Genomic DNA, 57,671 nt, shown 5'->3' on the forward strand with positions numbered 1-57,671 from the left:
TTACAGCAGAGGCAATGACGGGGGCACTAAGCGCGGGACGACAGAATATGGATTGGTTTGGGGTTATGCTTATCGCGAGTGTAACAGCGATAGGTGGTGGTAGTGTAAGAGATATCCTACTTGGTAACTACCCTTTAACTTGGGTAGAACATCCTAAATATTTATTAATTGTCTGTGTGGCCGGCCTTATAACGACTTGGTTGGCTAAATGGGTTGTTAAATTTAATGGCATTTTCATACGTTTGGATGCTTTAGGGCTGGCGGCCTTTAGTATCATTGGTTGTCAAGTAGGGCTTAACATGGGACTCCATTACGGTGTTTGTATAGTTGCGGCCATTGCAACAGGCGTCTTTGGCGGATTGCTGCGTGATTTAATATGTCGCCAAACCCCATTGGTTTTACATCATGAGTTATACGCTTCAGTTTCTTTAGTCATTGCTTGTTTATATTTGATACTTCAGCATTTTGCTATTAGTGGTAATGTCAGCGTCATTATTAGTTTAGTTACTGGTTACTTAATCCGTATGGTAGCAGTTAGAGCAAAGTGGCGATTACCCGTATTTCGTTTGTTAGAGAATGCGAAATAAAATAGTGATCCTACCGTTGTAATGATGTCTACGAGCGAGCTGTGTTATTTCAGAGAGCCTTCAAGGCTCTCTATTTTTCTACCATCATACTGACTCTTTTTTTGAGTGGTTAACGCCAAAAAGATGCTGATCTAGCTAATTTTTAGCATATTTACAAGCTTCATTAAGGCTTAGTAAGTATGGTATACCCCAACGGAACCAGCTGTTTCACCCTTTAAACCTATTAACAGACTACTTAAAACAGACTGCTATAATGGAACCACTTATATTGAACCAATGACATTGATCATAGCTTATTTAATAAAGCCTGAAAATAGTTAGCGTTGGTCCATAAATAAGAGCTGACTGATTCAGATCTCAATCTGCCTATCGTTTAGCACAAACTCCTATAGCCGTATTAAACACCCCATAAATTATAAAGTGTTAACCAACCCTATTAACAATAAACGCTCGGTGAAGCTAATTGAACAGCGCTATAATAAAAAATCAGTGCCGCCAAGGAAGGTGAGCACAGTGTATGGATCTCGTTCAATCGGCAAATATGATGTAGAGGTATAACTACACAAACGCATTATAGGGAGATAGGCGATGTTAAACCTTAGATTAAACTGCCAATACATCACTTTTAAAAGTGCTTTAGGCTGCTTCATATTGCCAGTACTATTAATTAGCACTGTACCTAGTACACAAGCAGCTACTCCCACAAAGGCAACTTCGACCAATAAATCTGCTATAAAAAAACCTGTCGACCTAATCACGGATGTCATCACTTATGCCGAGCGTGATTGGCGCTCGGATGATGGAAAGTTCTTATTAACGGTATATTCAGGGATATGGAACCCTCATGGCACTTTATTTTATTTAAACAAAGATGACGGCGTATCAGTTGAAGGATTTCAGAAAGGCTTGAACATCACCTTAAAATCATATGACCCAGAGATTGGACTAGAAGCACCACCAGAATATGCCATCGATGGTACGCTAAATCTGCGTAATAATACGTTAGTAGGAACAGTCACCCACTATCCTGAGGGCGCAGCGACAATCAAAAAAACCACTTTTTCCCCAGCAATTCCTGTTAAGACCTATCCACAGTTTGTCTTTAAATATTATGGCGTTGACGATGAGCGTTGGTATCGCTCTGCCATCACCCAAGTGGATGTCATTAATAAAGATACGAATAAAGTGGTGCAGAAGTTAACGGGTTTTAAAGCAGCGGCGCACAGTACCAGATATGTGGATATGAACTACGACGGCTATTTTGATCTGGTATTGAACGTCGCAGAAGGCGATCACAGTGAAAAATATATTTACTGGCTCTATGATCCACAGAGTAAAAAGTTTGTGCGTAATAAAACATTGGAGGCAGTCTTAGGCTATGCAACACGTTATCCGCACAAGCAACTGGCGCGCTTTAAGGACGACACTCTCAAACGAGTAAATGGTCAATGGAAAAGAGTGCCTTGCTGCTAGACAGCCTAGATGTTCACTGCTGTAAATGTATATTATCTACATTGAAGGCGGTATATGTCGATTCATTAAATAACCTTAAGGGCGGCGCAGTTCTTTCACATTTAACCTATCATAGGCTTTACAGCCTTTTGCATAATCGTTATTACAAGCGATTTGATACCATTCTTGTGCTTCGACTTTATCCTTAGGCACGCCTTTTCCCGCTTCATACATCACCCCAAGGCGATACTGAGAATGGGCATTATCTTGATCAGCAGCGTCTTGGTAGCACTTCAGCGCTATATTATAATCTTGACTAACCCCTTCTCCTTCCTCAAACATAAGACCTAAATTATATTGTGCGTCTGAAAAACCTTGATCCGCAGCTTTTTGATACCATTCGACAGCCTTCTCATAGTTTTGAGGTAAGGCGACTCCTTGGTAATAGCTTACTCCCATATTATATTGACCGACTGCGTTTCCTTGGTTAGCAGCCTTCGAATACCATTCTAGGGCTTTAGCGTAATTTTGAGTAACCCCTTTACCACTGTAGTACATCGATCCAACGGTAGCTTGAGCCGACGCATCACCTTGGTTAGCAGCTTTTAAATACCACTCAACTGCCTTTGTATTATCTTCTGGCATACCATGAGCATTTTTATACATCCACCCAAGATTATATTGCGCTTTTGCATATCCTTGGTTGGCAGACTTTTGGTACCACTTAAAGGCTTGGGCATAATCTTGATCTATGTCTTCGCCGTAATCGTACATTAGGGCAAGGCGGTACTGGGCATCAGCATGTCCTTGCTCTGCCTTCAGCTTAGTGGTTGCAAAGTCTGCAGCTAAGACTGGCACACTTAGCCCAAGCGATAAAGCTAAAATCATCATTGTATGGATAAAAATCGTTTTCATTATAGAGAGCTCCATGGCTTATCCTTAATAACATCAAGACGCTTACAACGATAAATTTTTTATTTACTTAAGGCTGATTAATGAATACTTTATCAATGATTATCTATAAAGCAGCGGTTACTGATTGCAGCTCATCTCCACTCCATTTCCACAAGCTTTATTTAACCATGTATCAGCTTGAGATTTATCTTGCTGCACCCCTCTGCCATAGTTGTACATCGTGCCGATGACATAGGCTGCCATAGTATCACCTTGCTTAGCCGCTTTGAGATACCAGCTAAATGCTTGCTTATAATCTTGCTTTACACCATAGCCATTCTCAAACATCCAGGCCAGATTATATTGGGCTTCAGATAAGCCTTGAGCGGCGGACTTTTGATACCATTCAAACGCTTTCACATAATCCTTAGCAATGCCGCTGCCATTTTCATACATGACCCCAAGATTATTTTGTGCATCGACCTGCCCTTGTTTAGCCGCTTTTTGATACCACTCAAATGCTTTGCTATGGCTTTGAGCAATGCCTTCGCCATGGCTGTACATGACACCAAGGTTATACTGAGCTTCATCATAACCTTGATTAGCTGATTGCTGCCACCACTGCCTAGCCTTGGTATAATCTTGCTCAACCCCTCTGCCAAAGTAGTGCATTGCTCCGAGAACATACTGAGCCTTTGCTTGTCCCTTATTAGCCGCTTTGGTGAGCCATTTAACCGCTTTACTATGATCTTGTGTTACTCCATTGCCTTCGTGATATAAAACCCCAAGTTTAAACTGTGCGTCTGCATTACCTTCGTTGGCGGCTTTAGTAAGCCATTCAATCGTTTTAGCTTGATTTTGAGGTCTGTTTTCTCTATTGAGGCTTAGAAGCTGTAAATTGTTCTTAGCACCATGATTTCCTTGAGAAGCAGATTTTAAGTACCACTCTCGGGCCTTGCTATCACTCTGCTCGATCCCTTCCCCTTTGTGATAAAGAGCACCAACATTGAACTGCCCCTTGTCATCACCTTGCTCTGCTGCTTTTAGATACCACTCGAAAGCTTTAACCGAATCCTGCTCAACACCTTTGCCTTTATCATATAGTTCGCCAAGATTATTTTGAGCCTCAGCATTACCTTGAGAGGCAGCCTTTCTATACCATTCAAATGCCTTGGCATAATCTTGCTCAACGCCTTTATTACCCATATAATATTTAAAACCAAGGCGGTATTGAGCATCAGCATCTTCTTGCTCCGCAATCGCTTGGGTCTTTGCAAAGTCTGCACTAACAGCTGGTAACGTTAATCCAAACGATAGACTCAAAATCAACACGTTATAAATAACAGACGTTTTAGATGTAGTCATGACTAACACTCCCTCTACAAAAAGCAAATATCTAAGCGATTAAAAGCAATAGCGACTTCTTAATTCTAGCTATATTTAGCTTGATTGGATATTGATATTATATATCTTGTAAAGCTACCATTCTATTAACTGCTACTAGCAACAGCTTAAAAGGCTAGCAACAGTTTAGAGAAGATGTCTGCACCACTCCGGTATTGTCTTAATCTCTCAAAATGATCAGTCTCTGCCAATACTTGGGCGGTTCAGTTGTTCGATTTTTTGTAATGGGTAGCCAATAGTAGTAGCATTATTTCTCACTATTTAAAGGTACAAACAACTTCGTCATAATTGTTATTCATATTTTGTACTTCTAAGTACGAATTTTCATATTCTGGCTTAAAAAATTCTTCTAGGCTTTTTGCAATACCAAATTCTGTTTCGGCTCCAGAGTTGCTCGGATTTGTTACATCATAAATATATAAAGGTTGAAACCCATTCTTTTCCCATTTATAAAACTTTTGGACAAAACGTGAATCAACATCACAGTTAGACGGAATGCGAGTTAAATCTTTTTGATTAAAGAAATCATTAAGCTTGTAGACGCCACCAAGAGACTCATCTTCCGTTATACCCTGACCTGAACCTAGAGTAATAATATTTGGCCGGCTCTTATTACCATATGCTGACATCGAACTTGTTTCGTTCAATCTAGCGTTGATAGAATAGTTTGGATCTTCAGGCTCATACTCATTTTTAACGGGGGTTTTCTCAAGCCATTCTTTTGCATAGGGTATCGCCGCTAGTTTATCCCATGTCCAATTGTCATTAGGTTTTAAAGCGAGATAATCAGTTATGGCGATGAATTGCGGGGCATCAGAACTCTTCGCTTCTAAAGCTTCCTCATCTAAGTTATTAGCCTCATCATCGAATTGATTATCAGTAACGCCTATACCATCTGGGCATTGAGTTTCCTTACCTTTTTTATTAATACAGAAGGTACGACCCTCTTTATCATTAACGACAGCAATACCGTTATTAAAATCTATTAGACCTTCACTATCATCCCAATAAGCCTTAATAAACTGCATGGGGATTACAAGCTTACCTGTCTTATCAATGTATCCGTATTTAAGATTATCACTGTTTTCTTCGTAGCTAAAGACAGCAGCCAAGCCATCTGAGAAATCATTGGCCGTTTCATATGCTAAGTTTATTGGAATAATCGATTTGTTAATGGTATCAACATAGCCCCATTTACCGTCTTTCTTAACGGCGATGAGCGACTCGCTTAAGTTGCCCATACTTTCATACATAAAGGGTATGACCACCTCATTCTGTTTATTAATCAGTCCATATTTACTTTCATAATCTTCCGGGTCCTTAGGTGGACGAGCTGCTGTGGCGAATCCATCATAGAAATTAGCTAAAGCTTGGTATTCAAACGGAATAACGGTTTTACCCTGTTTATCAACAGCGCCATAAAGACCTTCAACACTGACAATAGCGAGTGCGTCAGAGAAACTGCTTGTCCACTCGTACTTTGGCTCTATGACTACCTTACCCTTGGTATCAATAAAACCATATTTATCGTTTTTACTGACAGCAGCCAAGCCTTCTGAGAAGTCATTAAACTCTAACGACTCTCCTCCCTCTCCTGCCACTATCGCATCAAACTCAAACGGAATAATTAGTTGTCCATCTTTATCGATATAGCCCACTCTATTGGTTTTTTCATATTGATCGTTACTCTTCTTAATGACCCCTGCAAGTCCGTCTCTTAAGCAACCGACTTTATCGTAGCCCTCTCCATCAGGTATAACGCACTTCTCTTCTTTTTTATCATTTTCAACTTCAGCAGTATCGACTGCCTTTTTTTCACTTACTGACGATGGCGTCACTTCAGCATTATTCTTGTCACTACATCCTGATATGGCGAGAAGGCTAAAAACTAAGGGTAAATAGATAGGTTTCAATGCAACGGTCCTTGTTAAGTGGGGATATTTAGAAGTTTCAGAGTTATATAAATATTTGATAATAATTTCTGAGATTGTGATTAATAGTCTTTCCAGTTGTCAAAGTTATAAACTCCTGAAGTCATATAACTATCACTTTTAGATTTAGCAGTATGCAAAGGCTGACTTGAAGTACAGCCTTTGATCTAGAAGATATATATAAAAATGAACCTAATACTCTCTTACCAAGCCTTGTTCAGACTTATCGTATTTAAAACAAAAAGGCTCATTCATATAACCTGAAGACATTCTATAGGCATCAATATCACCAGAGAAACAAAAACGGTTGGATTTAAGATTAAAATCGTAATGTATAGTATCGCCTTTATTGTTCACGGCTACCGCATTTCCTTCACCGTCAGTTGCAGCTGATAACGCATAGCCAAAAGGCACGACTCTTTTCTTAGCAGGATCAATAACAACCAATCGATATAGTGTCTTCATATAACCTTTGGCATTAGTCTCAAAGGCATAAATAATCTTATTACCATCGAAGTTAGGCTTGCGCTCTTTTATCACCTTTGCGTAGCTTTTTAAGCGGCTATCGGTACAAAACTCTTCATCCTCATAATCAAATTCACATTCAACCACTGTCACACCGTATTTCGTTTTAGGTGCTGCATTAGAAATAGAGGATAGACCCAAAATAACTAAAGATGCCGCGAACATCAGACTCGTTTTTTTTAACATAATAAGTTTTCTCTTAATTTAGATTAGATGGTTCTACAAACCTTTATAGGATCACTGATAGTTTTGCGGATAACGTTCTTGGTCCATTTCATTCCAATCTGCATAAGTCTTTTTAGAGAGTACCTTACCTTGGCGATCTAGCGTAAAACGAGTGATACTGTCATAGCCATCGTTATAGGCATTAGCGCCTTTAGTGTTCAAATTATAAACATCTAACTTTCCACCTTCATAGCGACCACCATCGACGTCTTCAGCATCTCCCATTGGCTCAATATAAGCCCTATCGTATTTAGGGGGTACAATCACCTTGCCAGTTTTATCTATAACACCCCATTTGCCGTTGTTATATCCTCCAACTTTTACAGCAGCCAGCCCTTCGGAGAACTCCATGGCTTCATTCCATTTAGCAGGAATTGCTATATTGCCAGACTTATCAACGAAGCCAATCTTACCCTCATCATCACCCTGCATTGAGGTGTTATACCTAGCCAAACCTTCATAGTAATCATCTAACCAGTTGAATTTAAAAGGCACTATGGTCTTACCAGTTTTATCGATGACGCCATACTTATCATTTTTACTGACGACTACTCTACCGTCACTGAAATCGCCTGCCGTTTGGTAAGTATAGGGTATGACCATTTTACCCGTTTTATTCATATAGCCGTATTTACCGTTTTTATAGACGGCAACCAAACCTTCTTTAAAATCACGATAGTCAATAATCACGCCATAAAAAAGTGGTGCTTGATGTTCAACCGGTATGACTAGTCTTCCAGCCTCATTGATATAGCCTTGCATGTATAAATAGTCTTCGTAATCCTCAGCGCCATCATAACCTTTGACCTTGCCCATTTTCATTAATGAGACACGCGCCATACCTTCTGAAAAATCACCACAACTATAATATTTTGCAGCTACAACAACCTTCCCATTATCATTTTTATAGCCACATTTAACCTCATTGTTATTCTCTATCTCAAAACTCTGCAATGCGGCTACAGCAGGTAATGTCGCAAATACGCCACAGAGACTTAAAGCCAATGCCGTTTTTTTATTATATATTTTCATCTCAATCTCGATTATAAGGTGTGGAAGCGATATAGCATTGATAAAAACTGGCCTAGGCAACACTGCTACTAAGGGTATTAAATTTAGGCAACAATAGTAATCAACTTTTATTCATATATCAATATATATGTTATTTATTACCTAAGCCTTAAGCTATCTTTTAGATAAAAGCTATAGATACAAAAAAGCCAGGCAACCCAAGTTACCTGGCTTTTTTGTATAGCATCTCTTGTTTAAATCGAAACTATCGGTCGTAGCTATCAATTTGTATGACTTGTCATTTTTATAATTCTTTTATACCATCAACAAGACCGAAAATTGGTTTCTAAAGCGGGTGAATGAGCCTTACTCATTGAGTTTTTTTAATTATTCTTCATAGTATATATCAAGATAATTAAAACAGTCATGTGAATAATTTGGATTGGAACAAAAGCAAGTGCGTATTGAAAACCACCCGTAATTGCCGCATTAATTGATTTAGAAATTGCATGTGTCGCTAAACCTAATAATAAGGCGAGCAATAAAATAGGGTTAGTTGGGTTCCCTTGCATGACTACGGCAGCCATTGCTGCATGCACCTCAAACATAGAACTCAGTACGGTTCCTGCAATAAGACCGGCGTCACCCAGCCATAAACTTAAACCATAAACAAGTACTTGAATAATAGTAAGTGTCACTACAATGACACCCGCCTCTTTTAAACTAAACATAGGTGTATCAGTTAACTTAGCTTTCTCTTCGGATCGAGCTTTTCTCATCAACCATATTCCAGGAATAATTAACATTATAATGGCAATAATAGAGGGGAATAATAAAATTTTAAGCCAACTAAAACTTACACCTGCAACAATAATAAGAAGCTGTACCACTGTTGCGACACAGGATATAAGGGCAGCTCCAGCATTTTCTTTTGCATCTGCACGACCCTGACGAACTTCTATTCCAAGGCTTGCAATCGTGGCTGTACTGGATATAAATCCTGATGCTAAAGCAGATAAAAACATGGCGTGGCGTGATGGTAAAAGCCTCTTTGCCATATGTGCTAGTGCTTGAATGGCTAAAATCAATATCAATAATTTTAAAATAATATAAGGATTTAGTACTGAACCCCAAAGATCCCTATTGGGGGTTAAAGGAAGTGCAATTAAAAGTAAGGCCAGTAAAAATATACCATCTTTAAATTCACGCTCAGTAATCCATCTAACCGCTACTCCATGCATTGAATGCTTTGTCACTAGAAGGAAGGTAAGGACGACGGTAAGTGCCGCTGCATAAGGAATATGCCATAAACATAGTCCACCTATAAAATAGGTGAGTATAAAAGCAAGTTCAGTGGTTACACCTGGATCTTCAATTTGTTTATGAGTAGAGATGATACTTATACCACCTACTATCAATGCTCCTATGAGTCCCATAAACAAGCCGAAAGAAAAACAAATTGCCCCTAATAGAGAGCAAATTGCAAAAGATCTAATACCTGCAAAGCTGTGTTGATTCTCACGTTGTTTGCTACGCTCTCTTTCTAGACCAATGAGTAGTCCACAACCTAGCGCTGCAGTAGATGCAGTAATTAAACTTTGGACAGGTTCAATCGTAAATGTATTTTCTATTATGAAATTCATCCCACTCTCTATGACCCCTGCTGTCAAATCCGTATAACTAAACTTGGGAGATTTTGATTACGCAGCATGACGATAAAAATCAAACCACACCGGTCTTAGCGATCTATATCTCAACAGAACCAGTCGTTTTACTCTTTAAACCTGTTAATAGACCAATTAAAATAGACTGCTCTAATGGAAACACTTATAACAGACTGCCCCAGCACTATCAAAGACTCAGTATGCTGACACAATACAATAGCTTTCATTCGCTTAATTCTGCCAGTTAGATAAGGTTTGTATGGCTATGCCTAACTGCTTTGCAGTCGCTAAGATATTGCCATTGTTCTCTAAAATTTCTTCAGCATAGCTCAATGTCACTTTTGACAAATGCTAAACAGCTTGTTATGATAAAAAAACATCGTGGGTTTACGGCTACTTCCAGCGCGATGAAAAACAAAGACTGGTAAAACGCACACCTCCTTTTTGCTCTGTAAGGTGACTGTGTCGTTTCAATTTGGCACAGACAGAGCAACAGGAGATTTCTTTATGACTACTTCTAGTCAATTGATTCCAAAATTCATACTTCTAAAATATTCTTCTCATACTCAGCTACTGAGTCTTATGAGCGCTTTCTGCTATTCCGCTTTTTTAAGCAAACTCTCCAAACTGCTTCATAAACCTTTATCAGTCTCATTCACTGATAGTCAAAGCTATGTTAAAAATATGGCTTACCTTGGTTTTATTACTGTGCCCAACTAATCTGCAGTTTGACACATAGCAATAAGACTAGCTAAGAATTTGAATGCATTCACCTCATTTAATCATCATTATTTAACAAGTATTAAAAGGTAACCTTATGACAGCATATAGCGATAAAACCAACCAAAATGACAATACAAATATCAATCAAGATACGGGCGTTGAAGACTGGATGATAGAGATATGGGACTGGATTGACAACCATAATATATCAGGCAGCCCTGATAGCACCGTCCCTCGTGAACCTGAAGCGTTGCGCCAGTTAGAGCGACTGGATTTGGGATATGGAGAATCAACGAGTTATAGTTATATTGATAATAAGTCAGTATTACAAAGCGAAAGTGAGTCTACTGAGCCGTTACCTGACACTATCGGCCATTTAACAAATCTAAAGTATCTTAGACTCAGAGGTTTTAATGAGCTGCCGGACGAGATTGCTCAATTAGAGAACTTAGAGACGCTGGTGTATATGAACTGTGATTTTGCTGAGTTCCCAAAGGTACTGTGTCAACTAAAGAATCTTAAATCGCTTAATATCTTTTCAAAAAGCTTGGAGAGGTTTCCCGCTCCAAATACTTAAAAATCCTCACTACTCTTTATATGAGCGGTGAGGCTTTTTTTTGTCTAATTTTCAAGGCTTGTAGAAGATATTTCGAAATATCTTTTCTAATCCAGTTAAGTTTAGCTACTCAATCAAAAAGCTCGTTTTCGGTGCAGTGCCCATTTGGTGCCCAAACTGTGCCCCACTTCTTAAACCAAAAGCTCGTTTCAACCGTTAAAGTTATAGTACTATTAGAGTCGACTATCACTACAGTCCATTCTAATTAACGATAGATTGAGCCATTCATGAACTTTATAGACGTTGAACCCACGCTAGAAAACTACTGGCGAGCGATTATTTTGTTTGGTAGAAATACAGCTTCTTATAAATTCGCGCTTGCCAAAGCTCTGATCGACGTTAGCTTAGAAAGAGATTCTGATTTAATTTCATTAGAAGATTTGGCACTGCCCTACGCCATGCATCTGTGTGAACATCTAAAACACAGTCCTAAACAAAGCACTTTTGGTAGTGGTAAGTTTATCAATGCTTGCATTCAATTCAACCATCAACAGATTAGCGAAGACGAACTCATTGATATCACGAATAAAGAAGGATTTAAATACGTTTTGGACGCATTTCATGTGGTCAATACTAAAGCGGTGCAAGAACGGTTTTATGACGTGATTGATGAAGAGTTTTTTATTGATGAGCGTAAACATAATAAAGGTATACGTTTAACAGATAACTTATTTAAATTATTCTATGTGTTTGATCACTCGGCTGAAAATTTGAATTTTGAGACAGAATCACGTTGGAATTTGGTAGAAAAATCTTGGGAGCTCAATATTGGTAAAGGTTTAATTGCGGTTGAATTTGACCAGGATACCAAACAGCTATTTACTCAAGATACTAAACATCGCCGCATCGATATCACCAGTTCAAGAGGTGCATTAAACGGCTATCAAAAGAGCAGATGCTTTTACTGTTTTAAAGAAATAAGTATTGCTTCTAATGACCCGATGCTAGCAGACGTTGACCACTTTTTTCCGCACACTTTAAAACCCCAAGTAGCAACCGCTGGTTGCTGTCGTCCCGTTAATGTCGATGGCGTTTGGAATCTAGTGCTTGCTTGCTCTGATTGCAACCGTGGTATAGACGGTAAATCTGCTCAAGTACCTAATATTGAATTATTAAAAAGACTGCATACACGCAACGAATATTTGATTGGCAGTCACCACCCCTTACGTGAGACTTTAATCAATCAAACGGGTAAGAATGAGAAGATGCGTCAACAGTTTTTGCAAAAGTCCTTTAACTTCTCAAAAGAACGTTTGATTCATGTTTGCCAACCTCAACAACAAGGCTGTAGTCTTTTCTGATAATAAACAGCGATATATAACCTATGATAGATCAATCAAACACCCTAGCCTTTTATAACAGCAATGCACCCTCATTCATTGAGCAAACCATCGCTGTGAATATGCGTCTGCTATATCAACCCTTTATAAATAACCTGCCTGTTAGATCATCAAACCAACAAAAAATACTGGACTTAGGCTGCGGTTCAGGTCGTGACAGTATGCATTTTGCCAGTTTAGGCTTCAATGTTACTGCTATTGATAGTAGCTCGGCATTACTTGACCTTGCAAAAGCAGCTGCTCAAAAGCGCATGGACTATCAAGATACGATTGGGTGGCACTGCGCTACTTTTCAAGACATTATCCAAAAAAACTGGCAACGTCAATTTGCCGCTATCTGGGCATGCGCCTCATTACTCCATGTACCTTATAAGGAGCTGCCTGAATTAATAGATGGGTTGCTACACATGCTAACTGATGATGGAGTTTTTTACGCATCGTTTAAATATGGCGATAATGAGCACGTGAAAGACAACCGCTTTTTTTGCGATATGAATGAAAAACGCTGGGAAACTATCAAGCAAAAAACCAACCATGAGTTCAAAGATGAAATTTGGCTTACCAATGGCCAAAGAGCACATAGAGATGAAAAGTGGTTTAATATTATGATTAAGCAATGACAAACTTAAATTCTCACACAGTCTATTTTTGGATTAGGCTTCTCTTTCTATTTATTTTGATAGCTTATATAGTGACTATAAGCTTAAAGATTTGCTTATGGACTACTATAGCTATTATCATATAAGTGAAGTATTTTACAAAACAAAAAGACAATAACCTAAATCGGAGTAAATAATGATTACCCATGTACCTGATGTGACTTTTAAAACTCGTGTTCGTGATGAATCTATCGGAGGAGACAATCCATTTAAATGGCAAGACTTAACCACAGATGAGTTATTTGCCAATAAAAAAGTGGTTGTGTTCTCATTACCAGGTGCCTTTACGCCAACGTGTTCGACCAGCCATCTACCTCGCTATGAAGAGCTTTACAATGAGTTTAAGGCGTTAGGCGTAGATGAAATCGTTTGTATTTCTGTCAATGATGCCTTCGTCATGTACCAATGGGGCTTAAAGCAAAACCGTGAAAACGTTTTCTTGCTTCCTGATGGTAATGGTGAGTTCACTCGTAAAATGGGCATGCTGGTTGATAAGAGCAATCTTGGCTTTGGTATGCGCTCATGGCGTTATTCAATGTATGTCGACAATAAAGCCATCAAAAAAGTATTTAAAGAAGCTGGTTTTGACGACAACTGCCCAACTGACCCGTTTGAAGTATCAGATGCAGACACTATGTTAGCGTATTTGAAAAGTAATGCTTAATCACATTGACGCTTGACTGTTGTTATTAAGTGTTATCGGGCGTCGATAGATGCTCACATACGGATATTCAAATACTGTAGAACTGCGTCATCTTTAAAGATAAAGGCTACGCAGTTTTTTTATGGTTTTTATAAAAATTTCTATCACTGAGCGGTGTTATTGTTGGGGATAGTGATAATGTGAGCATGATTTTTGGCAAACAGATAAGTATTAAGCATAAGAAAAGCCAGACAACTCAAGCTGTCTGGCTTTTCTTGTGCATCATCTATTAAAAACAGCTCAAAGCTTCTATGCCACTATAAAATCTAACGCTTACGTCCTATAAAGCACTTTAACCACATGCCAGCCAAACTTGGTTTTCACTAAATGCGGAGTAAAGAGTTCGCCGTTGAAGCAGACTTTATCAAATGCCGGTACCATTTGACCTTGTTTAAACTCACCTAAGCTGCCGCCTTTTTTAGCGGATGGGCAGGTGGAGTGTTTCTTGGCCAACACATCAAACTGGGCACCTTTTTTAAGCTTGGCAATAATGTCGTCAGCCACCTCTTTGTCTTTTACTAAAATGTGTAATGCGCTAGCGGTACGAGCCATAATGTAAACCCTTTATAAAATATCGATTATCGGGGCATTATATCACTACTCTCTTTGGTTGCTGGCCTAACTTGACTACGCTATTGCATCAAAAGTCATTATCCACACAGGCGCTACTCTTTAGATGAGAATCGGTGCCTTTTGAGTGGCGCTGCCACTACCTATCAATCTATCGTTTTGAGGACCGCGAAGAACCTCGACCTTTTGCTGGGCGCTTGCCATTTGCAGCAGGTTTGCCCTTGCCAGCAGGCTTCTTGCTATCATCAAAAGGACGCCTGTCTTTACCTTTAGAACCCGCTGGTTTTCTAGCACTATCTTTGGGATGTTTCGCATTTCCCTTTGCTGCGCCCGTTGGTTTTGAAGATTCTTTTGACTTTGACGAAGTATCCGTACGAGGTTTTTTTCGTGGTGCCTTACGAGTTTTCTTAGCAGCAGTACTGTCTTCTGAAGAAGAGTCTTCTATAGACTTCAGTAAAACAGCCATCTCTTTTGGGGTTAAATCTCGCCAGTCTCCAACGGGAAGACCCTTAAGGCTCACATTCATAATACGTGTGCGCTCAAGCTTCACGACTTCATAGCCAAAATGCTCACACATACGGCGAATTTGACGATTTAAACCTTGCACTAGCGTGATGTTAAACACGTTAGGCGACACCTTAGTGACCGGACATTTTTTTGTCATCCTGCCCAAAATAGGCACGCCACCTGCTAAGCCTTCAATAAAACTATCCGTTATCGGCTTATTTACCGTCACCACATAATCTTTCTCATGGTTATTACCCGCACGTAACACCTTATTAACCAAATCGCCATTGCTCGTTAAAAAGATTAAACCTTGGGAATCTTTATCCAAACGCCCAATCGGGAAAATACGTACGCTATGTCTCACAAAATCAACGATATTGTTTTTCTCAGAGCTTTCCGTGGTGCTCACAATGCCTACTGGTTTATTCAACGCAATAAAAACGAAATCATCTGCTTCCCGTGGCTCAATAAGCTGGCCGTTAACTTTTACTACATCTCCAGCAACTACTTGCGCGCCTACTTGAGCACGCTTGCCATTGACGTACACATTACCTTGTTCAATAAAGCGGTCAGCATCGCGCCTGGAGCAAATACCGCTTTCGCTGATGTATTTATTTAAGCGAGTCGAAGAAGCGTTAAACATAAAGCACCGTTTTTACCTAATAAAAAGTCTTTCTTGCTAAGAAAAAGACCTCAACTGAATGGATTATCAACAACGAGATGGCTGACATTATATAGTAAATTCAGTTCACGTTTCAGGAGAGATAGGCAAAAACCTATTGCTCATTGTTTATTGCTCATTGTTTATTGCTCATTGTTTAAAGGTACAAGTAGTCTCATGGCCGTGACCATTACTTCGCTTAAGTTATAGTAATAAACGTTAATCGATGTCAGTTTGGAGAGATTCTGATTTAATTTCACTAGAAAATTTCGCCCCACCCTACGTCATGCATCTTTGTGAGTATCTAAAACGCAGTTCAAATTTAGTATGAACGCATTTCAAATTTAGTATGACAGTACCCTATCACTTGTTATAGTAATCCTCTAAAATAGATACCATTTGTGTAAACCATCAATGTATTACCGTTCAACTTACTGCAAACCTTTATTGCACAACAAGTACTAATTAGATAGCATGTGCTACTTGATACATATCACACCAGCAGTAAGTGACTGTCCGCTACACCAACGTAAGGCTAATCATAATGACCCCAATAATTAGAGTCGCCATCGCCGGTTACGGCAACCTTGGCCGCGGCGCGCAAGCCGCCATCAAACAAAGCCCAGACATGCAGTTAGTCTGTGTATTCAGTCGCCGAGACCCTGCCTCCGTCACCCTGATTGACGACAGCGTGCCCGTGTACGCCATGGACGATATTGCCCAATATAAAGACGACATAGATGTGCTGATATTATGTGGCGGCTCTAAGTCTGATTTGCCTGAGCAAGGCCCAGTGTTGGCTGGTTTATTTAATATCGTCGACAGCTTCGATACACACGCGAAAATTCCTGAGTATTTTGCCGCGCTTGATACACCGGCCAAGAAAGCTAACAAAGTTGCTATGCTATCTGTCGGTTGGGATCCCGGTTTGTTTTCCATCAACCGCTTATACGGCGAAGCCATTTTACCGGTTGGCGAAACCTATACCTTTTGGGGCAAGGGCTTAAGTCAGGGCCACTCAGATGCGGTACGCCGCGTAGATGGTGTGAAGTCAGGCGTGCAATATACGATTCCGTCAGAGCCTGCCATGGCACGGGTACGAAATGGCGAGCAGCCAACACTAAGCACGCGCGAGAAACACACCCGCGAATGCTATATTGTGTTAGCAGATGGCGCAGACGGCGATACCGTACGCAACACCATCGTGACCATGCCGGATTACTTTGCCGACTACGATACCAAGGTACACTTTATCGACCAACCAACGTTTGAGCGTGAACACCAAAAGATGCCCCACGGCGGATTCGTTATTCGCAGTGGTGTAAGTGGCATGGATGATAAGCAGAATAATCAAGTATTAGAGTTCTCATTAAAGCTCGGCAGTAACCCTGAGTTTACCTCTAGCGTGCTCGTGGCCTATGCCCGCGCCGCCTATAAAATGAACTTGGCAGGTGAGACCGGTGCGAAAACCGTACTCGACGTCGCACCTAGCTTATTATCTCCTAAGACTCCAGCTCAGCTGCGTAAAGAGCTGCTGTAAATGTCTGCGCTAGACTAGAAATAAAAAACTGAGCTCAAAAAAGCACCAAGCCATTAAGGTTCGGTGCTTTTTTTATACTCTGGTTTTTGGTGGGCTAGAATCAGTTCAAAATAAAAGCGCTACGTTATGGCTATATGCGACTGGTATAAATTCTCCTTGCTTGCTGTGCGCTTTGCACTCCAGAGGCTACGGAAAATTCATCCCAGTCACACTGTATAGATTTTAAAGTAACTCTACTATATGCTAAATAAACAGTAGAAATCTTTCTACGTGATTTAAAGCTCATTGACGATGTATAAGGATTTTGCTTTATAAATCATTCAGACCCAACCCTCTTCCAAAAGATGCTCGGTGTTACTCACTTTAAACTCATGATATAAGTTAAAAAACACCGTTGGATCTTCAACATTATCGAGCAACCCACGTTTATTGAGCGCCACAAACATCGCTAGCGCATAAGCCGCACAATGGATAGATTTCTTAGGATTAAACTCACGATCCGTAAAAGCTTGATATTGCATGACTTCCTCATGCAGATGAGTATTTTGCTTGAGAGCATTCACATACAGCCAATCATAAAATGTAGTCAATGGCTCTACACTCCATTCCATGCCAAAATAATTATAGCCAATCAGCTCACCTGAGGTTGTTAAACGCTCATCCTTTTTGGCTTGTCTTGGCGGGACTGTCAGCAAGTCAGTATAGGGGCCACCATCCTCAAAAATCATGCTGCTCTGAAAGGCATTTTCGACACTATATGCTTGACCATCATGCTCATTCGTTAGCTGTAAGCTCAATGGACTGAGCGGAAAACTCAGTTTATTGCCAGATTTACTCGATAGCTCTAAGACATGACTAAAGCCATATTTTTTGCGAATAACTTGATGCATATCATTGATGGATTTTTTCTTTTGTCTACTGGCAAACCCCACGTGCCGCTCAAACCTCACCATGTCAGTTTTGACCAAATTGTCACTATTGACTCTAGGCATGAATACCGGTCTGTGTTCTACCGCGTTTTGCGCTTGTTCCATAGGGTTCTGTGTTTCTTGCATTGCAATATGCCTTATATCTTAATTATCAATAGTCTTGTATAAATGTACTTTTATAACGCGTCTTTTATAGCTGGTGATGTGCAATATAAAGTCGTGCTTCATCGTCGCGGCCATTATTGAATACTACTTTATATCCTTTAATCACCCCAGCAAATGGAATTTTACACTGCATCGCCTTATAGTGTGCAGTGATGCGCTCATTAATGATGTCTAGCTGCCTTTGACGCGGCAATAACCTGACTTCATCATCTAACGAGATGCGTTTAAATCTGTCCACCGCCATATATGAATTGAATGACGGTCTAAAGTCTTCATTAAAGGTAATATCAGCATAAACAATCGGTGTGATGGCATTTAGTGAATGACTGGCATCGCGCTCTAACTCTGTTAAAAGGGGTTGGTATACCGTTTTATCAATGCCCAACACGCTACATAACTTTTCAACAAATTCCGAGGCAGCATACTTAAAATCGTAGGTTTTATTAGTCAGTCCCAACGCAGGGCTAGATAGGACTGTTTGCAAGCGATTAATGGCTTTGTCTGTCGTTTTAGGATGATTATGATACCCCATTAGCGTCAGTATTTCATGATGGGATAGCGTTTTTTGCTCGATGCGTTTTAGAATGATAGATTGCAGTGTCGTTGTCGTTGTCGTTGTCGTTGTCGATAGACTAGAAATAGTCATATGAGGCGCTCCTGTTACTCTGTGTATGCCAAAATGATTCAGCACAGTCGTTTTAACTTTACAGAGAAAAAGGAGTTGTGCGTTTTACCAGTTATTGTTTTTCATCGTGCTGGAAGTAGCGTTAAACCCACGATGTCCTTGTATATTAGCAAGGATAAAAATATTTGTCGAGCTGTACGCTTTCTTCGGCATAGATGATATGACTTATCAATGACCAATGACCAATGACCAAAGAGCGAATAGAAATGAGAAGTGGTTTAATATTATGATTTAGCTAAAAAAGGGGCTAAATCTCATAAGCCTGATACCTCAAGCTTACTTACAGCACGGAGTTAGTAACTATCACAGTCAGACTAAATCTTAGCTTATTGAAGACAAAGGAAAAACCACTACCTCATCCCCATCTTGCCACGGCTGAAACTTAGCCATCACTTGCAAAAAAAGTGGATGCTGAAGCCAATCTTGTAGCCAACGCTGCAAATTTGGATAAGGGAGATTGTAAAAAACATCGCGATTTACATGAGCGAATTGACGGACAAAAGGCATAATCCCAATATCAGCAAGCGTGATACCCTTCCCTAGCAAATAAGAATTTTTAGTCAGTAATTCCTCTAAAAGCTGTAAAAATACTTCACCCTTCTGTCGATACTCTGTTTGGGTCATATCGAGATGACGGTCGGCGTATTTATAGCGATCGAGCCAATGTTTAAATTCGTTATCGTTTTTATCAATCAATACATTCGCCTCATGTAAAACTGCATCATGAAGCAATCCTTGCGGATCTTGCTGCTCAAGCGCCCATATCATTATCTCTCTACTCTCTTCAATCACCGTGCCATCTAAAAGCTGCAACACAGGTACCGTACCTTTTGGGCTAATCGCTAGCATTTGCGGCGGCTTATTTTTCAGCGTTATCTCGCGCAGCTTTACCTGCAGCTCGGCAAACAATATGCCAAGGCGGGCGCGCATGGCATAAGGGCAGCGACGAAAAGAGTACAGACATGGATAAGAGGAAGTCATAGATAGGGTTCGCCGTTAAATTAAGATTAATAAGTATAGACACAAAAGCTAGCGTTTTATGGCTAAGGTATATGCGTATTTTAGTAGAGGTTATGACCATACCTTCACCTATTCATGATAACAATGCTAGTACTTGCCCTCAAGGCTAGGTTTGATGTTTAATAATATAGCGAGCCCGCTTAAAAAACGTTCGCTCAATTTTAAAACAATAGTTACCCAATAAAAAAGCCTCACGACTTTTCATAGTAGTGAGGCCTGTGTTTAATCTGATGTTTAACCTAAAACATAATAAAGGTGATTGTCTAAAATTATAAATTAATAATGCTTAGGCTATTAAACACTGCTGGATTTTGGCAATCCATATTCTATTTTATCGACCACTTCATCTTGCTGCTCAACAATCAAGCGATAGCCTTTAATAATCCCATCATAAGGCAGTTGACCATCATGCTGCCGATAATGCTCGTGGATACCTTGTTTAATCACGGCCTTACGCGCGGCTTCATCCAATTTAGCAAATCCACTTGGCAAACGTACCTGCTCTAAAAACGAGACGCCCCAACGCGACATCCAATTTGCGCCGCCAGTAAATTTATAATCGACATCGGCTTGTAAGCGATATCGAGGTTGCGGCTGAGGACAATGCGCCAACTCATATTTAATCTGGGCAATATCTTCGGCAAAGCGCTCATAAGGCAATTCTAGTACCAAAAACAGCTTGGCTAAAAACTCATCGGCGGTAAAGCATTTATCCATATAGCTGCCATCGAGACCAAGATGTTTATTAGACAATACATGACGCAAACGATCACAGGCAGGAATCGTGTACTTAATAGAATAACCCATGGCTTTGACAATATCTTGCGCGCACAGCTCGAGGCTGTCTATTTGAGTGATTGCATATTGTGCTAAAGGATGACGCGGATGATAACGGCGAGTATATTTGGATGGATTGGCAGATTGGCTCATGATAGTGAAGACCTTAGATTCCTATAACTCCGACGAAAAAGTATAAAATCAGGCACAAATGAGGATGTCGGAGTACAGGCTCATGCGCTTTACCAGGATTGTTTTATATCGTGCTGGAAGTTGCAAGGTTTGTACGCCACCACCCATTGCAATCATGATAATTTGCAATAGCAATTGGTAACGACAAAACTGTTAAACCCACGATAGATGATTAGATCGTTTAATAATGATAGCACATCAGCTCATAGAAAATAAATACTGATATCAATGCTTCTTTTTTAAAGAAATATCCTAATCTTCACCATGATACGTCGCTTCATCCATCCAAACAATAGGGTCTTCACACAAATGAACCAAGTGATACCAAATATCACTACTGCGAGCGATACGGTGATGACCGCCGTCGAAATAATCAACTTCCCAGCTTTCAGGCAGATTAACCAGGGTTCGTCTAGCGACCGCCACATCCAAGCTTTCATCGTCGACTTCCACCATAACTCGTACCATCTCAGTGTTTGATGTCGGAAAAGACAGTTTCATATCGGCCACTGCCGGAATACGGTCCGCTAAAACGTCACTTGGATAAATACAAGGCGCAATCAAGAGCGCGCGTAAGTTATATTTATGAGCAAAATGATTGGCAAACCAACCACCAAGCGAATGCCCTGCCAGCACCACGCGTGGATACTGTGCCATTTTCTCACGAATTAGATCATCGTAAATTTCAAATATTTCTGCAAAATTTTCGCGGTAATTGACCGTTTGACAATACTTCGGTTCACGTGTGATACAAGTGTATTTACTGGTCTCACAACTCGAATCGAGACCATGAAAAAACAATAAAAACGTCTCGTTATTTTCGATAGGAAACATCATAGCTCTCTCCTTTTATCATTATTCTTTAGATTTATTGTTATTAATCTGGCCAATTATTTAAACCGCTTTTTGATTGGCAATCTGCGCTTGGTATAAACTCAAAATCTCCTCACAAGCCGGCATGGAGATATTTTTTGCAAAACCTTTATTAAACCAAAAATCGTAAACGGCTTGGACAATGGCTTTTACCGTCTCAGTATCTTTTGGCTTTTGCTCTGTTAATTTATGAGCAATATCTTTTGCCTGAATATCCGACTCATTGTAGGGCGCACTCCAGCCCACACAATAGCGATAGAGCACATCATTAATGGCCAATATAAATATAGCCTCAGCCACGCCATACTGTTCGATAAATTGTTCTAACATCGAGCAGCGCTCCTCATAGAGTAAAGGCTCTATCGGCATCTCATCACGCTCAGTCACACAATCGCTACTGACCACATTTGAGGGCTTGCTAAAATCCTGCAAAAGCAATGGGTAAGACCCGCCAATACCGCCCTTCTTGACCACGTTAAAGCGCCAAATGCCATAATGCGTATTAACGCCCTTATAAGGCACATTGATAAACCATTGCATCAGCGCATCGCTATCATAAATGATATGCATACTGCCAATACGCACCCCTTGCTTCGGTAAAACATCCTTGTATAAACGGTCTATATCATCGCTATAAAGCTTTACTTTTTCTACATTTTCAGCACTGACATCACCAAGCTTAGCCCTTGCATCATTTATGTTTCGGCACAGCCTAAACGGCGCGACAAAACTTAAGGTATCATCGGTATTATTGACAAAATACACATCATCTTCATAATTGTTTATCGAAACTGTCTCAAGATAAAACAATGGGCTGTTTCTTACCCGCCCTTTCTCATCATTCGCCAGTGCCGTTATTCCAGACAGTTTTGCGCCATCCGACCACTGCACATTGTTTATCCGCTTTTGCTCAAATTGATAGGTTAACTTTGTCATCGTCATATCCTTATTATTTTGATTTTAGTTTGTTCGTTGCAGTATTTTTCGTATTATTTTCTTATTTTTTGGGGTTTATTAAGCGCAATTTTAAGCCAGCCGAGTCTATTCGCCATTTTGTAAAATGACGTCATTAGCTATAATTTAAGTAAGTTAATCGGTTTTAGAATGTAGGATTCGGTGTTTTTTCTAATTGTTTAGCCGTAGCTGGTCATTATCATGAAGCTGCTTTTTTTATCGTTATTACTCTTAAAAAATTAAAATCAACGAGCGTTCTCTGTTTAGTCTTTCTGATTATCAATCAATATGTTTTTTGGGGTTGGGATTTGTACAGGCGAAGTGGTTTAGAAGTAAACGAAAATAACATTATTCCAAGGACATCATTAAAAATGCTTGCTAAAGACAACTCAGTTAAAAAGTGAAGCGTTGCGCCCCGAGGGTTAACTGTTTGTCATGTTATTTTTGCCTGACTCAATAACTATAATATAAAACCTTATGAAAATAAAGAGGCTAAAAAATCTTTGCGACAACTGCTGTCGCCCAATCACTTATTACTAGATTTATCACTAAATTTATCATTAAGCTTATTATTTATTGAACCAATTTATATAAAAAAACCCCATAAGCTGAATGCAACTTATGGGGTTATCTTTTGCCAAATTGTGAATCAGATATCTAAAATCTAGCAAGCCATATACTGGCGTTTGATGAATGATTTAATAAATGAATTAACGTTCTAAATGCAGATACTGCATATGACACTCGTACTGATGCAGAATATCGACCAGTACTTGCTCTTTGGTATAGCCAACCAAGTCATACTCTTGCGAGCCATCACTTAAAAACACCTCAGCACGGTAATAAAACTCGGCCTGCTTGCTTGAAGTGTTGAGCGTAAAGTTCGGTCGCTCAGCTTTGATGAGATTGACTTCATAAATAAAGTCATCTTCATCACCATGACCGACGCGCAGTTTTACCCCATCTATCTGACCGTCATCTTCATCACCATGACCGACGCGCAGTTTTACCCCATCTATCTGACCGTCATCTTCATCAATACCAGCGTCTATATCTTTACCAATGCTAGCCAAATTTCGGATATCCAATGCCGTCTTAAGGCCACCATCTTTTAGCTCTTTTTCAACTTCAATCATGGCAGGCTTAACGACCGTTTGTAAAAAGCGTTCGACTTGTTTATGGCTTGGGAAACTGACGATACGTTGCAAGCGCGCTTTCCAACCTTTACCACTATCGAGCACGTTTGCCGTGCCAACGGTACTGGCTTTGCGCTTATTACCCTCTTCTTTTAATGACTTCCACATAGCCATCATGTAAAGCACTAAAATAAGTGAGAACGGTAAACCGGCAATGACAGAGACTGATTGTAGCGAGGCAAAACCACCCGCAAACAGTAAGCCTAAAGTAATCAAGCCCGTGGCTGCCGCCCAAAATAGGCGCAACCAAACAGGTGCGTCGGTATCATTGGTCATACCTCTTGAGCTTAGGTTCGCGAGGACTAAAGCGCCTGAGTCAGCAGACGTCACAAAAAATATCAGGCCAATTACCACACCTGCCAATGAAAAAGCATCGCTGTAAGGGAAGTATTCAAACAAGGCAAACATACCCATCGCAGCATCATTAACGGCGATGTCACCAAGCTCAGTTGCGCCATTGGCGACCAAATCTATCGCTGAATTACCAAAGATAGAGAACCATGCAAAGATGAAACCAAGTGGAATAAACATCACGCCAAAGACAAACTCACGCAATGTACGACCACGGCTAATACGCGCGATAAATAATCCTACAAAGGGTGCCCAAGCGACCCACCATGCCCAGAAAAATATCGTCCAACCTGACTTCCAATCAGCACCAGCCGTACCATCATAAGCATAGACATCAAAGGTTTTAAAAACAATAGTCTGAAAGTATTGACCAATATTTTGAGTAAAGGTATTGAGCAAATAAACCGTATTACCCAGTACCAATATGGCCAATAGTAGCAATATCGATGACAGCATATTAAATTCGGATAAACGGCGTACGCCTTTTTCAACGCCGGTCATGGCAGAAATAGCGGCAGCAATAACCACGCCTAAGATAATCAGGCTCTGCACCATTTTGCTAGATTCGATACCGAATACATGAGTCAAGCCTGCGTTGGCCTGCAATACCCCAATACCTAAACTGGTGGCAATACCCATTAAGGTGCAGACGACGCCAAAGGTATCAATACCATCACCAAGCCAGCCTTTGATTAAGCGCTCACCAAAGATAGGGGTCAGCGGTGAACGTAGGGCAAGTGGCATGTTTTTACGATAAGCAAAATACGCCAATGCCATACCAATCAAGGCATAAATGCCCCAACCATGAAGACCCCAGTGTAAAAAGGTCTGCGACAGTGCTTCACGCATCGCTTCTGCACTGGCAGGCTCTAAACCAGTATGCGGTGTCAAATAATGCATCAACGGCTCAGAGGCACCAAAGAAGAGTAAATCAATCCCGATACCCGCGGAGAACAGCATCGCCGCCCATGCTAAAAACGGGAACTGGGCTTTTTCGTGGTCTTGCCCAAGCTTGATATCACCGTATTTAGAAAAACCAACAAACAAAGCAAAAATACTATAAGCGGCAACCACCAGCATATAATACCAGCCAAAACTCTCTGATACCCATGCCATGCTTGAGCTTAATAATGTCTCACTATAATCTGGAAACACAATCGTCCAGATGATCAATAATATAGAAATAATAGCTGAACCTAAAAAAACCGCCTTATTTAGAGTCAGGGGTTTCGTCGCATCTTCTGATGGCGAGCTGTACATAAAAGACCTCAATAGGTAAATTAAACAGGGTCTGATATTGCTTTGTCCGTCATAGTCTTATGACTGCATAGTTTCATGACTAATAGTCACATAAAATACGTATCACCGCATGACGCACAAAGCAGTACCAATAAATAAAATTTGCTAGATATAAACTGTTATTAAAATAGCAAAGCAAATGCTAAACAGAGGCCGCCTTAAAGGCTTTATTTGCTTAACATAAGCGCTGATAAAAAAGACCTTTACTGTGAAAGGCCTTCTTTTTTGAAATGGTCTTATATTATCTGTTGTTCAATAGCTTATGCCGTCGTTTAGACAGCCATTTAAACAACAGAGCTGTAATCACGCATTGGCTCGGCTCTGAGCGGTGCGCCATTGGCGACATAATAGTCAGCCGTTGAACGTGGCAGCTGTACGCCGCGCATCTTATCAACGATTTTTTCGGCGAGCATAATGGTGGTCGCGTTTAGATTACCACTGATGATATTTGGCATAATCGACGCATCGACGACGCGCAAGCCATCGATACCGTGTACCAGCCCTTCGCCATTGACCACCGAATCATTGCCTTCGCCCATTGCACAAGTACATGATGGATGATAAGCCGTCTCGCTATGGTTACGGACATATTCGTCCAACTGCGCATCGGTCACCAAATCATCGGTCGGCGCAATAGCACGTCCACGATAAGGGTCAAGCGCTGGCTGATGCATAATCTCACGGGTGATACGCATGGCAGCGCGGAACTCTTGCCAGTCTTGCTCATGCGACATATAGTTAAATAAGATACTTGGATGCGCGCTTGGATCTTTCGAGGTGAGCTTGACGCGACCACGACTTGGCGAACGCAATGAGCCCACATGCGCTTGGAAGCTATGCGATTTCACCGCGCTGCGACCATCGTAACGCACCGCTAACGGCAAGAAATGATACTGAATATTAGGATGGGTAAACTTCTCATCGGTACGGATAAAGCCGCCACCTTCAAACTGATTTGATTCCCCAAGTCCGGTGCCATTAAACAACCATTCCGCACCAATGGCAGGCTTATTCCACCATTTATTGGCAGGCGCAATCGAGACCGGTAGCTTACATTCATACTGCATATACAGCTCTAAATGGTCTTGTAGGTTATTACCGACGCCCGGTAAATCTAGAATTTCAGTCACGCCCACATCTTTAAGCCATTGACCAGGACCAATCCCTGAACGCTGCAATAACTGCGGCGAGGCAATCGCACCCGATGAAACAATCACTTCATGAGACGCATAGAATTTTTTGGTTTGACCTTGATGGGCGACTTTGACACCGACAGCGCGCTTACCATCAAAGAGAATCACATCAGTCAATGCGCCAGTTAAAATAGTGATATTGTTACGCGGTTTGGCACGGTCAAGATAACCACGCGCCGTTGATGCACGGCGACCATTTGGCGTCACAAAACGATCCATTGGCCCAAAGCCTTCTTGCTGATAACCATTTAGGTCATCCGTGCTCGGGTAGCCAGCTTGCACGCCCGCTTCAATCATGGCTTCAAACAGCGGATTGACCCCTGGCTTTGAAGTAGTCATTTCAACCGGACCACCGACACCATGATAATCATTCTCGCCAGCATCACAGTTTTCTAGCTTTTTAAAATAAGGCAGGCAGTCTGAATAAGTCCAATCTTTTAAGCCTTTTATTTTGGCCCAATCGTCAAAATCAAGCGCATTGCCACGGATATAGCACATCCCATTAATCAATGATGAGCCGCCAAGACCTTTACCGCGACTACAGTCCATGACGCGGTTATTCATATAAGGTTCGGGATCGGTTTTATAACCCCAGTTATAAGTGGTTCCTTGTAACGGCATCGCGAGCGCCGCTGGCATCTGCGTGCGAAAGTCTAAGCGATGGTCCGGACGACCCGCCTCTAACAGCAACACCTTAATGTTGGCATCTTCGGTCAAGCGGGTGGCCAGCACATTTCCTGCTGAGCCTGCGCCGACGATGATGTAGTCATATTCAGGTGTGGTTGATGTCATAAAACGCTCCATAATATTAAAAAAATCCATCATTTCATATCAGTAAGGCGGTGCCAAAAGGACAAATGAGTCTTCATACGCCAACCTTACTGTTTTAAAAATTTTCACCATACAACTGCTTAAAATACCGACTCAAACTTGCCCAGCTCTACTTGGATAGATTTGGTCTGCGTATAATGCTCAAGGGCTTCAATGCCATTTTCGCGGCCAATACCAGAATGCTTATAACCGCCCACTGGCATTTGCGCAGGTGATTCGCCCCACGTATTTAACCAGCAAATACCCGCTTCAATCTGACCGATTACTCGATGCGCTCGGGTCAAATCAGCGGTTACCACTCCTGCTGCCAAGCCATACTCGGTATCATTGGCGCGGCGAATGACTTCTTCTTCCGTCTCGTACGTCAATATCGACATCACGGGACCAAAGATTTCCTCACGTACGATGCTCATATCATCGCTGCAATCCGTAAACACAGTCGGTGCGACAAACGCGCCATTGGCAAGCTCGCCTGTTGTGACACGTTCGCCGCCAGTCAATAGACGCGCGCCGCCCGCTTTACCTTGCTCGATATAGCCAAGCACTCTGTCCATATGTGGGAAGCTGACCAATGGCCCCATGTTGATGCTCTCGTCCAGCGGATTGCCAAGCTTGATACGCTCGACGCGCGTTAAGATAGCTTCTTCAAACTTGGCTTGTAAGGCTTTCGGGATAAAGACGCGCGTGCCATTGGTACAAACCTGACCTGTACTATAGAAGTTCGCCATCATGGCAATATCAGCAGCGGTATCGATGTCTGCATCATCAAATATGATTAATGGCGACTTACCACCAAGCTCTAAGGTCACGTCTTTAAGCGACGATGATGCCGCGCTTGCCATGACTTTTTTACCCGTTGGTACGCCGCCGGTAAACGATACTTTGGCGATATCAGGATGCTGGGTTAGCGCTTCGCCAACTTTATAATCCCCTTGCACAACGTTAAAGACGCCGTCTGGTAAGCCCGCTTCTGTCAAGATTTCTGCCAGTTTTAGTGCCGTTAACGGTGTGACTTCTGAGGGTTTAAAAATCATCGCATTACCAGCGGCCAATGCTGGCGCTGCCTTCCACATCGCGATTTGAATCGGATAGTTCCACGCGCCGATACCTGCGACCACGCCGAGCGGCTCGCGGCGGGTATAAACAAAGCTGCTATCACGCAGTGGAATCTGACGACCTTCAAGCATTGGTGACAGACCGGCATAATACTCAACGACATCGGTACCGGTGACGATATCAACATATTTGGTTTCAGAAAGCGCTTTACCAGTGTCTTTGGTTTCAAGTAACGCCAGTACATCATTACGTTCGCGCAATATCGCAACCGCCTTTAATAAAATGCGACTGCGCTCAACCGCTGTCATCGCCGCCCACACTTTTTGACCTTGTTGCGCCGCTTTTACCGCTTCATTAATCTGCTCATCGGTCGTTTGCTGAATGGTGGCGAGCACCTCACCCGTCGCCGGATTAATATCTTCAAAAGTCGCTAATGATTCATCGACCGCCAAATAACGACCGTTGATATAAGCGGTTTGGATATGCTCTAAATCGATGATGTCTTTTAAGTTGTTTAAGTTGTTTAGGTTGCTTATGTTTGAATCTGTCATAGGTTCTCCTATCGACGACTGGTAAAGGCTTTCTAAGGACGCCAACACCAAATAATGTCGTCATGGGTTAAGTATTTAAAATAAATTTATATCGTTTATTTCTAAAATTTTTTCTTTAAGCATTTCTTTAATAAACGCTTAAAGCGCTGTGTTTAAAGTATTGTGTTTAAATCAAAACAAAGCGGCGTTTTATTCATGTTCAGGTTGGGTCATTTTTAGCAAACGCTCACGTAATGATTTTTTATCGGATATATTAATGCCGGAAAAGTCAGATAGCCAAATACCATCAGCGACCAGACGCACCATGCATAACGTTTCGGTATTGTCAGTTGGTTTATGCTTGTCTAATTGCGCATTTGACCACTCAGCCCACAGCTTGCGCAGCTCGCTGTCCGCCAGCATCAATACGTATAAGGTTGCCTGATTATCAAACTCTTCCTGCCCTTTTTCGCCTAAGCTAATCGTGGCATTGATATAGGCACGGGTAAACGAACCATAACGCACTGGGTCTTTGGCCATCGCCGTATCGACCTCTGTTTCAAACTTTTTCATCGCGTCATGGAATACTTCCAAAATCAACGCATTCTTGGTGGTGAAATGATGCATCACCCCACCTTTGGTCACCCCAACCGCATCGGCGACGGCTTGAAAAGTGACTTTAGACAACCCTTGCTCTAGCGTGATGCGTGCTGCCTGATCAAGCAGTGCACGACGAACGATTTCTGGCTGTTTTTTACGTTTATAAGCATTTTCTGTTTTCATTTTTATCTCGATGTTCATGCACCAAAGAGTTTGAGAATAAGTTTGTCGCCACTATTGCTACTATTGCCGCTATCTATACCACCAATAATTCTGACAATGCTAGTAATGGCAACTACCGCCGTATAACCAGTCTTTACTAAATATCTTACGCCTAGCACTTAAAAAATAATGACTCTGGCAAGCTCATCATAAGCTTTCAGCCATGATGCTAAGACGCAGATATGAGGTTTCTGCCTTAAAGAAGATAGGGATTATTTATTTATCCTAAACTTAGAAAGCAGTTTTATAAGGATAAAGTTATCTATCCCATAAAAGAAACCACACGGTCGGTATTTTATAGAAATAATACAGCAATGTGAAGGGCCAGTATGTATCTGGGTTTTATAGAACATTATTCTAGAGAAAGTTGTTCTAGAAAATTCTATTTTAGAAGAGGCTGATTTAGACCACATTGGCTTAGATAAAGCTGCATGGTATAAATAGTAGAGAAATGAATGTTGAAGTTTTAAGTCAAGTAGACTGATGGAGATTATTAAGTATCAATATGGTGGCACTTGATAACAGCAAGCAAGGAAAATTTAGAACAGTCGCACATAGCTATAACGTAGCGCTTTTATTTTGAACTGACTATGCTATCGACTCAGGTAAATTTTTAACGCCGATGCTTGCCGCATCGATAGCGCCCGCAAGATAACCGGGGAACTGCGCTGACCATTCGCTACCAATACCGCTCAGACTGTTTGCCCAGATGCCAGATAGCGCTTTAGAGATAGGGTCTGTGGCATGCTGACCATCACTATTAGCATCGGCAGCGGTTGCGGTAAAAGGCTCTTGCGCCCAGTCCTTAAGATATTCAGCCTGAGGTGATTCTGCTTGCGCCCCAAATAAACGTACCAGTTGCGCACGGCAATGCTGCTTTAATACGTCTGCAGAGACAGTTTGACGTGCGGCTGCAGGTACGCCTATAAAACCAAATAGTGCCCCATTACCATCTGCCACCGATGCATCATGAATCTCAACCATCGGTCCTTGTCCGCTGCGTGCTGAGCCTGACAATCCTTGTTGTTGCCAAAATGGACTGTCATATACAGCAAGGTACTTAGCGTGCGGTGCCATCCAAGTGGCCGTCCCTCGCCACTGAGTCGTAAGATTGGTCGGTAAAGCAGGCTCGAATATTATGCTTTCTTCTGCCAATCGAGGCGGTAGCGCAAGTAGTACGTGCTGCGCTTGCCACTGCTGTGTCTGACAAACAGCCACTTGCCCAGACTCATCTTCGCTAGTGATTTCAATATAGTGCCCAGTATTATGCAGCTGACGCACTTTTTGATTGGTCAAAATCCGCGTGGCATCTAAACGCTGATAGAGTGCGTCAATCAATGTCGCCATACCACCCTTAAGTCGCATAGACGGCGGCGCACTTTTATAGCCGTGCGTACGCATAGCAGGCTCATTAGGTAAGCGCTCAACCAACATATCGCCCTCTTCGAATTGCGCAAAACTCTCTAACTGCAACTCATCAATCAGACGCGCCAACTGCTGCTGATACTCTGGCCAAAACCATGATGGTCCCAAATCAAAGCCACTGGTGCTATCTGTTATTTGTGCAGTATTTGGGTCAGTTGCCCGCGCTGTCACAATACGACCACCCAAGGTTGGACGCGCTTCTAACAGCACATAATCAACGCCTTTTTTCTCCAATAAATAAGCTGCATACAAGCCACTTAAGCCGCCGCCAATAATCGCTACAGGTATAGTCTGCATATTATACTCCTTCCACGTCAGCACCGATGATATGAGACAGATGACCAGTTTTAAGATAAACCGTAGCGCCGTACTCGCCTGCCTTTATTGGTGGCAGCGCACCTACTGGCAAACGTATCCAACCACCGCGAGTATAAATTTGAGCGTCGTCTATTAGCTCGCCGTCTATCAATTCACCTTCTATCAATTCACCGTCTAGCACTAATATCTCAGCGCCGCCTTTGATAGCTTCAGTAAATAGCACCTCATTAGCATCTAAGCGTTGTAAGCTGACCTGCTCGCTGGCGTCTGAGAATAAATGACAGACATCACGATTGCCTTGTTTTTGCCAATTTGCCGCATCATTGGTATCGATGGCGACATAACGCGCCTCTGCTGCTGGCATTTGCCAAAGTTTGACAAAAATAACCGCGCCCTCTTTACTATACGGCTGATGACCAGAGTTTGGTGAATTGCGTAAGTACCAACCCGCTGGATAATCGATATTATCTGCCGAAAAAGTACCCGACAACACCAAAATCTCCTCGCCGCCCGGGTGCAAATGATGGGGGAAATAAGAGTCAGGGGCATAGCGCACGATACTGGTGGCACGGGCTTTTTCTGCGCCGACGCGGTCGAGCATCACGCGCTCGACGCCATTTTGCGGTGATGACACCCATTGATAGTGTTCGGGCGCTAATGAAGCACGGCAGGTAAAATCTGCATTGATAAGCATAAATATTTTCCAAAGATAAGGTTTGATGCCGTCAATTATCCGCTGATTTACATCGGCTGACAAACGAGATAATATTCATCTCTCTAAAAGAAAATGTTTGCCACTATGAAGAAAGCCGTGCATTTAAACGCCCTACGTGCCTTGGAAGCAAGCGCCCGTCATCAAAGTTTTTCTGCGGCGGCAGACGAGCTAAACGTGACTCCTGCTGCCGTCGGTCAACTGGTACGTAGCTTGGAGGATGCGGTAGGCTTACCGCTTTTTTATCGCAAACCTAGCGGCAAATCGCGCTTAATTCCCACCAAAACAGTCGAGCTGGCATTGCCTCATATTCGGGCAGGCTTAGACAGCTTGGCACAAGGATTGGCACAGTTACAAGAAGGCTCAAATAGCGGCGTACTCACGGTGACCGTCAGCCCTGCTTTTGCCGCTAAATGGCTGTTACCGCGTATCGATCGATTCCAAAGCTTGCAACCAGATATCGATGTACGCCTTGACACCAGTGCTAAATCAATCGACTTTGCCATCCAAGACGTCGATATCGGCGTGCGCTATGGTGCTGGAGTTTGGGCAGGATTAGTTAGCGAAAAGCTGATGGAAGAAGAGATTTATCCGGTTTGCTCGCCGCAATTGTTACAAGGAAAAAACGCGCTTGATTTGACCCAAGAGATGCTCATCCATGACCGTTCCATGGATGGTTTTATCGGTTTTCCTTCCTGGGATGATTGGCTTGCACAAGCACGTTTAACCAATGCTGCGCTTGCCAAGTTAGATACCTCGCGAGGTATGCAAATCAATAACTCAGCAGCGGTGCTCCAAGCGGTCATCAATGGTCATGGGGTTGCGTTGGCGCGTAGTGTGATGGCACGTGATGATGTCGCTGCCGGACGCTTGGTACGATTGTTTCCTGAAATTACCTTTAGCTCGCCATTGGCTTATTACGTCGTTTATCAAGCGGAATCTGCCCATATGGCAACGCTTAAAGCCTTTCGTGATTGGCTGTTTGCAGAAGTGTCGTCCACTCACGAGAGCAACTTTATTTAGGTATAGTCGGCTCAATATAAAAAGATATGGCCGATTCAATTTAAAGGAAAATACTGCCTAAACTGACTTAGCGATTTAGGCAAAGTTCAGTATTTCTAAAAGAATAGAGCGTGTCATTATTCCCTACCCAAATTCCCTACCCAATGATTCTCAGGCATTGACCCGCATGATACAAAGTCAGTCCCAGCTCAGTAAAGCCAGACTTAATGCTTCCAAAAGAGACTTTTGCCTCTTCTAAAGTCTTAAATGGTAAGGGAATGCTGTCTCTATTACCGGTCATTATATAGTCTGCAAAGCACTTACCCATTAGTGTGCCTGTGGTAATGCCGCGACCGTTATAAGCCGTTGCGGTCAGCAAACCCTCAGCGGGCTCCATGACTCGAAAAATATGATCTTGCGTAAAGCCAAAGCTACCCGTCCACTCATACTGCCACTTAAATGCTGGCAAATCGGGATAATAGCTTTTTTGCACCGCATTGGCCCATGATTGATAAAAGGATTTTGGTTTAAGCTGTGTACCACCTACCGTCCCCAATAATAGGCGATCATCGTCATCACGGCGAAAGCTAGACAAGGCCAAGCGTGTATCCCATGCCCCTGTTTTGTATGGCAAAATGCGATCTGCCGCCTCTCCGCTGAGCGGCTCAGATGCAATCTGATAATAATAAACCAGATAAAAGGTCTTTTTGATTTCTGTCCACTCGCCTTCGGTATAAGCGTTGGTCGCAATAATGACGCGCTCAGATTTCACGCGCGCTTTAGAAGTCCTTGCATACCAATAGCCATCCACCTTTTCTAAGGCTTCAACAGCGGAATGCTCATAAATAGTGACGCCAAGATCTTTTGCCACTTTGGCCAGTCCTCTGACATAAGCCAAGGGATTGATGGTACCCGCACGGTGATCGAGTAGTGCCTTATTGATATTTTTAGTACCACAATACTCATGGCATTTACTGCCGGTTAATACCTCAACATTCGCACCGCGGCGGCTAAGTTGCTCGTATCTAATATCGACATCGACTTCACCTTTAGCGTTATGTGCCATATGGATATTACCGGCTTGAGTGGCTTGGGCGTCGATATTATAACGTTTGATTAAGTCAAATACTAAGCTTGGTGCTTGTCCAAGGGCCTCAGTTAAACGCTCACCTGCCGCTTCACCTAGCGCAATATTCAAATCATCAGGGCGCGCCCAAGTACCTGCATTGACGAGCCCTACGCTTTTACCGGAGCCGCCACTGCCTATCGTATGGCTCTCAAGCAAGATAACTTTGACGCCTTTTTCTGCCAAATGAATCGCCGCCGATAACCCTGTATAACCGCCGCCTATGATACAAATAGTCGCTTCAGTATCGCTATTCATCTGGCTGTAGGTATCAATAATAGGTGCGGTCATATTCCACAAACATTGCTCTTGCAACATCTTATATTCCTTCTAAATTACACGTTGTCTACAGTGGAGAGCGTGCTTGTGTCGTTATTAACAGTAGGTTCTTCACGGGGAATAAATTTATCTAAGAATACCCATAGCAAGCCAAATAGCGGTGATAACCAGCAGGCAAAAGCAAATGGCGCATAAGTAAGCGTTGCAATACCTAGCGTTGCCGCGACGAAACTACCACCCATGTTCCAAGGAATCAGGGGAGATAACAGGGTGCCGGTATCCTCAATGGAGCGGGTAAGCGTCGTGCGCTTGTAGCCCATTTCTTGATATTTGTCTTTGAGCAGACGGCCTGGCAACACCAGTGTGGTATAGACGTCACCGATGAGCGTACCGACACCAAGCGTGCTGGCATACGTGGTAATTACCAAACCAAATCTTGATTTCACCATCTTATTGATTTTTGCCATGATGGCTTTAAGCGTACCGTAATGCTCAATTGAACCGACGAAAGCTAAAGCAAAAATGGTCAAGGTCACAACCCATGTCATCGACATGATGCCGCCTTTAGACAGCAGTTGGTCGACGACAGCAAAGCCCGTTTCACTGACGAAGCCATTTTGTAAGACAGTAAAAATGTCGTGCACACCCACGCCTTGCATAAAGAACGCGACTAAGCCTGCAACCACCACACCTGATAATACCGTTGGAATAGCAGGCATTTTCATCACCGCTGCAATGACAACGACCACAGCAGGTAATAAAGTAATGATGCTCAAGTTATAGTTGGCCGCTAGTGAGGCTTGAATGTCTCTGATTGAAGATAAATCGACATTTTCTGCGCCATAGCCCATCCCAATCCATGCATAGATAATCAATGCAGTCACCATGGCAGGTACAGTCGTTGGCAACATACCGCGGATGTGCTCCCAAAGGTCAATACCGGCAGCGGCTGGAGTTAAGTTGGTGGTGTCAGATAAAGGGGACATTTTGTCGCCGAAAAAAGCACCGGAAACAATGGCGCCGCCTGTTAGTGACGGCGGGATGCCCAAGCCTAGCCCAATACCCATCATGGCAAGACCGACCGTACCAACCGTGCCCCAAGAGGTACCGGTTGCAACAGAAATAATGGCGCAAATTAGACAGACAGAGACTAAGAATGATGAGGGAGAAAAAACGCTAAAACCGTAGTATAAAATCGTGGGAACCGTACCAGCGATAATCCAAGCACCGATGAGCATACCAACGCCCATCAAGATAATCATGGCCGGTAGACCAATTTTGACAACCTTTAAAAAGCGTTGTTCCATGCCATCCCAGTCACGGCCACGCAGCTTCATAAACAAGCCAGTGATTAAAATACCGCAAGCTAAGGGAATGTGAGGGGTAAAATCTTTGAATACGAAAAACTGAACCATTAGAATAATGGCAGTCAACACCAGAGGTGCAATATCTAATAAAAAACTAGAAGACGGACCGTAGCCATCCTTAGCTTCGTCATAAGGTTTATCATCCATCATAAGATACCTACCTTCCTTAGTAGTGGATACTGCTGTCATAGATATAACAGTAGTGGAAACAACCAATCCATGGCTGCTGATAATGCTGAAAAAAGTGCGAAAAAGGTTACGGCAAAGGGAGTAAAAAGCCTGTCTTTGAAATCATGAATCGTTATTCATCACTTCCGCAGGCTTTCATACTAAAACAATAAATACTTAATAATTGGCGACCAAAATAGCTAATAACTGGCTTGCTAAATAGGCGCTGAGCCTACTTAACAAGCATCACGTCACGTCACGTCACGTCACATTGTTATTAGCCAAAGTTGATGCCTTGTGCCAGTGGCAGCTCAGTTGAGTAGTTGACCGTATTGGTCTGACGACGCATATAAGCTTTCCATGCGTCTGAACCTGATTCACGACCACCGCCGGTTTCTTTTTCGCCGCCGAATGCACCACCAATCTCAGCGCCACTGGTGCCGATGTTGACGTTAGCGATACCGCAATCACTACCGCGGTCGCTGAGGAAAGTTTCAGCTTCACGTAAGTCATTGGTAAAGATACAAGATGACAGCCCTTGTGGCACATCGTTTTGCATCGCTAGCGCATCGTCAAATTCTTTATAAGGCATGACGTATAAAATAGGCGCAAACGTCTCACTACGTGCCACGTCATTTTGCTCATCAAGCTCAACAATCGCAGGGGTCACATAATAAGCATCGGGGAATTTATCCATTAGTACACGTTCGCCGCCCGTGACTTTACCGCCAGTATTGCGAGCCTTTTCTAACGCCGCTTGCATGTTATTAAAGCTGTCTTCATCAATCAGTGGACCGACCAAATTGCCTTCAAGCGGATGGCCTATGCTCACCGTCTCGTATGCAGACTTAACGCGCGGTAAGATATCGTCTTTGACCGACTCATGAACGAACAGACGGCGTAAGGTGGTGCAGCGCTGACCTGCCGTTCCTACTGCTGAGAATAGAATGCCACGTAGTGCCAAATCTAAATCAGCAGTGGGTGCCAAAATCATGGCGTTATTACCGCCAAGCTCTAGCAAGCATTTACCAAAACGCTCAGCGACTTTTGGCCCCACTTCTCGGCCCATACGCGTACTGCCGGTGGCACTGACTAAAGCGATGTCTTTGTTTTCAACCAGCGCATTACCGATATCGGTTTTACCCAATATGATTTGCGATAAATGTGCTGGTGCTTCACCAAATTTTGCCAAGGCCTTTTCAAATAACGCTTGGCAAGCTAAGGCGACAAGTGGGGTTTTTTCTGAAGGTTTCCAGATGACAGGGTTGCCACAAACGATGGCCAATGCCGTGTTCCAAGACCAAACGGCAACGGGGAAGTTAAAGGCAGAGATGACGCCGATGACACCAAGTGGATGCCATGTCTCACGCATGTGGTGACCTGGGCGTTCTGAGGCGATGGTTAGACCATAAAGCTGACGCGATACGCCCACGGCAAAGTCACAAATATCAATCATTTCTTGTACTTCGCCAAGGCCTTCTTCTTTGATTTTTCCGGCCTCTAACGATACTAAGATACCTAAATCTTCTTTGTGCTCACGCAGGACTTCACCCAACAGACGAATCAGCTCACCACGTTTAGGGGCAGGAACGACACGCCATTCTTGAAAGGCTTGTTTGGCATTTTGGATTTTAGTATCGACGTCGGCGACTGTATCTAACGTGACTTTACCGATGACTGAGCCATCAATTGGGGTGGTGACTTCAAAGTCGCCATTTTGATAGTGTGCTTCTTCTACGCCCATTGCAGACATATATTGCTTAATCATAATCAATCCCTTGCATATTGGTATAATGGTTTACTACGTCCTTGACTGACTTATAAAATTACCCTGCTACCTACTAAGTTGCAAAATAATAAATTTCTTGCAGTCATTCCTTTTTGGAATGACGTGCTAATAAGTCGGCTATAAGCTAGACATTTCCAGCCTAAATTTTACTAAATACTGACGGTGGACAGGCACTGCTCAAGGCTTTGCGCCTGCATCGCTTCATACAATGCCATCTCATCGTAAATGACTGCCCCCAAATCACGTTCAAACTCTTGTTGGCTTGAGTAACCGTCATATTGGCTTGGCTGCGCCTCTTGCAGATTTGATTGGAAGATACCGGCGGCACTGACAGGCAAAAAGTCCTCATAAACGATGGGTTCAATGCGAAGCACCTCATCATTAATCAGAGCGCTCAGCTTAGCATTAGGCAGTTTATTCAAATCATCAGTGCTTAAGCTTCCGGCCAACAACGCTTGACCGTCTTCAGAATCAAGAGTGCTGTCCGTCAACTGGTAATAAAAATACGCCAGCCCCTCATCGTGTAGAGTTTGATAATTATCAGGAAAAGCGGTAAATACCTTGGTTAAAATTTGATTATACTGAGCCGCATTGTCCTCATTTGGGGTAGCACCAAGCTGGCGGCGAGCTTCGGCCAATAATTCATCATAAAGCGCGCGGCCCTTTTGCGTTAATGCCACACCGCGTTGCTCAATCTCTCCAAAGCGCGCGGTATGATGCCCTTGCTCGTACTCTTCATGGCTAGCGTCTGAGTGATTAGCAACTTTAAAGCCAACCGCTTCTTGTAGCGCCTTAAAACTGGTTTGCCTTAATAAGATAGGACACGCTCTACGCGGTGGCCCTTCGATAATGGCTTTTGAGGGTATGCCTCTTGCTTGCATGCCTTGTTGTACGGCATCAATATCCAAGGTTCGAGGCGTTAAATGATTGATATGTGGACCCTTAAAGCCAACCACATCAGCGACCAGCGGATGCTGATTTAATAGACGCTGATAGAGCGCTTTTGCCACCGGCGTTTTATCATGCCAACGAAATGTCTCTAGCGCTTCTTGGACAAATTGCTCTGCTTGCTCAGTAGTCAAGCCACCTTGCACCTCAAAAAGCTCAATAAGCTCAATGACGCCAGTAGTGAATATCTGACGCTGCGCCAGTGTGGCCGTGGCTTCTTGTCTTAAGGTTTCATCGGCAATCAGATCTAAACGCAATAACGAGGTAAAAACGCGAAAGGGGCTTTTATGCAAAGAATGCGAGTCAAGTGCGCGAAAAGCTGTTGAATGCACGGGCACGCCAGCAGGCGCTAAATCGTAGTAGCCGACAGGGTGCATACCCATTACGGCAAAGAGACGGCGCATCATGCTCAGCTCTACTGCGGTACCCAGTCGAATCGCCCCGTGGCGCTCCATACTTAGACGTTCAATCTCACCCGTATGTAGCAGTTGTGATTTAATATCGGGATGTGAGGTTAATACTTCGGTATTGACATCACTGACCAAATCAACCAAGTCGCCGTATAGCGGCACCTCGTTCTGATACATAGCTGACATGGCCATAGAAAAATGATGGCGGATATCATCGCTGCAGATAAAATCCTTATCTGGACTGACACTACTATTTTTCACAAATAAACATCCTTGTAATAGAGTTAATAAATTTTTAGCTTAATAATAAGTATTTGATTTCGAGCATTTGGTTATGACGATGCACTATCAATCCTAAGCACGCCTAAACATTCCTAAACATTCCTAAGCACTCCTAAGCACTCCTAAGCACTCCTAAGCACTCCTAAACATTAAGCGCCAGGCAATCCATCAGGAAGCGCGATGAGCACCTCTTTTAGAATATCCAACCCTTCTTTTAGGGTGTCAGGCTCTATGGTGAGTGGCGGTAATAAGCGAATGATATGGCGATGTTGCCCACTTGGCATCAGCAATAGACCACGCTCGCGGGCTTTGGTTAATACTTGCGCCATCACACTTGGATGGACATCATGCTCAGGATGGCGCAGCTCGATACCGCGCATCGCACCGATACCGGTAAGACCAAATAACCAAGGCGAGATACCTTCTTGTTGCCATTGGCTGATGGTCGTCTCAATCGTCTGGGCATAATGCTTGGCTGACTGCCAAACGTCATCGGCTTGCATGATATCGAGCGTAGCATTGGCAGCAGCGCAGGCGACTGGATTGCCGGAATAGGTACCACCCAAGCTGCCTTTGGGTAGACCGTTGACCACACTAGCCTTTCCTATGACTGCGCCTAATGGCAAGCCGCCTGCGATACTTTTGCCAAGTAAAATAAGGTCAGGCTCAATCCCTAAATGGGTAAAAGCAAACGGCGTACCCGTACGACCATAGCCGGATTGAATTTCGTCCATGATGAGTAACATGCCGTGCTCATCACAAAACTTACGTAGATATTGCGCAAAGGTGGGCGATAACAACTGAAAGCCGCCTTCCCCTTGTACAGGTTCGACGATGATGGCACCGATATTGTCGATATCGGTTTCTACCATAAATAAACGCTGGAGCGCATCAATCGCTTGCTCGTCGCTGATATTGTTATCGGGACTGGGGAAAGGAATGTGATAAACGCCGCTGGCTAATGCACCAAGCCCGCGCTTATAAGGCGCGACCTTACCATTGAGATTGACGGCAGCCAGTGTGCGCCCATGAAAGCCACCATCAAATGCAATAACGCCTGTGCGACCCGTTTTCATGCGTGCTATCTTTATAGCGTTTTCGGTTGCTTCTGCGCCGCAGTTGGTGAGCATTCCCGCCAGCTCGCCGCTAATAGGCACAAGCTCACATAATCGCGGCATAAAGCTTTCATACGGCTGATGCGCTGCCGCATTGTAGGCATAGTGAATCAACGACTGGGCTTGCTGGATGATGGCGTCAACGATGTGAGGGTGGCAATGACCAAAGTTTAAAACACCAATACCACCGACAAAATCTATATAGCTGCGGTCATTGTTGTCCCAAACTCTGGCATTTTTTCCTTTGACGAGCGTGAGCGGATGCACCATCGTAAAGGCATCGGTCACGTTATAAAGCTTGTCCATGATGAATCTCTATCTCTTCCTTGAGTTAGACTCATTTCAACAAAACATCATTCCGGCAGCAAACGAATAATAGTTGTGGTGGCATTCCTTTTTGTCATTACCAGTAAATTAGCTCCCTAAACGAATCCTTTAAAAACAAAAAAACTGCGTATCAAGGCAGTTTTTTTGTTTAGCTTGTTAAATTCTCACAGCAAACAACTTTGTAGGATAAAAATAACAAGACCAGTGCTATAAAGAAATACTTTAAGTTATAAAGAAACATAAGAAAGCGACATTATAAAACCAACCCTAACGCCTTTTCACGCTCATCTGAGATTGCTAAATAAGCCGTAATCCATTCTAAAACCGCTTTGACCTTATGCGATTGCCCTGAAGAGACAGGATAAGTCACATAATAGCTGCCGCGACCCTTTGCCGCATAATCCCACGCCATCACTAAAGCGCCTGATTGTAGCTCAGGCTCAACCAAGCGTAACGGCACCAAGGCTATACCATAGCCCAGTAAGGCGGCAGAAATGCAAGCATGGAAAGTCTCAAAACGTGGACCCACAAAGGTGCCATCGACGCTGATATCTTGTTGCTTAAAATACTCATACCACGCACTTAAGCGCGAGCTTATTTGTAATAACACATAGTCATTTAAACACTCGGCACTTAGTGTTTTATCTCGCAAATACTGCGGCTGACAGACTGCAACGCAGTATTCATCGAACAGTTTTATAGACTCCATATTGCTCCACATGCCATCACCATATAAAAAAGCAATATCGACATTTTGGTCTTCAGAAAAAAACGGCCCCGCCAGCTCTTTAATATCCAAGTTAATAAGGGGATATTCTTGACTAAAGCCACTGAGTGCTGGAATCAACCAACGGGCACAAAATGTCGGATGCGAGACGATTTTTAGCAGCTCGGTATTACTGCTATGCGACATCAAATTGGTGGTCGCCACCTCGATATGTTTTAAAATCTCTAACACTTCAAGATAATATGACTTGCCAGCAGGAGTCAGTGAAATCCGGTGCGGCGTCCGATAAAACAAAGACAGGTTTAGCATCTCCTCTAACTGCGCCACTTGCTTACTGATGGCGCTTTGGGTCATGTGCATCTCTTGCGCGGCATTGGTAAAACTCAAATGACGAGCAGCGGTCTCAAAACATTGCAGCGCCGTCGTCGATGGATATCGTCTAAAGGCTAATGGTTTATTGGTGTCGGTTTTCATAGATTGCTTTTCTTTTATTCCATCTTAGTAAAATATCAATGATTATTTAAAATCACGTTATCAGGCATTCCTATGCCTATGCCTATGCCTATGGCCTCATCATACCTATATTCAAGCGTAAATAGCGATACCTCACTATAAACACTATGTAACTGACACTGATGCCATCATCGGATTTACTTAACCATTCAACCAATTATTCGGTCGCCAATTTTAAAGACTCTCCTACAAAAAACACGGTCGATTGCTGATAAAATAGTAGGGTCTGATGATAGGCTCTGACATACCGCAACTGATTTGCTATCTTGCCCTCCTCTTTTTCATCATTACGACCTATGCCGCTGTTATTCTTAAACTCATGAATTATTTTTCAGCTAATTTGCACTATTAGCGCCTTCTTTATTTGTATTGGATCATATGAAACATAACCTTGAGGTGAGCGCAAATGCTCGCCGAACTCAGTATTTCCAAGTATTCTTAATGGGCGTCAGCGCCTTTATTATGAATACTACCGAATTTGTTCCCGTTGCCCTATTAAGTGACATTGCCCAAGATTTTTCCATCACTACGGCTGAGACCGGCTGGATGTTGACGCTCTATGCGTGGATTGTCGCGGCTATGTCATTGCCATTGATGCTACTTACCAGCCGATTTGAGCGTAAAAGCTTACTTTTGGGCTTGTTTGTGGTTTTTATTGCCAGCCACGTATTGTCCGTATTCGCATGGAGTTTTGATGTATTGCTGATTAGTCGTGTTGGTATTGCACTTTCACACGCGATATTTTGGTCAATCACCGCAGCGATTGCGATACGCGTAGCACCAGAAGGCAAAAAAGCACTGGCACTTAGTGTACTTGCAACTGGTACTTCATTGGCGATGGTGCTTGGCGTGCCATTAGGGCGCTTGGTCGGTCAATGGTTTGGCTGGCGGGCAACCTTTGGCGGTATTGGCGTGATTGCTTTTATCGTCTTTATCTTGCAAGCAAGACTATTACCAACGCTACCAAGTATGTTTGAAGGCTCGTTTAGAAAAATTCCAGAATTGCTCAAAAATCCCTTATTGGTCTGTTTGTATCTGCTTATTTTACTGGTCTTTACCGCTCACTATACCGCTTATTCTTATATCGAACCCTTTATGCGGCAGGTTGGCGCTATCAGTGAAAACGCCGCGACGCTTGTCTTGCTATTATTTGGGGTGGCAGGGATTGCCGGCAGTGTGATATTCAGTCGCTGGGGTGATCGTTTTAATACCAGATTGATGCTGATATCGATCATATTAATGCTGATATCTATGCTGGTGCTCTTATTTGCCGTGACTTCTATCTGGGCGCTGAGTTTCATTGCGTTACTGTGGGGCGCGGCGCTGATGCTGCTGATTATCTCCATGCAAGCCAAAGTCATCATGGTTGATGTCACGGCGCAAGATATGCTGATGTCGATGTTCTCAGGGATTATTAACTTAGGAATTGGCGCCGGTGCGCTGTTTGGTGGTTATGCAGTAACGCATATTTCAATATCAAGCGTCGGCTATGTTGGCGCGGCTATCGCCAGTGTGTCACTGCTACTGATGTTATTTATGATAAAGCGCTTTCCTGAATTAAGTAGAAGACTTGGTTAGCTAAAAATTTGATAGTAAATAAGCCTATACACAATGCCAGCTATTTAAATGGGCTGGCATTTTGCTGTTTGGCTTATTAAAAAACCGAGTAAGCCGTTTATTTAAAAATCCACCTTACCGCGTAACGCTTTGGTCTTACCGCGCTGGATTTTTTGATCGACGCGTTTACGTTTGGCATTTCTGCTAGGTTTGGTCGCTTTACGGGTTTTATTGACATGAGTGGCTTGAATAATAAAGCTTTGCAGCCGCTCAAGCGCATCAATTCGATTACGTTCTTGGGTACGAAACTGCTGCGCTTTAATAATAAGCACACCTTCTTTAGTAATTCGGCTGTCTTTGCTGTCCAATAAACGCTGTTTAATGACATCGCTTAAGCTTGAAGCATGAATATCAAAACGCAAATGAATCGCAGACGACACTTTATTGACGTTTTGCCCGCCTGCCCCTTGCGCACGTATGGCGCTAATCTCTACTTCGCTGTCATTCAGGCTAATGGTATTGCTGATAAAAATCATAAAATGCTTTTATAAATGATTGATAGATAAGGTTAATGATAAAGCATTCTCAATTAACGCGCCACTTGCCCGCTTAATAGCGGCCAAAACGCCGTATTTCTTAACCTCTATAATCTGCAATTTATCGGGTAAACCTTATAAATGTTATCGTTTGACGTTGCTGTGTCTATCCTCTGTCTATAAAGCGTAAGCCTGCGCAGGGTTTTGATTTTAGGGTGGTAGGATGACTTTAAGCAGATACGATATTAAAAGAACACAGTATTAAACAGATAGGGTATTGTTGAATCAAAGCGTTAACAAGCCGATTTTAGTCAAAGGAATAAGCGTTGTATGACAACCAATAATAAGAAATCTAATCATAAAAAATCTAACATTTCTCTCAAAACTCACAACCTTACCGCTGCACAAAGCATTCAAGTCAGGGGCGCGCGGGTGCACAATCTCAAAAATGTCGATGTGGATTTACCGCGTAATGCGTTGGTCGTTTTTACCGGTATATCAGGCTCAGGCAAATCGTCACTGGCATTTGGCACTCTGTTTGCTGAGTCGCAACGCCGCTACCTTGATTCGGTATCGCCTTATGCACGGCGCTTGATTGACCAAGTTGGCGAGCCTGATGTCGATTCGATAGAAGGCTTACCGCCCGCCGTCGCCCTGCAACAGCAGCGCGGTACGCCGTCGGTACGTTCATCGGTTGGTAGCGTGACGACGATTTCAAATGGTTTGCGCATGCTGTACTCGCGAGCGGGTGAATACCCTGTTGGGCAAGACATGTTGTATGCCGATGCCTTTTCGCCAAATACGCCAGAAGGTGCTTGCCCTACTTGCTCAGGTCTTGGTCGCGTGTTTGAGGTCACAGAAGACTTGCTCGTGCCTGACAAGACGAAAACCATTCGAGAACGCGCCATTGCTGCTTGGCCACCAGCATGGCAAGGGCAGAATCTGAGCCGGATATTGACCACACTGGGCTACGATATCGACAAACCTTGGAACACCTTACCCAAGGAAACCCGCGATTGGATTTTATTTACCGATGAAACCCCAGAAGTGCCAGTTTACCCAGAATACAATCTCGAGCAAGTACGCGAAGCAATCAAAAAAGGTGAAAAACCCAATTATAAAGGCACTTTTACCAGTGCAAAAAATTTCGTCTTACATTCTTTTGCCACCACTCAAAGTCCACGTACCAAAAAACGTGTGGCGCAGTTTATGCAAATTTCAGAATGCCCAAGCTGCCATGGCAAAAAGTTAAAACAAGAATCGCTGTCGGTTAAATTTGCAGGGCTTGATATTGGCGAGTTGTCACAATTAACCTTGACGGAACTGGCGCTAAAACTTCAAGACGCTGCCAATAAAAAACTCAGCGATGATATGCCCGATCGTGAAAAAGCCATTGTTGCCAAGCGTATTACCAGCGATATTTTATCGCGTGTGCAAGCGTTAACCAGACTTGGGCTAGGTTACTTATCACTTGAACGCACCACGCCTACCTTATCGCCCGGTGAGCTACAGCGCCTAAGACTTGGCACCCAAATTCGCTCTAAACTATTTGGCGTGGTTTATGTGCTCGATGAACCGTCCGCTGGCCTGCATCCTGCCGATACTCAGGCGCTATTAGGTGCGTTAGATGAACTGGTAGCCGCGGGTAATTCATTATTCATTGTCGAGCATGATGTCAGCGTCATTCGCCACGCCGATTGGATCGTCGATGTCGGACCAAAAGCGGGCAGTCATGGCGGTGAAATCATCTATAGCGGCCCTGTCGCAGGCTTGCAAGATATCTGTAATTCTTATACTGGACAATATCTTTTTAATGGGGATTCCAAAAATAAAAAATCAAAAGCCCAGCAATTAACAAGCCAGCAGCCAAGACAACCTAATCATTGGCTAAAACTTGCCAATATCGAGCGTAATAATCTACAAGGGTTAGATGCGGTATTTCCTTTAGGGGTATTAACAACAGTGACGGGTGTTTCAGGTTCGGGGAAATCGAGTTTGGTCAGTCAAGCGTTGGTTGAACTGGTCTACAATGCGCTAGGGCAAAAAACCGTGATTGAAGCACCCACCGATGAAGCGGCTTTACTGGAGCAAGAACAAGAAATGCCAATAGGCGGTGAGATAGTCAGTGGTATGGAGCACATCAAGCGCTTAGTCACCGTTGACCAAAAAGCCATCGGGCGCACACCGCGCTCAAATCTGGCCACTTATACTGGACTGTTTGACCATGTGCGCAAATTATTTGCTGCCACCAAAGAAGCAAAAGCAAGGCACTATGATGCCGGACGTTTCTCATTTAACGTAAAAAAAGGCCGTTGCCCAAATTGCGAAGGCGTCGGTTTTGTTAGTGTTGAGCTGCTATTTCTGCCGAGTGTTTACTCGCCTTGCCAAGTGTGCCATGGTCAGCGCTACAATGACGAAACCTTAGAAATTACTTATCAAGGTAAAAACATCGCTGAAGTACTTGATTTGACAGTCGAAGCGGCTTCTGAGTTTTTCATTGATGATGCCCCAATAATGCGCGCCTTAGATGCCTTGCTAAAAGTTGGGCTTGGCTACCTAAGACTTGGGCAACCAGCCACCGAGTTGTCTGGTGGCGAAGCACAGCGTATCAAGCTTGCTACCGAACTGCAGCGTACCCAGCGCGGCGATACGCTGTATGTGCTCGATGAACCAACGACTGGCTTACACCCTTCTGATGTCGCGATGCTGATGGCACAGTTAAATGGGCTGGTCGCAACTGGTAATACGGTGATTATGGTTGAGCACGATATGCAAGTCGCTAGCAACAGCGATTGGATTATCGATATGGGCCCGGGTGCTGGCGATGAAGGTGGTCTTATTGTCGCCGCGGGCACGCCTAAAGAGGTGGCTAAGTCAAAAGAGAGTCGCACTGCGCCTTTTTTATTGACTTAGTATTGATATAGAATATAAAAACAACTTAATAAAAACATCGGTATAAAAAAACCGCATCACTATTAAAGTCATGCGGTTTTCTATTTTTAAACATCGGTTTTTTAAAAATACATTGCTAACTAAGCAAGCATACCGCCATCGACGACCACGGTCGCACCCGTGGTATAACTTGAGGCGTCAGACACTAGGTACAATACCGTGCCCGCCATCTCGTCAGGGTTAGCCACACGCCCTAACGGAATGGCATGTAACGCCATTTTTAAGACTTTATCATTGGTAGTCAATGCTGAGGCAAATTTGGTATCGGTCAGACCCGGTAATAACGCATTAACGCGAATATTTAGTGGGCCACATTCTTTAGCAAAGGCTTTAGTCATACTGATGACAGCCGCTTTAGTGATTGAATAGATGCCTTGCTTGTCACCCGCGACCAAGCCGTTGACCGAGGCGGTGTTTAAAATCACCCCGCCGCCCTGCTCGCGCATCATTTTGCCGGCAGCCGTCGACATAAAGAAATAACCGCGAATGTTGACTTCAACGGTCTTATCAAAAGCCGCTAAATCCGTATCTAAGATATGCCCGTAGTAAGGGTTTGCCGCGGCGTTATTGACCAAGATATCAATTTGCCCAAACTCATTTTTGATGTGCTCAAAAATCGCCTCAATCTGATCCATATCGCCCACATGACAAGCAAAGGCACTGGCTTTATGACCATCAGCGATGATGCTATCAGCGACCGCTTGGCAAGCATCAATCTTACGGCTAGAGACAATCACATGCGCGCCTCTTGACGCCAATAAGCGGGCGATAGATTCGCCAATACCGCGGCTCGCACCGGTAACTAAAGCAATCTTACCCGTTAAATCAAATAAATCTTTCATCATTATTCCTTATATTTTTGAATATATTATTTATACATTTTTACCAGCTCTGAGAGAGCTTAGCTTAGAAATTTAAATTAGAAACTTCATATCAATCGTTTTAATAAAATATATTAAGTTAACTAAGCCAACATCCCACCATCAAGGGTAAAGGCATGACCATTCATAAAGCTGCTTTCATCACTCGCTAGCCACGCAATCGCGCCAGATACTTCATCAACTTCACCCAAACGCCGCATTGGGCTGGCTTTGATGGTGGCTTGCTGGGCGCGCTCGTCCATTTTTGCCATGGTATTACGCACCATTGGCGTATCGATAAAGCTTGGACATACCGCATTAAAGCGGATATTGACACGGGCATATTCATGGGCAGCAGACTTGGTCAGCCCCATCACTCCATGCTTGGCAGCGCTATAAGCCGTCAGCAGTGGTGCTGAACGCAAACCAGCAATGGAGGCCACATTAATCACATGACCGCCGCCATTGGGCGCCATACAAGTAACAGCAGCGCGCATACAATGCCAGACGCCTTTTAGATTAACTGCGATATTACGATCAAAATCATCGTCACTTAGCTCATGCATCGGTGCCGGTTTATGGTCGATACCGGCATTATTTATCACCACATCAAGACCGCCAAGCGTTTGCATAGCAAAAGCAAATAGCGCCCGCACTTCATCGCCGTTAGTCACATCGACCTTTTTAAAAACAATGCTATTACCAGCATCTTGCCCTTGCTGAGCAACAGCAGCGCCCATCTCTTCCGCCAAATCACCAATGACAACTTTCGCACCACGACTGGCGAGCAGTAGCGCACTTGCAGCGCCAATCCCAGATGCACCGCCGGTGATTAAAATGCGTTTACCAGTGACGTCTGATGCAATTCCATTTGTATTCAGTGTCATGATTTATCCCTCTACCTTAAGTACCAGTTTACCGAAATTTTCACCTTTAAATAGCATCATCAAGGTATCAGGGAAAGTCTCAATACCCTCAACGATATGGTCTTTCACTTTAATATCGCCCGCTTGAATCCAGCCAGCAATGTCTTTCATCGCCGTCGGATATTCTTTGATATTATCAAAGACGACGATGCCTTCCATGCGTGCACGATTGACCAATAATGACAAATAATTTGATGGCCCTTTGACTTCTGTGGTGTTGTTATATTGGCTAATCGCACCGCAAATGACGATACGCGCGCGCAGATTAATTTGCGTGAGGACGTCATTTAAGATATCGCCGCCTACGTTGTCAAAGAAGACATCGACGCCATCTGGACACGCTTGTTTTAAGCCCTTTTTGACATTCTCATTTTTATAATCTACCGCAGCATCAAAGCCCAGCTCATCGACTAAGAATTTGCATTTCTCGGGACCACCTGCGATACCGACGACGCGGCAGCCTTTGATTTTAGCAATTTGTCCAACCAAGCTACCAACCGCACCAGCGGCACCAGACACGACGACGGTCTCGCCCGCTTTTGGCGCGCCTGTTTTTAGCAGACCAAAATAACCGGTCATACCCGGCATACCGAGCACGCCTAAGTAATAAGACAATGGCGCAAGCTTTGGATCGACTTTATGTAGCCCTGTGCCATCGCTGACCGCATACGATTGCACGCCGTTATGACCTACAACATAATCACCGACCGCAAACTTTTCATGTTTACTTTCAATCACTTCACCCACGGTACCAGCACGCATTACCTCGCCAATCTGTACGGGCGGTATATAAGATTTGGCATCGTTTAACCAACCACGCATCGCTGGATCCATCGAGATATATTCAATTTTTATCAGTAACTGACCGTCTGTGATAGTCGGTAGTTCTGATTCAGTATAATCCCAAGTCTCCGCACTCGGTGCGCCAATAGGTCTTTCTTTTAAACGCCACTGCTTATTGATTGTTGTCATTATTTATTCCTTTAAAGTTGTATTTATTATTAATATCAAACATGGTTCAAAATCCCTTAAAACCACTCTGCTTGCATATCGGTACATACCGCATTGTCGTTATTTAATAGCTCGATATCGCGATTGATTAACGGCAACTCCCAATCGATAAAGTATTTTGCCGCTTGGATTTTGCCATGATAGAAATTCTGCTTTTCGATATCTGTTGTCTCGCTTAGCAATTGCTCAGCTTTACTGGCTTGGCGAATCCAAATCCAGCTGACCACGATAGAGGCAAAAATATTCATTAGTGCTTGTGCGTTACCCGTTAATGTAAGTGCTTTTTCCGTTTGCAGGATTTTGCTTAGATGCACCAAGACTTCATGCAAATGACCCATATAAGGCATCAATTTACCGGCAAGTTTTGCGGTTTCTGGCGTAGTAATACTCTCTAAGTCTTGGGTAATTTCACGTTTTAGAATTTGAATACCAAGACCCTTGTTTTGCCATAACTTACGAAATGACAAATCTAACGCTTGCACACCATTTGTGCCTTCATGAATCGGATTAAGACGATTGTCACGCCAAAACTGCTCGGCTTGATATTCACGTGTATAGCCTGCGCCGCCCAATACTTGAATACCCAAATCATTGGCTTTTGGACCGTATTCAGACGGCCATGCTTTTAACACTGGTGTCAGCAAATCCAATAACTCTGATAGCTCAGCTTTTAGTGTTGCATCTTCACAGGTATTGATACGGTCAATCAGGTTTGAGCCATATAAACAGAGTGATATGCCGCCCTCGCTGTAGGCTTTTTGCGCAAGTAGCATACGTTTGACATCACCATGATTAATAATCGCCGTTGCTGCATCTTCAGGTTTATTATTCGGTGCAATTCTGCCCTGCGTTCTGTCTTTGGCATAATCGAGGGAGTATTGATAACCACGATAGCCAATCATCGCTGCGCCAAAGCCAACCGCTATGCGCGCTTCATTCATCATCTTAAACATGTAGCGCAAGCCGAAATGCTCTTCGCCGATAAGGTAGCCATAGCACTCGCCTACATCACCGAAACTTAACGCCGTAGAAGTCGCGCCTCGATAGCCAAGCTTATGAATAAGACCCGTTAAATGGACGTCATTGCGCTCGCCAACCGATAAATCATCATTTAGACGGTATTTTGGTACGGCAAATAAAGAAATGCCTTTGACACCACCAGGACCGCCCGGCACTTTGGCTAAGACCAAATGCACAATATTATCAGACAATTCGTGATCGCCCGCTGAGATATAAATTTTGCTGCCTTTGACGCGATAGCTGCCGTCGTCTTGTTTGACGGCGGTAGTTTTGATATCGGCAAGCGATGAGCCAGCATGCGGTTCCGTTAATGCCATGGTGCCCGTAAACCCACCCGTTAGCATGCGCGGCATAAAGGCATTTTTAATCTCATCACTGGCGAAATGTGAGATAACATTAATCGCCGCCGTGGTCAAAAATGGATAAGCCGTCGTTGATGGGTTAGCCGCCATAAAATAGCCTGCCACTGCGGTCATAACCGTTTCGGGTAATTGCATGCCACCATCGTCAAAACTATAACGACCAGCGATGAAGCCCGACTCACGAAACGCATCAAAGGCGACTTTGACATCGTCTATCATGCTGACTTTTTTGCCGTCAAACTGCGGCTCGTTTTTATCCGCTACATGGTTGTGCGGTAAAAATAGCTGGGTCGCGATTTTATTGGCGGTGTCGAGTACCGCATCGAAGGTTTCGCGGCTATGTTCGGCAAATTTTGGATGCTCGGTTAAATGTTCAGTGCCCAATACATCATATAATTGAAACGGTAATTCAAAGTCATTGATAAGGGTATCTGCTGCCATAGTATTCTCGTTAACTTATGAAATTTAGTGATGCATTGATATTAAGCTAATTTATTGCCTTGACGTATTGTCATTTATGACATAATTATGGTCAAATAAGACATAAATAATACTTATTCTTAGAAAAATTAGATGAAAAACGTTATTTTTAATAAGCGTTTCTAAAGGAAATCACACAATCATGCCCTACTTCAAACCTTTTAAAGTCATCATTGTCGGCTTCGATGGCGTACTTGGCAGCGCTTTGACAGGAGCGCTAGATCTGTTTTCATTTACAGGCGTCAGCTGGCAACGATTTTTGGATGAGGAAGTAGAGCCTAGATTTAATGTGCAGATTGCTAGTCTGGGCGGTGCGGATATCAGATGTAGCAATCGCTTAATTATGCAAGCGCATTGCGATATTCGGCAGGTGACGGAATGCGATTTATTGTTAATCCCAACGATTGGTGATTCCATCGATAAAGTACTGAGCCAAAATAGTGAGTTAATTCCGCATTTGCAGCGACTGGCGAATACCAAAGCGGATATCGCCAGCAATTGTAGTGGTGCATTCTTTTTAGCAAAGGCAGGCTTGCTCGATGGCAAAGTAGCGACAACCCATTGGGGTTATGCCAGTAAGTTTAAGGCAGATTTTCCATTGGTTGATTTACAAGAAAACCAATTTGTCACTCAGTCAAAAAGCCAGTCAAAAGACCAATCTGGGAATATATTCTGTGCAGCAGGAGGCAGCGCCTTTTATGACTTGGGATTATTATTAATCGAGCGTTATTGCGGACGCGAGATTTCTACCCAAGTGGCGAAAACTCAAATTATTGATAGTAAACGCGGCAATCAAAACAGCTATACCAATGTGACATTGCATAAACCACATGCTGACCAGCTGGTTAAACAGGTACAAGAATTTATCGAGGAAAATTTTAGGCAAGCTATACAGGTGAGCCAGTTAGCAGACATGGTGAATATCACCCCACGCACGTTAAATAGACGCTTTCAATCTTGTGTTGCGATGCGCCCGATTGAGTATATTCAAGCGGTCAGAATTGAGCAGGCCAAGCGCTTACTGGAGTTGGGCGATGTGACGATAAAATCGCTAGCGGAGCAAGTCGGCTACGATGATATTTCATCATTTACTCGCTTGTTTAAACGCGCTACTGAACTGACGCCGAAAGAATATCAGGATAAATTTTCGCGCTTGGCGATTTAACTCTATAGTAGATGTCTTTTGAAAGTAATACGTTGCTGCAGCAACTTTATCACAGCAAAAATTTTTATAGACCTAAATTTTATTGCCACAAGCCTTCCATATGAATGGCATCTGCTTTAATCGTTGGATAACCACTAAATGCTAACTGATAGCCACCGAAGTTATTGGCGCTGATTTGACACGTCGCACCTAATGGAAAACTGTGTTTTTGTCCAATATGACCAAAGCGCATACCACTATAAATCGGCAATCCTGTCAGCTTATGCAATTGACGAATTACGGTGGCGACATCATAACGCTTGTCATAACTGTCCTCACCGCTACCCGATAACGCGCCAAATACAATCGCTTGCTGATTCTTAAACACCCCTGCTAAATACAAATCATATAGCATGCGCTCAATACGATAGGCTTGCTCGCCGACATCTTCTAAAAATACCATACCGCCGTCAATACGAGGCAAATAGTCACTACCTGCCAGCGCTGACACCACACTTAGATTGCCGCCCCAAATAGTGCCCGTTAAAGTTTTTGGCTCAGAAGTTGCCAAGATACTTGGTAAATTTGGACTGGTTAACGACGCATCTTGTATATTGATAGCCAAATTGGGATTGGTTAATGCTTCTGCAAACTGTCGGCAGCTGACTTGGTCGGGTTTGTTTTTACCAAACTCACTATAGAGCATTGGCGCAGCGAGCGAACTCATACCTCCTTTTGCCAGTAGCGCGCACTGAATCGCCGTCACATCACTAAAGCCTGCGAATATGGTGCCGCGCTCCTTCATAATGCGCCCCAACGTCGACCAATCAACCATTGGTAATAGACGCACAGCACCATAGCCGCCGCGTACACCAAGTAGCAGTTTAGGCGCTTTGATTGCACCCGTGGCTATATTTTGCAAATCACTTGCGCGCTGCGAATCTGTACCCGCAAAGCGCAAATACTGCCGTTTGGTAATCGCAGGATTATCCACCTTAAAACCTGCACAGGCTAAACGCTCTAACGCCAATTCATTACGCTCGTCACTACCACCGACATTAGAGCTGGCAAAAAGCCGCGTCTCAATACTTGGCGTAATACAGCGGGTATTCGGTTGCAATATTTCGGGCGCTGCTTGTTGTGCTTGTCCTGATGGCAGGCTATCATCCATTAATGCCGTTGGCAGATCATCTTTGGTAAGCTGCGTACTTTTATCTTGCTGAATAACATTGGCAGCAAGCGCCTGAGTCATGCTTTGGGTTACTAATAATCCTGCCCCGGCACTGATACCGACTTGACGTAAAAACTGGCGACGATTTAATCCAGACGTCGTGTCATTCGCTGTATGAGCATCTTTACTTTTAGCATTTTTTAATAACTCACTCTTGGAAACCATCGCTCGCTGCTACCTTATCGTTTTTTATTTTAATCTACTTTTGAATCATTTTTATCTTTGCAATCTATTTGCTTAGACATCACAGCTGCGTATTGTAAACGGTTTACAAATGAAAATAGTTGCCTAACTCTTGCCCATATTTACTTTTTCGCTACTTATACACTAAAAAACTAACCCAATTAAGCCTATCAATAATACGCAATATTGGCGCATGCCACGACTTTGTTGTAGTATGAAGACATCACATAAAGACATCAATTGCGCTTAAATAAGGATAATAATAATGGCTGACAAAGCGACTGATAAGCAGGAAAAAGATGACATCTTAGATGCCGATTTAGAGTACCTCATTCATGAGGAAGAAAAACTGCAAGAAAAGCTAAAAGATAGCAGCCATCTTGAGCGTTTTGCCAAGGATTTGATGCTATTTATGAGCTTGATTAAAGATTATTACAAAGGCAATTATCGCGATATTCCCTACAAGACCATTTCAGCGGGCGTCGTTGGGCTGCTTTACACTCTCAACCCGATTGATATTATCCCAGACTTTATCCCTTTTATCGGTCATATCGACGATGCGCTGGTACTCACCTTTTGCTTAAAACTTATCGAAAAGGATTTGCAGAAATATCAGACGTGGAAGCAAAGCCAAACAGCGGTTAAAACTGCTACCAACTTAAAGAAAAAGAATTAACTGCTGATAAGCTATGCTACTGAAAAGATAAATGAGAAAAACCCACGACCGATAATCCATTTATCAGCCGTGGCTTTTTATTAACCGCTAGCAATTTATCTATACAGATTAATCTGGCACTTCATAATTGGCTTTTTCTGGATTCAGACCAAATGAATACACAAAGGTAGCAACCAAGCTATTCACAATAATAAATGGCAAGTCAACGGCAACGTGTCCAAGCAAATAGCGACCGATAAGCCATGAAATAATCAGCATAACAATAAAAAATCCGCCAAGATAGGCTAAGATTGCTGGATGCTTAAGATTATAAGGCTGCTCAGGTTTTGGCTGTTTATCTAGAATATAGGTTCTGACTGCCCAACCCGCCGCATAAGAAAATCCGCCTAACACCACATAACTAAAAAAATTCATATTGCCTGACTCTAATGACGTATTTGTTGATTACAGAAAGCTTTAATGGTTTATAAATAGCTTTGTTCGCTTACTATCATACCCGATAATGAGCTATTTATATAAAGGCTTCTCTATAGTTTTACTGGCTGCTCTCATTCACATTATCAATCACAATATTTGAATGAGGATTGGCTAAAATATCCGTATTAACCTCGTCACACTCGACACGATAAATGGTATTGGCACCGCGATAAATATAGGATAAATACTCACTATCAAGTAGCGGATCGATATTGGCATAGACAGGCTTCACATGCGCCAGTACCAACACTCTGTCTGGACGCCCAATGACCGCATCGACATTGTCAGGGTCAATAGAGAAATACGTGGGTATGTCGCTATTTGCAATCACCTCTAACGGCTCAGCATCATCCCAAACGCGCTTAGCGCTTGCCGGCTCTTTCATCTGCATCACCCACGCGCCGCCCTGTTGGCTGACTTTTATCTGTGCAGGCTCGTCATGACTGACAGTGTAGCAGCCTTCAAATATGGATAAATCCGCTGCCGTCTGCATCTGTTTAGTATCAGCTGGCGTATTGCTATCATTGCAAGCACTCAAAAATAGCGTGCTACTGACTGTGATAGCGACCATCAAGGGCGACCATTTTTTATAAAACACGTTTGGGCGTACGGACATCATAGGGTTATCCTGCATTTGCATATAAAAAGCTGATATTGAGCGTCTGACTGTTAAAAATAATCAAAAGAAAACAATCAAATCGTGCCATCGCACTACAATCGCAGCCATTTTAACAGAAAACCACCGCATTATTATTATCATCACTACTATCATCTGTGCTTTTACGATTTTGTGCATGCCAGCTGCCCATAGCTGGGATAGATTTGCTATACTCAAACCTAAAATATATCGTGCTAGCTGGTGTAAAAATAGTACTACCGAAACCGCCCTGCTCCACGTTTACCATTTATTAGGTCAATACGCTTTTATGTCAGACACTTCTACTTCAGCGCAGTCATTTAATATTAATAACGCCATAAATCCGTTGGCCGCGAAATCCAATACGACAGTTGCTTATACCGACGGTGCTTGTAAAGGCAATCCGGGTGCCGGCGGCTGGGGCGCGCACCTGATATTTAGCGATGGTTGTACGCAGGATTTATATGGTGGTGATAAAGAAACGACCAATAATCGCATGGAGCTGATGGGCGCGATACAAGCACTGATCCATAGTCCGCATGAGCACAAACTTGAGATTTGGACAGATTCAAGCTATGTCAAAAAAGGCATTACCGAGTGGATTGAGGGTTGGAAAAAAAGAGGTTGGAAAACGGCAAGTAAAAAGCCCGTCGCCAACCAAGACCTTTGGCAGCGCCTAGATGAGCTCTGCCAGCAGCGTGATGTCGACTGGCATTGGGTTAAAGGTCACGCCGGACACGCGGGCAACGAAAAAGCGGACGAGCTAGCAAATTTAGGCGTGACCTCTAACAGTGAAAACTTATCACAAATAGACGCACAAGAGACTGCTAAAAAAAAAGAGCAAATAGTGACCGATAATACCCAAAATGCTAGAGATGATTGGCTAAAATTTGATCCATTGGGGTTTGATATGATGGATGATGAGCTTGATGCAGAGTTATTAGACAGTCAAAACCATCATGATACGATGATAACTACAGATGCTTTAACTGCAGAAAATAGCAATGAGCACCATGCTACCAAAACAATAAGCGATACCGTGATGCCAGACACCAGTATAAATAACCAAATAGCAGATATAGCAACTGATATAACAGCTGATATAGAGACCAGTAGCGAAGCCGATACGCCAAAATTTGATGGTGACACCAGCCGTGCCAACCCGTATTTTATACCGCTGCTACCCAAACCTATCCACCGTCATGAATCTGACCGCCAGCTTATTA

At 43.1% G+C, this 57,671-nt stretch carries 47 protein-coding genes (1 of these 47 running past the window's edge); 13 read left to right on the forward strand and 34 right to left on the reverse strand.

Going from position 1 to position 57,671, the window contains the following annotated elements; translation table 11 throughout:
- A partial coding sequence (locus PG901_RS06020) for a trimeric intracellular cation channel family protein (RefSeq protein ID WP_271133871.1) occupies nt 1-587 on the forward strand: 587 nt, incomplete at its 5' end.
- Between the two features lie 588 nt (nt 588-1,175).
- Complete coding sequence (locus PG901_RS06025; protein ID WP_271133872.1) at nt 1,176-2,060, forward strand: XAC2610-related protein; 885 nt, start codon at nt 1,176-1,178, stop codon at nt 2,058-2,060.
- Between the two features lie 75 nt (nt 2,061-2,135).
- Here PG901_RS06025 and PG901_RS06030 read toward each other — a convergent pair whose 3' ends face one another.
- From PG901_RS06030 to PG901_RS06055, 6 genes are all read right to left on the reverse strand, one after another.
- A complete protein-coding gene (locus tag PG901_RS06030) occupies nt 2,136-2,969 on the reverse strand; it encodes a tetratricopeptide repeat protein (RefSeq protein WP_271133873.1) in 834 nt (277 codons plus the stop codon).
- Nucleotides 2,970-3,071: 102 nt separating this feature from the next.
- Nucleotides 3,072-4,298, reverse strand: a complete 1,227-nt coding sequence (locus tag PG901_RS06035) for an SEL1-like repeat protein (protein ID WP_271133874.1) — start codon at nt 4,296-4,298, stop codon at nt 3,072-3,074.
- Nucleotides 4,299-4,594: 296 nt separating this feature from the next.
- Nucleotides 4,595-6,250, reverse strand: a complete 1,656-nt coding sequence (locus PG901_RS06040; RefSeq protein WP_271133875.1) for a WG repeat-containing protein — start codon at nt 6,248-6,250, stop codon at nt 4,595-4,597.
- Between the two features lie 210 nt (nt 6,251-6,460).
- Nucleotides 6,461-6,979 carry a hypothetical protein gene (locus PG901_RS06045; RefSeq protein ID WP_271133876.1) on the reverse strand — a complete coding sequence of 173 codons (519 nt, stop codon included), beginning with the start codon at nt 6,977-6,979 and terminating at the stop codon, nt 6,461-6,463.
- A gap of 51 nt (nt 6,980-7,030) precedes the next feature.
- Complete coding sequence (locus PG901_RS06050) at nt 7,031-8,050, reverse strand: WG repeat-containing protein (protein WP_271133877.1); 1,020 nt, start codon at nt 8,048-8,050, stop codon at nt 7,031-7,033.
- Nucleotides 8,051-8,412: 362 nt separating this feature from the next.
- On the reverse strand, nt 8,413-9,672 hold the full coding sequence (locus PG901_RS06055) for an MgtC/SapB family protein (RefSeq protein WP_271133878.1): 1,260 nt from the start codon (nt 9,670-9,672) through the stop codon (nt 8,413-8,415).
- A gap of 838 nt (nt 9,673-10,510) precedes the next feature.
- Here PG901_RS06055 and PG901_RS06060 point away from each other — a divergent pair.
- The 4 genes from PG901_RS06060 (at nt 10,511) to PG901_RS06075 (ending at nt 13,695) form a co-directional block, all read left to right on the forward strand.
- Nucleotides 10,511-10,993 (forward strand): leucine-rich repeat domain-containing protein, encoded by a 483-nt coding sequence (locus PG901_RS06060; RefSeq protein ID WP_271133879.1) that lies wholly within the window; start codon nt 10,511-10,513, stop codon nt 10,991-10,993.
- A gap of 266 nt (nt 10,994-11,259) precedes the next feature.
- The gene (locus PG901_RS06065) at nt 11,260-12,333 is read left to right on the forward strand and encodes an HNH endonuclease domain-containing protein (RefSeq protein WP_271133880.1); all 1,074 of its coding nucleotides are present in this window, start codon (nt 11,260-11,262) and stop codon (nt 12,331-12,333) included.
- A 23-nt stretch (nt 12,334-12,356) separates the two neighbouring features.
- Nucleotides 12,357-12,992 carry a class I SAM-dependent methyltransferase gene (locus tag PG901_RS06070; protein ID WP_271133881.1) on the forward strand — a complete coding sequence of 212 codons (636 nt, stop codon included), beginning with the start codon at nt 12,357-12,359 and terminating at the stop codon, nt 12,990-12,992.
- A 175-nt stretch (nt 12,993-13,167) separates the two neighbouring features.
- Nucleotides 13,168-13,695, forward strand: a complete 528-nt coding sequence (locus PG901_RS06075) for a peroxiredoxin (RefSeq protein WP_201624549.1) — start codon at nt 13,168-13,170, stop codon at nt 13,693-13,695.
- A gap of 312 nt (nt 13,696-14,007) precedes the next feature.
- Here the strand turns inward: PG901_RS06075 and ppiC are convergent, their stop codons facing one another.
- Nucleotides 14,008-14,286 (reverse strand): peptidylprolyl isomerase PpiC, encoded by a 279-nt coding sequence (gene ppiC / locus PG901_RS06080; RefSeq protein WP_271133882.1) that lies wholly within the window; start codon nt 14,284-14,286, stop codon nt 14,008-14,010.
- Nucleotides 14,287-14,455: 169 nt separating this feature from the next.
- On the reverse strand, nt 14,456-15,454 hold the full coding sequence (gene rluF, locus PG901_RS06085) for a 23S rRNA pseudouridine(2604) synthase RluF (protein ID WP_271133883.1): 999 nt from the start codon (nt 15,452-15,454) through the stop codon (nt 14,456-14,458).
- Nucleotides 15,455-16,016: 562 nt separating this feature from the next.
- Between rluF and PG901_RS06090 the strand changes: the two genes are divergently transcribed.
- Nucleotides 16,017-17,012, forward strand: a complete 996-nt coding sequence (locus tag PG901_RS06090) for a diaminopimelate dehydrogenase (protein ID WP_271133884.1) — start codon at nt 16,017-16,019, stop codon at nt 17,010-17,012.
- A 320-nt stretch (nt 17,013-17,332) separates the two neighbouring features.
- Here PG901_RS06090 and PG901_RS06095 read toward each other — a convergent pair whose 3' ends face one another.
- The 12 genes from PG901_RS06095 to PG901_RS06150 all read right to left on the reverse strand — a co-directional run bounded on the left by PG901_RS06095 (nt 17,333) and on the right by PG901_RS06150 (nt 32,322).
- Nucleotides 17,333-18,046 (reverse strand): DarT1-associated NADAR antitoxin family protein, encoded by a 714-nt coding sequence (locus PG901_RS06095; protein ID WP_271133981.1) that lies wholly within the window; start codon nt 18,044-18,046, stop codon nt 17,333-17,335.
- Nucleotides 18,047-18,131: 85 nt separating this feature from the next.
- A complete protein-coding gene (locus PG901_RS06100; RefSeq protein WP_271133885.1) occupies nt 18,132-18,752 on the reverse strand; it encodes a hypothetical protein in 621 nt (206 codons plus the stop codon).
- A gap of 360 nt (nt 18,753-19,112) precedes the next feature.
- Complete coding sequence (locus PG901_RS06105) at nt 19,113-19,772, reverse strand: glutathione S-transferase (RefSeq protein WP_271133886.1); 660 nt, start codon at nt 19,770-19,772, stop codon at nt 19,113-19,115.
- Between the two features lie 333 nt (nt 19,773-20,105).
- On the reverse strand, nt 20,106-20,741 hold the full coding sequence (locus PG901_RS06110; RefSeq protein WP_271133887.1) for a hypothetical protein: 636 nt from the start codon (nt 20,739-20,741) through the stop codon (nt 20,106-20,108).
- 291 nt (nt 20,742-21,032) lie between these two features.
- A complete protein-coding gene (locus PG901_RS06115) occupies nt 21,033-21,617 on the reverse strand; it encodes an alpha/beta hydrolase (RefSeq protein WP_201565318.1) in 585 nt (194 codons plus the stop codon).
- Between the two features lie 57 nt (nt 21,618-21,674).
- Entirely contained in the window at nt 21,675-22,589 is a 915-nt protein-coding gene (locus PG901_RS06120) for a hypothetical protein (RefSeq protein ID WP_271133888.1), read from the reverse strand.
- 728 nt (nt 22,590-23,317) lie between these two features.
- Entirely contained in the window at nt 23,318-25,414 is a 2,097-nt protein-coding gene (locus PG901_RS06125; RefSeq protein ID WP_271133889.1) for a BCCT family transporter, read from the reverse strand.
- A gap of 323 nt (nt 25,415-25,737) precedes the next feature.
- Entirely contained in the window at nt 25,738-27,438 is a 1,701-nt protein-coding gene (gene betA / locus PG901_RS06130; RefSeq protein ID WP_271133890.1) for a choline dehydrogenase, read from the reverse strand.
- A 119-nt stretch (nt 27,439-27,557) separates the two neighbouring features.
- Nucleotides 27,558-29,084, reverse strand: coding sequence for a betaine-aldehyde dehydrogenase (gene betB / locus PG901_RS06135; RefSeq protein WP_271133891.1), 1,527 nt, complete (start codon nt 29,082-29,084; stop codon nt 27,558-27,560).
- 189 nt (nt 29,085-29,273) lie between these two features.
- Complete coding sequence (locus PG901_RS06140; RefSeq protein WP_201565322.1) at nt 29,274-29,846, reverse strand: TetR/AcrR family transcriptional regulator; 573 nt, start codon at nt 29,844-29,846, stop codon at nt 29,274-29,276.
- Nucleotides 29,847-30,473: 627 nt separating this feature from the next.
- Nucleotides 30,474-31,607, reverse strand: coding sequence for a flavin monoamine oxidase family protein (locus PG901_RS06145; RefSeq protein WP_271133892.1), 1,134 nt, complete (start codon nt 31,605-31,607; stop codon nt 30,474-30,476).
- A gap of 1 nt (nt 31,608) precedes the next feature.
- Nucleotides 31,609-32,322, reverse strand: a complete 714-nt coding sequence (locus PG901_RS06150) for a cupin domain-containing protein (protein WP_271133893.1) — start codon at nt 32,320-32,322, stop codon at nt 31,609-31,611.
- 105 nt (nt 32,323-32,427) lie between these two features.
- Here PG901_RS06150 and PG901_RS06155 point away from each other — a divergent pair, with 105 nt between their 5' ends.
- Entirely contained in the window at nt 32,428-33,363 is a 936-nt protein-coding gene (locus PG901_RS06155; protein ID WP_271133894.1) for a LysR substrate-binding domain-containing protein, read from the forward strand.
- A 136-nt stretch (nt 33,364-33,499) separates the two neighbouring features.
- Here PG901_RS06155 and amaA read toward each other — a convergent pair whose 3' ends face one another.
- The 6 genes from amaA to PG901_RS06185 form a co-directional block, all read right to left on the reverse strand.
- On the reverse strand, nt 33,500-34,786 hold the full coding sequence (amaA, locus tag PG901_RS06160; protein ID WP_201543901.1) for an L-pipecolate oxidase: 1,287 nt from the start codon (nt 34,784-34,786) through the stop codon (nt 33,500-33,502).
- Between the two features lie 17 nt (nt 34,787-34,803).
- A complete protein-coding gene (nhaC, locus tag PG901_RS06165; protein WP_201565326.1) occupies nt 34,804-36,264 on the reverse strand; it encodes a Na+/H+ antiporter NhaC in 1,461 nt (486 codons plus the stop codon).
- A 295-nt stretch (nt 36,265-36,559) separates the two neighbouring features.
- Nucleotides 36,560-38,050 carry an L-piperidine-6-carboxylate dehydrogenase gene (gene amaB, locus PG901_RS06170; RefSeq protein WP_201565327.1) on the reverse strand — a complete coding sequence of 497 codons (1,491 nt, stop codon included), beginning with the start codon at nt 38,048-38,050 and terminating at the stop codon, nt 36,560-36,562.
- Nucleotides 38,051-38,220: 170 nt separating this feature from the next.
- Nucleotides 38,221-39,621 carry a 2-oxoadipate dioxygenase/decarboxylase HglS gene (hglS, locus tag PG901_RS06175; protein ID WP_442966858.1) on the reverse strand — a complete coding sequence of 467 codons (1,401 nt, stop codon included), beginning with the start codon at nt 39,619-39,621 and terminating at the stop codon, nt 38,221-38,223.
- Between the two features lie 239 nt (nt 39,622-39,860).
- Nucleotides 39,861-41,132: a 2-aminoadipate transaminase gene (locus PG901_RS06180; RefSeq protein WP_271133896.1), complete on the reverse strand. Its 1,272-nt coding sequence runs from the start codon at nt 41,130-41,132 to the stop codon at nt 39,861-39,863.
- A 274-nt stretch (nt 41,133-41,406) separates the two neighbouring features.
- Nucleotides 41,407-42,354: a LysR substrate-binding domain-containing protein gene (locus PG901_RS06185; protein ID WP_271133897.1), complete on the reverse strand. Its 948-nt coding sequence runs from the start codon at nt 42,352-42,354 to the stop codon at nt 41,407-41,409.
- A gap of 417 nt (nt 42,355-42,771) precedes the next feature.
- Between PG901_RS06185 and PG901_RS06190 the strand changes: the two genes are divergently transcribed.
- Nucleotides 42,772-43,971 (forward strand): sugar transporter, encoded by a 1,200-nt coding sequence (locus PG901_RS06190; protein ID WP_271133898.1) that lies wholly within the window; start codon nt 42,772-42,774, stop codon nt 43,969-43,971.
- A 101-nt stretch (nt 43,972-44,072) separates the two neighbouring features.
- On the opposite strand, the gene arfB is transcribed toward PG901_RS06190, so the two are convergent.
- On the reverse strand, nt 44,073-44,486 hold the full coding sequence (gene arfB, locus PG901_RS06195) for an alternative ribosome rescue aminoacyl-tRNA hydrolase ArfB (protein ID WP_271133899.1): 414 nt from the start codon (nt 44,484-44,486) through the stop codon (nt 44,073-44,075).
- Between the two features lie 330 nt (nt 44,487-44,816).
- Here arfB and uvrA point away from each other — a divergent pair, with 330 nt between their 5' ends.
- On the forward strand, nt 44,817-47,399 hold the full coding sequence (gene uvrA / locus PG901_RS06200) for an excinuclease ABC subunit UvrA (protein WP_271133900.1): 2,583 nt from the start codon (nt 44,817-44,819) through the stop codon (nt 47,397-47,399).
- A gap of 119 nt (nt 47,400-47,518) precedes the next feature.
- Here uvrA and PG901_RS06205 read toward each other — a convergent pair whose 3' ends face one another.
- The 4 genes from PG901_RS06205 to PG901_RS06220 form a co-directional block, all read right to left on the reverse strand.
- Nucleotides 47,519-48,283 (reverse strand): SDR family oxidoreductase, encoded by a 765-nt coding sequence (locus PG901_RS06205; RefSeq protein ID WP_265089115.1) that lies wholly within the window; start codon nt 48,281-48,283, stop codon nt 47,519-47,521.
- 119 nt (nt 48,284-48,402) lie between these two features.
- A complete protein-coding gene (locus PG901_RS06210) occupies nt 48,403-49,185 on the reverse strand; it encodes an SDR family NAD(P)-dependent oxidoreductase (RefSeq protein WP_271133901.1) in 783 nt (260 codons plus the stop codon).
- A gap of 3 nt (nt 49,186-49,188) precedes the next feature.
- Nucleotides 49,189-50,196: an NADP-dependent oxidoreductase gene (locus tag PG901_RS06215; RefSeq protein WP_271133902.1), complete on the reverse strand. Its 1,008-nt coding sequence runs from the start codon at nt 50,194-50,196 to the stop codon at nt 49,189-49,191.
- A gap of 56 nt (nt 50,197-50,252) precedes the next feature.
- Complete coding sequence (locus PG901_RS06220) at nt 50,253-52,058, reverse strand: acyl-CoA dehydrogenase (RefSeq protein WP_271133903.1); 1,806 nt, start codon at nt 52,056-52,058, stop codon at nt 50,253-50,255.
- 181 nt (nt 52,059-52,239) lie between these two features.
- Here PG901_RS06220 and PG901_RS06225 point away from each other — a divergent pair, with 181 nt between their 5' ends.
- A complete protein-coding gene (locus tag PG901_RS06225; RefSeq protein WP_271133904.1) occupies nt 52,240-53,262 on the forward strand; it encodes a GlxA family transcriptional regulator in 1,023 nt (340 codons plus the stop codon).
- A gap of 79 nt (nt 53,263-53,341) precedes the next feature.
- On the opposite strand, the gene PG901_RS06230 is transcribed toward PG901_RS06225, so the two are convergent.
- Nucleotides 53,342-54,637 (reverse strand): LD-carboxypeptidase, encoded by a 1,296-nt coding sequence (locus PG901_RS06230; RefSeq protein WP_271133905.1) that lies wholly within the window; start codon nt 54,635-54,637, stop codon nt 53,342-53,344.
- 283 nt (nt 54,638-54,920) lie between these two features.
- On the opposite strand from PG901_RS06230, the gene PG901_RS06235 reads away from it, so the two are divergent.
- Nucleotides 54,921-55,331, forward strand: coding sequence for a YkvA family protein (locus PG901_RS06235; protein ID WP_201565337.1), 411 nt, complete (start codon nt 54,921-54,923; stop codon nt 55,329-55,331).
- Between the two features lie 108 nt (nt 55,332-55,439).
- Here PG901_RS06235 and PG901_RS06240 read toward each other — a convergent pair whose 3' ends face one another.
- Nucleotides 55,440-55,745 carry a hypothetical protein gene (locus PG901_RS06240; RefSeq protein WP_271133906.1) on the reverse strand — a complete coding sequence of 102 codons (306 nt, stop codon included), beginning with the start codon at nt 55,743-55,745 and terminating at the stop codon, nt 55,440-55,442.
- A gap of 121 nt (nt 55,746-55,866) precedes the next feature.
- Complete coding sequence (locus PG901_RS06245) at nt 55,867-56,427, reverse strand: hypothetical protein (protein WP_442966855.1); 561 nt, start codon at nt 56,425-56,427, stop codon at nt 55,867-55,869.
- 307 nt (nt 56,428-56,734) lie between these two features.
- On the opposite strand from PG901_RS06245, the gene dnaQ reads away from it, so the two are divergent.
- Nucleotides 56,735-57,671: the 5' portion of a DNA polymerase III subunit epsilon gene (dnaQ, locus tag PG901_RS06250; RefSeq protein ID WP_271133907.1), read on the forward strand. It continues 668 nt past the right edge of the window; 937 of the gene's 1,605 nt are visible here — the first part of the coding sequence; its start codon is at nt 56,735-56,737; its stop codon lies off the right edge, out of view.

It is taken from the genome of Psychrobacter sp. ANT_H3, assembly GCF_027919975.1.
GTDB classification, from domain to species: Bacteria; Pseudomonadota; Gammaproteobacteria; order Pseudomonadales; family Moraxellaceae; genus Psychrobacter; species Psychrobacter maritimus.

Coding starts and splice junctions, on each gene's coding strand:
- PG901_RS06105 (WP_271133886.1), bottom strand. CDS start 19,772: ATGACTTCCTCTTATCCATGTCTGTACTCTTTTCGTCGCTGCCCTTAT.
- PG901_RS06205 (WP_265089115.1), bottom strand. CDS start 48,283: ATGATGAAAGATTTATTTGATTTAACGGGTAAGATTGCTTTAGTTACC.
- betA (WP_271133890.1), bottom strand. CDS start 27,438: ATGACATCAACCACACCTGAATATGACTACATCATCGTCGGCGCAGGC.
- PG901_RS06245 (WP_442966855.1), bottom strand. CDS start 56,427: ATGATGTCCGTACGCCCAAACGTGTTTTATAAAAAATGGTCGCCCTTG.
- PG901_RS06140 (WP_201565322.1), bottom strand. CDS start 29,846: ATGAAAACAGAAAATGCTTATAAACGTAAAAAACAGCCAGAAATCGTT.
- PG901_RS06070 (WP_271133881.1), top strand. CDS start 12,357: ATGATAGATCAATCAAACACCCTAGCCTTTTATAACAGCAATGCACCC.
- PG901_RS06190 (WP_271133898.1), top strand. CDS start 42,772: ATGAAACATAACCTTGAGGTGAGCGCAAATGCTCGCCGAACTCAGTAT.
- hglS (WP_442966858.1), bottom strand. CDS start 39,621: ATGGCCATGTCAGCTATGTATCAGAACGAGGTGCCGCTATACGGCGAC.
- amaA (WP_201543901.1), bottom strand. CDS start 34,786: ATGTTGCAAGAGCAATGTTTGTGGAATATGACCGCACCTATTATTGAT.
- PG901_RS06240 (WP_271133906.1), bottom strand. CDS start 55,745: ATGAATTTTTTTAGTTATGTGGTGTTAGGCGGATTTTCTTATGCGGCG.
- PG901_RS06230 (WP_271133905.1), bottom strand. CDS start 54,637: ATGGTTTCCAAGAGTGAGTTATTAAAAAATGCTAAAAGTAAAGATGCT.
- nhaC (WP_201565326.1), bottom strand. CDS start 36,264: ATGATGGATGATAAACCTTATGACGAAGCTAAGGATGGCTACGGTCCG.
- PG901_RS06110 (WP_271133887.1), bottom strand. CDS start 20,741: ATGAGCCAATCTGCCAATCCATCCAAATATACTCGCCGTTATCATCCG.
- PG901_RS06145 (WP_271133892.1), bottom strand. CDS start 31,607: ATGCAGACTATACCTGTAGCGATTATTGGCGGCGGCTTAAGTGGCTTG.
- PG901_RS06045 (WP_271133876.1), bottom strand. CDS start 6,979: ATGTTAAAAAAAACGAGTCTGATGTTCGCGGCATCTTTAGTTATTTTG.
- PG901_RS06185 (WP_271133897.1), bottom strand. CDS start 42,354: ATGAAAACCGACACCAATAAACCATTAGCCTTTAGACGATATCCATCG.
- PG901_RS06035 (WP_271133874.1), bottom strand. CDS start 4,298: ATGACTACATCTAAAACGTCTGTTATTTATAACGTGTTGATTTTGAGT.
- PG901_RS06100 (WP_271133885.1), bottom strand. CDS start 18,752: ATGACTATTTCTAGTCTATCGACAACGACAACGACAACGACAACGACA.
- PG901_RS06030 (WP_271133873.1), bottom strand. CDS start 2,969: ATGGAGCTCTCTATAATGAAAACGATTTTTATCCATACAATGATGATT.
- PG901_RS06025 (WP_271133872.1), top strand. CDS start 1,176: ATGTTAAACCTTAGATTAAACTGCCAATACATCACTTTTAAAAGTGCT.
- uvrA (WP_271133900.1), top strand. CDS start 44,817: ATGACAACCAATAATAAGAAATCTAATCATAAAAAATCTAACATTTCT.
- arfB (WP_271133899.1), bottom strand. CDS start 44,486: ATGATTTTTATCAGCAATACCATTAGCCTGAATGACAGCGAAGTAGAG.
- rluF (WP_271133883.1), bottom strand. CDS start 15,454: ATGTTTAACGCTTCTTCGACTCGCTTAAATAAATACATCAGCGAAAGC.
- PG901_RS06215 (WP_271133902.1), bottom strand. CDS start 50,196: ATGACAACAATCAATAAGCAGTGGCGTTTAAAAGAAAGACCTATTGGC.
- PG901_RS06060 (WP_271133879.1), top strand. CDS start 10,511: ATGACAGCATATAGCGATAAAACCAACCAAAATGACAATACAAATATC.
- PG901_RS06210 (WP_271133901.1), bottom strand. CDS start 49,185: ATGACACTGAATACAAATGGAATTGCATCAGACGTCACTGGTAAACGC.
- PG901_RS06095 (WP_271133981.1), bottom strand. CDS start 18,046: ATGGAACAAGCGCAAAACGCGGTAGAACACAGACCGGTATTCATGCCT.
- PG901_RS06220 (WP_271133903.1), bottom strand. CDS start 52,058: ATGGCAGCAGATACCCTTATCAATGACTTTGAATTACCGTTTCAATTA.
- PG901_RS06180 (WP_271133896.1), bottom strand. CDS start 41,132: ATGGACAAGCTTTATAACGTGACCGATGCCTTTACGATGGTGCATCCG.
- PG901_RS06065 (WP_271133880.1), top strand. CDS start 11,260: ATGAACTTTATAGACGTTGAACCCACGCTAGAAAACTACTGGCGAGCG.
- PG901_RS06235 (WP_201565337.1), top strand. CDS start 54,921: ATGGCTGACAAAGCGACTGATAAGCAGGAAAAAGATGACATCTTAGAT.
- PG901_RS06150 (WP_271133893.1), bottom strand. CDS start 32,322: ATGCTTATCAATGCAGATTTTACCTGCCGTGCTTCATTAGCGCCCGAA.
- betB (WP_271133891.1), bottom strand. CDS start 29,084: ATGACAGATTCAAACATAAGCAACCTAAACAACTTAAACAACTTAAAA.
- PG901_RS06090 (WP_271133884.1), top strand. CDS start 16,017: ATGACCCCAATAATTAGAGTCGCCATCGCCGGTTACGGCAACCTTGGC.
- PG901_RS06225 (WP_271133904.1), top strand. CDS start 52,240: ATGCCCTACTTCAAACCTTTTAAAGTCATCATTGTCGGCTTCGATGGC.
- ppiC (WP_271133882.1), bottom strand. CDS start 14,286: ATGGCTCGTACCGCTAGCGCATTACACATTTTAGTAAAAGACAAAGAG.
- PG901_RS06075 (WP_201624549.1), top strand. CDS start 13,168: ATGATTACCCATGTACCTGATGTGACTTTTAAAACTCGTGTTCGTGAT.
- PG901_RS06050 (WP_271133877.1), bottom strand. CDS start 8,050: ATGAAAATATATAATAAAAAAACGGCATTGGCTTTAAGTCTCTGTGGC.
- PG901_RS06125 (WP_271133889.1), bottom strand. CDS start 25,414: ATGTACAGCTCGCCATCAGAAGATGCGACGAAACCCCTGACTCTAAAT.
- PG901_RS06115 (WP_201565318.1), bottom strand. CDS start 21,617: ATGATGTTTCCTATCGAAAATAACGAGACGTTTTTATTGTTTTTTCAT.
- PG901_RS06155 (WP_271133894.1), top strand. CDS start 32,428: ATGAAGAAAGCCGTGCATTTAAACGCCCTACGTGCCTTGGAAGCAAGC.
- PG901_RS06055 (WP_271133878.1), bottom strand. CDS start 9,672: ATGAATTTCATAATAGAAAATACATTTACGATTGAACCTGTCCAAAGT.
- PG901_RS06120 (WP_271133888.1), bottom strand. CDS start 22,589: ATGACAAAGTTAACCTATCAATTTGAGCAAAAGCGGATAAACAATGTG.
- amaB (WP_201565327.1), bottom strand. CDS start 38,050: ATGATTAAGCAATATATGTCTGCAATGGGCGTAGAAGAAGCACACTAT.